The following is a 56121-nucleotide window of genomic DNA, read 5'->3' as shown; positions in this document are numbered from 1 at the left end:
GGACACCATCGTGTTCTGCGGCGTGCACTTCATGGCCGAGACCGCCAAGATCCTGAGCCCGGAGAAGACCGTGCTCATCCCCGACCAGCGCGCGGGCTGCTCGCTGGCCGACTCCATCACCGCCGACGAGCTGCGCGCCTGGAAGGCCGAGCACCCGGACGCGCTGGTGGTCTCCTACGTCAACACCACCGCCGCGGTGAAGGCGCTCACCGACATCTGCTGCACCTCGTCCAATGCCGTCGACGTGGTCGCCTCCATCGACCCGGACCGCGAGGTGCTGTTCCTGCCGGACCAGTTCCTGGGCGCGCACGTCAAGCGCGTCACCGGCCGCGAGAACATGCATATCTGGATGGGCGAATGCCATGTGCACGCGGGCATCAACGGCGACGAGCTCAACGAGCAGGCCCGCACCCACCCGGACGCCGAGCTGTTCGTGCACCCCGAATGCGGTTGCGCCACTTCGGCTCTCTACCTGGCGGGCGCGGGCGAGTTCCCGGCCGAGCGGGTGCACATCCTGTCCACCGGCGGCATGATCGACGCCGCGAAGGCCGCGAAGAGCAACCAGGTGCTGGTCGCCACCGAGGTCGGCATGCTGCACCAGCTGCGCAAGGCCGCCCCCGGCATCGACTTCCAGGCCGTGAACGATCGCGCCTCCTGCAAGTACATGAAGATGATCACCCCCGCCGCCCTGCTCCGCTGCCTGGTGGAGAACCGCGACGAGGTCCACGTCGATCCCGAAACCGCTGCCCTGGCCCGCAATTCGGTCCAGCGCATGATCGAGATCGGCAATCCGGGCGGCGGCGAATAGCCACGCCCACCCCGTCAGGGGAGGGATGAGCAATGGTGAACACATCGATTTCCATCACCTGGGAAGCCGAGGCGGACCTGGTGGTCGTCGGTGGCGGCGTCGCGGGACTGACCGCGGCGCGCACCGCCTCGCGGCAGGGCCTGCGGGTGCTGACGCTCAGCAAGGGCGGACCCACCGACACCTCGACGCAGTACGCGCAGGGCGGCATCGCCGTCGTTGCGCCGCACGGGGATTCGGTGGAATCCCATGTGCACGACACCGTGGTGGCCGGGGCCGGGCTGTGCGACGAGGACGCGGTGCGGTCCATCGTCGAGGGCGGTCAGCACGCGGTGGCGGCACTCACCGATCTCGGCGCGGTCTTCGACCTGGGCCGTGACGGCGAGGTGTCGCGGACCCGCGAGGGCGGGCACAGCACGCGCCGCATCATTCACGCGGGCGGCGACGCCACCGGCGCGGAGGTGCAGCGGGCGCTGAACGCGGCGGGAATGCCGGTGATCTTCGGCGCGGCGGTGCTGGACATCGTCACCGGACCCGAGGGTGTGCGTGGCGTTATCGTGGTGTCGGACAAGGGATTCGGCATCGTGCACGCGCCCGCCGTCCTGCTCGCCACCGGTGGCCTGGGGCAACTGTACGCATGCAGCACCAACCCCGCCGGAGCTACCACGGACGGTATCGCCCTGGCATTGCGCGCCGGGGCGCTGGTCTCCGACCTCGAATTCGTGCAGTTCCACCCGACGGTCTTGTTCACGCCGGGAGGACTGGGCCGTCGCCCGCTGATCAGCGAGGCCGTGCGCGGAGAGGGCGCGATACTCGTGGACACCAAAGGCAATTCGGTGACCGCGGGGGTGCACCCGCGCGGCGATCTGGCTCCGCGCGACGTTGTCTCACGTGCCATCGCGGCGCGCATGGCCGAGCTCGGCACCGACCACGTCTATCTCGATGGCCGCTCGATCGATGGCTTCCCCCAACGGTTTCCGACCATTACCGCGTCGTGCCTGGCGGCGGGCATCGATCCGACAATCGATGTGATCCCGGTCGCCCCCGCCGCCCACTTCCAGTGCGGCGGCATCCTCACCGACGCCCATGGTCGCACCGCGGTTCCCGGCCTGTACGCCGCCGGTGAGGTGGCGCGCACCGGATTGCACGGTGCCAACCGCCTGGCGTCGAACAGCCTCCTCGAGGGCCTGGTCGTCGGCGAGCGTGCGGGCGTGGCCGCCACCGAACGTCGGGGGATGTCCGCCCCGGTCACCGAGGTGGGCCCCCTCCGATTCCCTCGCGCCGACCGGAAACTCCTCCAGGAGTTGATGACCGAACGCGCCGGAGTGGTCCGCGACGGCGACGGCCTGCGCGAAGCGATCCTCCGCATGGTCGGCCTCATCGCCGACAACGCCGCGCCCGATATCACCGTCGAATGGGACCGGAGCCGCACCGTGGACAGCCCCGCTGCGGATTCGGCGGCGGTGATCATCCGCGAGCTGGAGGATTCGGCGCTCACTCTGACCGCGCGGGCGCTGCTGGTCGCGGCGGCGGCGCGGACCGAGAGCCGCGGCTGCCACACTCGCTCGGACTACACCGAGCCACGCGAGGAATTGCGGCGCAGTTCGGTGCTGCGGCTCGGCTCGGACGGGCGTCCGAAGCTGATCACCGACGACGCGGAGCCGGGTGCGGCCGGGCGCTGGGCTACCGCCCGGGGCCGTCTCGTGAACGGCGTGCCGCGATGAAAGACCTTGCCGTCCAGACGGACCCCGCCGCCCAGGACCTCGCGACCGTTGCGCGGAAGGTCACCTCCGCCCGGCACGGTAGATCGGGCGGTGGCGACTCGCGCCGGGGCGCAACACATGTCATCGAACAAGGAGTGCAGTAATGGTTCTCGACGCCGGACTGGATCGCGACGAGATTGTCGCGCTGATCCGCACCGCTCTCGACGAGGATCTGCGGTACGGGCCGGATATCACCACCGTGGCCACGGTGCCGGAGGATGCGGTAGCCAAGGCGGACATGGCTGCTCGGCAGCCGGGGACGGTGGCCGGGTTGGATGTCGGGTTGCTGGTGCTCGATGAAGTGATCGGGGCCGGGAACTACGAGGTCACCGGCCGCGTCGCGGACGGGACGCGGGTGCGGCCGGGCGATAAGGTGCTGAGCCTGGTCGCGCCGACGCGCGGGCTGCTCACCGCCGAGCGGACCATGCTGAATCTGGTGTGTCACCTGTCCGGGATCGCCACCGCCACTTCGCAATGGGCCGACGCGGTCGCCGGGACGAAGTGCCGGGTTCGCGACAGCCGCAAGACCCTGCCCGGGCTGCGCGCGCTGCAGAAGTACGCGGTCCGGGTCGGGGGCGGCGTGAATCACCGCATGGGTCTCGGCGATGCCGCGCTGATCAAGGACAACCATGTGGTGGCGGCTGGCTCGGTGGTTGCCGCGCTGCGTGCCGTGCGGGAGCTGGATCCCGACATCGAGTGCGAGGTCGAGGTGGACAGCCTCGAACAGCTCGACGCGGTGCTCGCCGAGGACGTGGAACTGGTGCTGCTGGACAACTTCCCGCTGTGGGCCACGCAGGCGGCCGTGCAGCGCCGCGATGCTCGCTCCCCGCGCACCAAACTCGAATCCTCGGGCGGACTTTCGCTGGATCAGGCGGCCGATTACGCGCGCACCGGCGTGGATTATCTGGCCGTCGGCGCGCTCACCCATTCGGTCCGGGTACTGGATCTCGGACTCGATATGTGACCTGCTCGATTCGTCCCCGGCGTGCCACTCGGCCGGGGACGAATGCGCTGTTCAGCGGCGATACACAGGCGGATCGACCAACCAGCCGATGCCACCGCATCCCGTGCACAGGATGACCGACCCGTTCGCGGAATACCCTGCGGCCCCGGAGCCTTCGCACCAGGCGCAGTAACGCCAACCCCGATTGGGGTGGACGGTGTCGAGCAGAATATTGAGGAACCCTTGAAGAGCCATGCAGAGTGAATCCCCTCGCTAGGCATTCAAACGTCCCAAGAATGCGCGCTGCGACGGGCCACTGTCCAGCAAAAGCCAGAGGGCTTTACATACCGAATTCGTGCGGGTCCAAGCGCAATACCTGACAAGCCTCGCGAATCACCGTGACCGCGTGGGCGTCGAGTTCGCCCTCGATTCGCCCGACGATCAAACCGATGCGCACCACCGCCCGCGCGTGCTCGGGCTGCTCGGTGGCCTTGGCGATCTGCGCCATCACATACGCGTGCCCGAAGGCCGGGTCCATGATGAGGCGGGCGCAGTTGTCCTCGAACAGGTTTCGCAGATCGTCGGCGGATTGACGGCCGAGCACCTCGTGCGCGCCGACCATTTGGGCGACCCGCATGCGTGCGGCCGGATCGATGCGGCCGTCGGTGGCCGAGAGCACCGCGCACATGCCGAGCGCGGCATCGCGGAAGGACTCGCCCCACAGGTCGTTTCGCGGTTCCGGTCTGGGCGGGCGGCCCGTCGAATCGGTGTGTGGGGAGGCGGGGGAGACCAGCCGATTCGAGAACGCCATGACAAACTCCGTAGAACTTCCGGACCCATGACTCCCCGTGTCCCAGCCCGGACTGTGCGAACCAACGCAATCGACAGTAACAGTCGGCCGCTCGGTAGGCTCGCAGAAAAATCCTGGCACTCAGCTGAGAAGCGGGTCGTGCGGTGTGGCGGTCACGCGGTGAGTTCGCGTTCCAGCGGGGTTCGGAAGCGGGGGATGGGGCGGATGTCGCCGTAGAAGGCGCGCAGGCGTTCGGCCTCGGCGGCGATGGCCTGCTCCGCGTCGGAACCCGCGTCTTCGAGCAGCCGCCAGACGATTTCGCCGTCCGAACGCTGCGCCCAGCCGCCGATGATGCGGCCGTCCCACCAGACGGTGGGGCCGACATTGCCGTTGCGGTCGAACAGGGCGGGCTGATGCGGGCCGAGGTACCAGTCGCGGGACTGCCAGCCCATCGGTGTGGGATCGAGAGCCGGGAGCAGCGCGGCCCAGGGTTCGGGTGGCGGTGTCGGATCCAGGTCGTCGGCGAGGACCAGGCCGGTCTCACCATCGAGGTCCACCTCGACGGTGTCCACGTGGGCCAGCGCCTTGCGCACCTCGCCGAGTGTCCAGCCGGTCCACCATTTGATATCGCTCACCGGTGCGGGACCGAAGGCGCGCAACCACTTCCGCACCAGTTCGGCCCGCGCTGTGTCGACGGGCATGGCCGCAATGCCGTCGGGCAGCCAGGATTCGATGGGTGCCCAGGTGTATTGGCTGCTGCCCCAGCTGCCATTGGGTCGCCCGCGCACGATGCGGCCCTCGCAGCCGAGGGTGACCAGCACCCAGGTGGTGATGTTCGTCGGCTTCGAATACGGCTTGCCCGGCGCGATGTCGACCTGGGTACGCAGGCGCGGCACGTCCTTGCTCAATTGCGCTCCCGTCGCGCTGCCCCGGGCCAGCAGTGCCGCGTGGGTCGCCGCCTCGACCTCGTTCCACCACTTGGTGATGTTCCCGTCGACGACCCCGGCCTGCTCGATATAGCGGGAATAGGTCCGGCGCTGCTTGTGCGCCAAGGCATCCGCGGTGGACGCCTGCAGGACCGGCACCAGGTCGACCGGCGCGACGAACATGGTGCGGCGCATGGCCAGCATGCGCAGCAGCGTCCGATCGTCGTAGAGCGCCTTCTCGATATGGCCGGGCTCGATCGCGATCCCGCGCGCGGCGACCGACAGGTACACCGTCGCCGGATCGGTGGCGTGCAGGACCACCAGGGAACGCGCGATCTCGTCGACCACATCGCTGCGGGTCGGCGTGGCCAGTCGATGCCGGGTTCCCAGCCGAGCCCGCCGCTCCGCGGCATCCATCGAACGCATGGTCGAATCCTAACGGCCCGCAACCCGATCCGGTTGCACCCCGTGCAAGTTTCGGCGTGGGTACCCGGGCCGGCCGCGCCGCCGTGCGACGATGCCGGGCGTGGGTCGATGGCCGGGGTTGCGGGTGATCGGCGCGGTGGCCGGAATGCTCGCCGCGACGATGGTTGCGGCCCCGGAGGTTTCGAGCACCCCGACCGACGGGGTGTCCATGCGGCCCGTGAGCCTGACCGTGGACGGGGAGACCGCCACCGGGCGCGTGTACGAACCCGACGGCGGGGCACGGGGATTGATCGTGGCTGTGCACGGCCACGACGGCAGTGCCAGCGATTTTCCCGAGTACATGGCCTCGTTGGTGCGGCAGACCGGCGCGGCGCTGGTCGCCATGGATCAGCGCTCCGACGACGGCGTGTGGCGCACCGGCGAATGGAACGTCTGGGCGGGATGGCGCGACACCGTGGCCGCCACCCAGTGGTATCGCGGTGAACACCCCGGCATCGGACCGACCGTGCTGTGGGGTTGGAGCCAGGGCGGCGTGACCAGCGGTCTGGCCGCCGCCTACGCCCCACCCGGCACCTACGACTACTGGGTCGACACCTTCGGCCATGCCGAGGACATCAGCGCCTGGCTGCTGTCCAATCTCCCCGGCAAATCCCTCCGGCCCGAAATCGAACGCGACGCGGGCGGGTGCAACCCGCTCACCTGCCCCCAGTCCTACATCGACCGTTCGCCCGCCTTCCAGGCCAGCCGCATCTCCGTGAAGCAGGCGATCCTGCTGCACGGCACCGCGGATGCGTTGGTGCCCTACGCGAGCTCGCTGGAAATGCGGGCCGCCCTCACCGCCACCGGCAAACCCACCTCCCTCTACACGGTCACCACCGGTCGAGACCTGGAGGGCCACATCGTCCCCGGCGAACACGGCATCAACCCGGTCTTCTTCGAATCCGGCTGCGCGGTCGAACGACTCCTGCTCGGCACCGAACCGCTCGGCGGCCACGACTACCTCATCGACATCGCCGCGGGCATCGACACCGCCCCACCCGCCCCGCCGAACGCCAAGTGCGCGGCCTGATTCGTCACCAGGGCACGGCTCCGGCGTCGTCGAAGAATTCGCCGGTCGGTCCGTCGTCGGGCAGGGTCGCGAGGCGAATCGCGATGGCCGCGCCCTGTTGCGGGGTGCGGACGCCCTGGAAGCCGTTGAGGTCGGTGGCGGTGTAACCGGGGCAGCCGCAGTTGATCAGGATGTTGGTGTCGCGCAGCTCTTTCGCGTACTGGATGGTGACAGCGTTGAGGAACGTCTTCGACGGCGAGTACGCGGCGGAGATCGGGCCCGTATCGAGGCCGGGGGCCGTTTGCAGGGACAGCGAGCCGACGCTGCTGGAGAGATTGACGATTCGCGGTGCGGCCGAGGCGCGCAGCATGGGCAGCATCGCGTTGGTGACGCGGATGACGCCGATCACGTTGGTTTCCACGGCGGCTCGCACGGTCGCGGGATCGACGGTGGTCGGGGTCTGCGGCGTGCCGCCGGTGATCGCGGCATTGTTGACCAGAACATCGAGCCCCCCGGCCTGCTCGGCAATCAATTCCGCTGCCGCGGAAACACTTTCGTCATCGGTCACATCGAGCGGCACCCCGAACGCGTCCACACCCGCCGCGCGCAACTTCTCCACCGCGGTGTCGCGGCGATCCCGATCCCGCGCGCCCACCCCGATTCGCCAGCCCAGCGCGCCCAACCCGGCGGCGATCTCGTATCCGATTCCCTTGTTCGCGCCGGTCACCAGCGCGATCGTCTGTTCACTCATATCGCCGATCCTGCTGCGGCCCCGGGTACGGCGTCCAAGACCGATCGGGTGGTCGGCCATACCGCACGGGTATTGGTCATGGTCACCGCCGGATACCATGACCCGGTGGAGACGCGAGAGATGCGATATTTCGTCGCCGTCGCCGAGGAACTGCACTTCGGCCGCGCGGCCCAGCGCCTCTCGATGGCCCAGCCACCGCTCTCGCGCGCGATTCAGCAGTTGGAACGGCGACTGGGAGTCGTTCTGCTGCACCGAGGTTCACGCGCGATCACCTTGACCGAGGCCGGTTCGGTATTGCTCCGCGAGGCCCGGGCCGCCCTCGAAGCGGTCGAAGCCGCCGAACGCCGCACCCGCCGGGCCGCCGCCGACCGGCCGGGCATAGTGCTGGCCACGAAGGCCGGGGCGTCCAGCGAACTACTGTCGAAGCTCCTGCACGCCTACGCCGCCGAACCGAACGCCGTGCCAGTAGAAGTGATCCTGTCCGGCCCCGGCGAACAGGAGCGCCTCCTACGCGACGGCCGCGCCGACGTAGCCCTCCTCCACCGCCCCTTCGACTCCACAACCGGTTTCGCCACCGAAGACCTCCACACCGAACCCCAGGTCCTGGTCCTCCCCGCGGGCCACCCCTTAGCCACCCGCCCCCACATCTCGATGGCCGAGGTCGAATCCCAGACGGACCTCCCCTTCCCCCGCTGGCCCCGCCGAGACGGCACCTACCCCGACGGCCCCGGCCCCCAAATCCGCGACCACACCCAACTAACCCAACTAATCGCCCTCGGCCGAACCTGCGCCATAATGCCCGACTCCGTCCGCCCCCACCTCCGCGAAAACCACGCCATAGTCCCGGTATCGGACGCCTCACCCGTCACCACAGTCATAGCCTGGCCACCCCACAACACCTCCCAACCCCTAGCCACCCTCGTCCACACCGCAACCCGCCTCTAACCCCCACCCCGCAGCCAAACCCCCACCCGCCGTTACCGCTCCAGCACTACCAACGCCCTTCGTGATCGTGCCATGGCCTCGGAAGCGGATGGAGCGACCCGGGGCTCGGCAGCAGCCGGGGCGCGGTCGGGGAGTGGCGGGCGCGTGCCGGGTCTGGAGGATGGGCCTATCCGTGCACTAATCGCTGTTGGAAGGCAGGTTTCTGTCAATTTGGTCGTCATTGGGCAGGTTTTGGCCCATGATCAACTTTGGGTGGGTGGTCAGGGCGGCGTCAGCGCTCGGATCGATTGGGGGGCTGCTATAGCGACGAGTGGTTGCGGGTTGCGTTCGCTACGAGGGCCGCTCCGAAGATTAGGAACAGGATTCGGATCGATAAACGGTGGTCGGGGGTCTCGGAGCGAGAGCATTGCCAGTGCGGTCAGGTATGGGACTGCTGTTGGTGCTTGACCTAGGCCGACACCGGCGCCGATCAGGCCCAGTAGTGCGGGGCGTCGGCGTGCTTCTATCGCCCAGGGTGGGATTGCGGCGGTCGCGCCGCTCGGTAGGCGAACTGCGCCCAGTAGCAGTAGGACGACTCCGGCGATGAGTTCTGCCCGGTAGCGGATGGTCGGGGTGATGTCGAAGTGCAGGAGATCTGTCAGGAAGCTCAGGCCCAGTACCGTGCAGATCCCGAAGGCTGTGGTGACGGCGAAGATTCCCGCGATGAAGCTCAAGGCACCCGGGACCGGGGAGCGGCGACCTAGTCGGCTGTCGACGATCACCGCCGCGGTGATGCCTATGTTCAGGACGTGCAGGGAATCCAGGAAGGCGAAGCCCGCGAGCGCCAGTAGCAAGATCAGCATGACTTGACCGACCATACAGTTCGCAAAGTGCGCGGTTGGCTCACGATCACTGTGCGGTGGGAGAACTACTGGGGTGCTTGGGGTCTGGTGGGGCGGAATCGCATGGGGGGTTCGGTGTATTCCTCGAGGGTGTGGGCTAGCCAGCCTAGGGTGCGGGCTAGGGCGAAGATGGCTTCGCCTGCGTCGGGGGGCATGTTGTAGGTGTGCATGAGGGCGGCTAGGGCTAGGTCGATGTTCGGGAGGGCCACTAGGGGAGTGGCTAGTTGGGATTTGAGGGTGTCGATCGCGTTCAGGGCGGGGGTGGCGGCTGGAATGGTGCGCAGGGTGGTGAGCAGGAGGTCGGCGCGGGGGTCGGTTTGTTGGTAGATCAGGTGACCGAAGCCGGGGAGGGGGCCGCCCAGGCGTAGGCGTTCGGAGACTGCTCCGAGCGGGTCGGTGATGGCGTCGGTGAGGAAGCGGTGGGCGAGAGTGCTTGCGCCGCCGTGGTATTGGCTGTCGAGGGCGCCGAGGGCGGCGGATACCGTGCCGTAGGGGTGGACTCGGGCGCTGGCGGCTACTCGGGCGGCGACGGTGGAGACGGCCAGGCCGTGGTCGGCCAGGAGGGTGAGGACGGTGTCGAGGAGGGGGATGTTCGGGGGGTGGTCGGTCAGTGCGGGCCACAGCCTTTCGGCGAGGGTGCCCGAGGTCGGTGGGGTGGGTGTGAGCGCGTCCAGTTCGACGGCCAGGAGGATTCCGGCCGTTCGCAGGACGCCTTCGGGGGACAGGTCGAAACGCAACCGGTCGGTTGCGCCCGCTACGGCTACCGCTACCCGCAGGCGGTCGGAGAGGCGGGCCTGGGCGGGTAGGGCGGCGACTGCCGCGCGGGTGGCCGCGAGAATCTCTGGGGGCGCGGTGAATTGGGTAGCAGGGGTCGAGAGTTCGCCTGTCCACAGGAGATTCGCGACGGACTCCACGCGGTGGGCCGCCACCAGGTCGGCGACATTGTGGCCGCGGTAGTAGAGCTCGTCTCGGTCGAGGAGCGAGATTTCGGTGGTGATGTCGTCGACCGTGCCGCGGGGGCCTGAGCCGGGGCGGCGGCCGCGGGCGAGGCGGGAGACCTCGTCCTCGCGGAAGCGGCTGCCGCGGCGGTCGGAGGTGGGGACCTTGGTCAGCAGACCCCGGCTGACGTAGGCGTAGACCGTGGCGGGCTTGATGTCGAGGCGGTCCGCGACCTCGGCGGTGGTGAGGTAACGTGCGTCACTTTCGTCGGCCATGAGCTGCGCCTTCGGGAGTCATGTTGACTGGATCAATATTGACTGTAGTTGATCGGCCTCGTCATTGTTCAGGGAGAGGAGGTCTGAACAATGACGATCAATACGACTCCCATCGACGAGCTCATCGAGGTACCCGCGGGACTGCGCGGCGTGATCGCGGCCGAGACCCGGCTCTCGGACGTGCGCGGGAGCGAGGGGTTCTATCACTACCGGCAGTACTCGGCGATCGAGCTGGCGCGCGGCTGCACCTTCGAGCAGGTGTGGTTCCTCATGCTCGAGGGACGGCTGCCCGAGGCGGCGGAACTCGACGAATTCACCAATACCGTTGCGAGACTGCGGAAATTGCCGGACGAACTGCTGCCGGTGCTGGCCGCCGCCACCGGCGCGGAGTTCCGTCCGATGATCGGACTGCGCACCGCCCTCTCGATGCTGGCGTCCGTCCTCGACCTGCCCCCGCTCTGGGATGCCGATCCGGCCACGTGTGGCCGTGACGCGCTACGTCTGTGCGCGATGACCCCGACCATCCTGGCCGCACTCCACCGGCTGCATCGGGGGCTGGAACCCATTGAGCCGCAACCGAATCTGTCCACCGCCGCCAACTGGATCTATCAGCTGACCGGCGAACTCCCGGACCAACGCGCCGTCCGCGCCATCGACCGCTACCTCGTGGCCACGATCGACCACGGATTCAACGCGTCCACCTTCACCGCCCGGGTGGTGGCATCCACCGGCGCGGATATCGCCTCGGCCCTGATCGCCGCCATCGGCGCGTTCACCGGCCCGCTGCACGGCGGTGCACCCGACCGCGCCTTGGAGAGCCTCGACGAAATCGGCACACCCGACCGCATCGACGACTGGGTGCGCGCCAAGATTCGAAACGGGGACCGCATCATGGGTTTCGGCCATGCGGTCTACCGCACCGACGATCCCCGTTCCCTGTTGCTCCGCGAGACCGCGCTGGAATTCGGCGGCGCGCGAGTCGATTTCGCCACCACCGTCGAACGGCGTGTGGTCGAGTTGCTCGCCGAACTCAAACCCGGCCGCAGCATCTACGCGAACGTGGAGTTCTACGCTGGCGTGGTCATGGAACTGTGCGGCATCCCCCGGCCCATGTTCACCCCGACCTTCGCGGTGAGCCGGGTGATCGGCTGGACGGCCAATATTCTCGAACAGGCCGACACCGGGAAGATCATCCGTCCAGCCGCGCGATACATCGGCCCGGCCGCACCACAGCCGGTACCTCCTGTCGTCAGTCGGCGCTGACGGCCTCGACGATATTGAGTCGGGAGGCGCGCACCGCGGGCGGGATCGAGCCGAGAAGGCTCAAAGCCAGTGCGGCGGCGGTGAATACGGCCAGCAGGGGGCCGGGCCGGAAGGTGACGTCGATACCGAGCATGTCGGTGGCCAGCAGGGAGTAGAAGAACTGGTCGGCCAGGCCGAACAGCACGCCCAACCCGGCTCCGATGACACCGATGGCAGCGGCTTCGGCCAGGACCATGCGCAGCGCGAATCGGCGACTGGAGCCGACCGCCCGCAGAATGCCCAGTTCGCGGCGGCGCTCCAGCAATGCCAGGGTCAGCGTATTCAGCAGAGCCATGGCCGCGATGAAGGCGACGATCACCAGCATGATCCGGGACAGGACGAGGCCCTCCTGCATGGCGCGGCTGATGCCGTCCAGCGCCGCGGCTCCGGAGTAGACGTGGATCTCCGGGGGCAGCGCGGCACGGAGCGCCGAAATCAGTTGATGGCGATCGACTCCGGGGGCGGCGTCGATCTGCAGGGTGGTGGAGCCGGGACGTTGGAACCAGTCGCGCATGAGGGTGAGGCTCATGGCGGCGGTCCCGGCCAGCGCGGAGAAGTAGGAGACCGTTTCCAGGACGCGGGTGCGCCGCTCGCCGCTGGGTGTCTGCATGGTGAGGTCGTCACCGGCCGAAACACCCAGGGTGCGAGCCAGATCCCGGGACAGCACCATGCCTTCGCCCGCCAGCAGCCGTCGCTGGGTGTCGGGGGCCAGGGAGTGGAACATGGAGTAGTTGCTGCCCGGATCCACCCCGTAGACAAGGGCTTTGGTGCCGGAGAGGGAAGCGAATGCCAGCTGCCCCTCGACCGTGCGGTCGATGCCGGGCACGGTGGCAACCCGTCGAACGACGTCGTCCGGCAGCAACGTGGTGGGTGTCATGTCCTCGGCACTGAGCGCCACCCAGGCGTCGTTGTCGCCCAGCGAGGCGAAAGTCTCTCGGGCCGAACGGGTTGCGTCCGCGTTCGCGCCGGTGATGGTGATGGTCATGCCGACGGCGATGGTGACGGTCATGAGCGTCGCCCACACGCGGCGCGGGGCGCGGTCGATATTCACCCCCGCCAGCACTCCGGCCGACCCCAGCCGCCGCGCGAAGGCCGCGGCCAGCCGGACGATCGGACCGGCGCAGGCGAAGGCCAGCAGGATCTCCGCACCGAGCGCGAAACCCAGTGCGGCGGCGGCGAACAGGCCCAGATGAGCGCGTTGCACGACAATCGCGGCGACGACCAACACCGCCCCGAGCGCGGCCGCCCCGACCCGCAACCGCGTCGACACCACGTCGGCCCGCGACGCGCCGACCGGGGCCAGCGCCTCCACCGGCGACACCCGATACACCTGCCGCGCCGCCACCGCCGACGCCGCCACATTGGTCACCGTGGCCGCCACGATCGCGACCGGAATCGCGTACCAGGGCAGGAGATATTGCAGCCGAGCATCCATCACCTGCGTGAACGCACCCGGCAGCAGACTGATCGCGTACCGGCCCACCAGCACACCCAGCCCGGACCCGAGCAGCCCGCCAACCACACCGAGCACCAACGCCTCCGCGAGCACATCCCGCACGATCGTCTGCCGCCGCGCCCCGATGGCCCGCAGCATGGAGATCACCGGCCGCCGCCCCGCCAACGCCATGCTCATGGTGTTGTAGATCAGAAAGGCCGACACCACGAAGGCCAGCCCCGCGCCCATGGACGCGATGAACCGCACCATGACAATCCCATTGCCGGTCTGCGCCGCCCGCGCACTCGGCGTGCCGACCACCGCCCGACCCGCCACCGCGGCCGCCACCGCCGAACGCAGTTGCGCCCGATCGGTATTCGGCTCGGCGACGATCATCACCGAATCCAGCTCCCCGACTCGATTGGTGATCCGCTGCGCCACCGGCAGCGGAGCCACCAGATAATGCCCGCCATTGAGCTGTGCCAGCTGCTTCCCACCCAATACCGCCGCGATGGTGACCCGCACGGGCCCCAACTGCACCTGCTGCCCCTTCGCGAATCCCGTTCCCGGCCCGGCCAATACGCCGTTGGACACCGTCAACAGGCTCGCCAGCTCATCGCCCCGCACGGCCCCCTTCAGATCGCTGTCCAGCGCGGAACTCGAGGAATCCACCCCCAACACCAGCAGCCGATCCGAATCCGGTCCGGCACTGGCACGCAACATGGGCACGGCCGCCGCCACCCCCGGCACGGCGGCCACATCCGCGCGCACCTGCTGGGGGAATCCGGCGTCGGTGACCCCCGAAATCTCCAGGGCCGCATTGCCCGCCAGCCCGCTGGTCAACTTCTCGATCGACCCGGTGAGCGAGCCCGAAATGCCGATCACGGCCACCAGGAACGCCGAACACACCGACAGCACCACGATCGACGCCACCGTTCGCCCCCAGTGCGTGGTGAACTCGCGAATCGTGAACAGTCGCAGCCGGTCCAGCAGCGCGATCATGGACTGACGGTAGGTTCCCGCACCCATGGTGTCCACCCCCTGACCCCTCCCGCCCCGGACATTACCCTCGAAGGGACACAGGCGTGCTGAGAAGAGGTGAAGCGCAATGAAGGTCGTGGTGGCCGGAGCGACGGGAGCGATCGGACGGCCGCTGGTCACCGCGCTGCGGGCGGCCGGACATCAGGTGTACGCCCTGACCAGGGGCGGACGCGGGGCGGAGATCGCGCGCTCGCTCGGGGCCACCCCGCTGATCGCCAATGTCATGGACCGCTCGGACCTGCTGCGCGCCACCGAGCGGTTGACCGCCGACGCGATCATCCACGAGCTCACCGCCTACCGCTATTCCCCGCCCACCCACTACCACGCCCCGGGCCTGCTGCGCACCAACGCCTTACGCGAGATCGGCAGCAAACACCTGGTCGAGCTGGCCGAAAGAACCGGTGCGCGCAGGTATCTCACGCAATCGCTGATCGTCGGCTACGGCCTGCGCGACCACGGCAGCACTCCGGTCACCGAGCAGGAGCCCTTCGGCCGCATCCCCGGCGACGTCAACGACGGCATCATCGGGGCACTGCACGAGGCCGAATCGAGCGCCTGGCGCGCACCCGGCATCGACGGAATCGCCCTGCGCTACGGCCTGTTCTACGGCCCGGGCGCATCCGACACCTTCGTGCGCGCCCTGAAGATGCACGTGTTCCCGCTGCCCAAGACCGTCACCGGCTACACCGGCTTCATCCACCTCACCGATGCCGCCGCCGCGACCGTCGCCGCCCTCGAACACGGCGTCCCCGGTCAGGCCTACAACATCGTCGACGACGAACCCATCACCTGGGGCACCATGTTCGACGCCATGGCCGAGACCGTCGGCGCGCGCCCGCCCCGCCGCATCCCGGCCCGGCTGCTGCGCCTGACCTCGCCGCTGGCCGCCGCCCAGATGCTGGACTTCTCGATTCGCGTCTCCAATGCCAAGGCCCGCGCCGAATTGGGCTGGAAGCCCACCTATCCGACCTACCGTGAGGGCCTGCCCACACTCGTGAACGCGACGAATTAGCCCGACGGCGGAACACCGGGCCGCCGAACTAGGTTGATCATCGCGAACGACCTGACAGGAAGGCAGTGATGACCACACCGGCGGATCCCACGTACACCTGGCTGGGCGAGGAGCTCGACCTCGACGCCTACCTGGCCCGGATCGGCTTCACCGGTGAGCGCACGCCCACCCTGGCCACCCTGCGCGAACTGGTGCGTGCCCACACCACCACGATTCCGTTCGAGAATCTCGAGATCATCCTCGGCCGCGGCATACCCCTCGAACTGGATGCGCTGCAGGACAAGCTGATCCGGCGACGCCGCGGCGGCTACTGCTACGAGAACGTGCTGCTGTTCGCCGCCGCGCTCGAGCGGCTCGGCTTCGAAATTACCGCCATGTCCGGGCGCGTCACCCGCGGCGCGACCAACCTGCGCCCGGCCACGCACGCGTTGCTGCGGGTCCAGACCGCCGACGACGACCGGATCTGGCTGTGCGACGTCGGTTTCGGCTGGGGACCCCTCGAACCGATCGAACTCGTCTCCGGCCGCGGCGAATTCAGCGCCGGCGCATGGCGTTTCCGGCTGGATTCCCAGCCCGATCCGGTCGGCGGCGAACTCTGGACGCTGTACCAGTTCGGTAGGGACGGGTTCGTGGACCGCCACACCTTCGTCACCACCCCGCAGTACCGCGTCGATTTCGCGGTCGGCAACCACTACGTGTCGACCTCGCCGCGTTCGCCGTTCACCACGCGCCCGTTCGTGCAGCGCTTCCACGCGGAGCTGCAGCACACCCTCGACGGCACCACCTGGACCACCAACTATCCGGACGGATCGGACGAAGTACGCGAATTGGAGGTTGCCGAGCTACCGAAGGTGCTCGCGGAGGTCTTCGATATCGAGCTCGACGCGGCCGACGCGGCGCAACTCACGCGCGCGCAGTGGCCCGCCGCGCCGAGAAGTAGCTGAGCGCGTGTCGGTGTGTGGGAGCAAACACGCACCAAACCGTTTGGTCTATGTCTCGTCATAGATGCACTCCGACCAGGGATTTCCGGTATGGAGTCACGTAAACGTCACTCCGCTGCGGCATAGATCTCACCGAGATCTCGCTCATATCTCACGCTGACGTCGGCGATCCGCGCGTCGCCCGCTACACTCGTGCGGGGAAACGCGCGGGCAACCGCACTGTCACAGTCGTCTCGGAGAACTTCGGAGTAGTGCCATCGAAACCGGCCAAGTGATCGCAGGGCACTACCGCCTGGTCGAACGGATTGGTAGCGGCGGCACGGGTGTCGTCTGGCGAGCCGTCGACCAACGGCTCGAACGGTCCGTCGCGGTCAAACAGATCCTCACCCAGCCGAGCCTCTCGGATGCGGACAAGGACATCGTTCGGCAGCGCGCGGCCCGCGAGGCCCGTAATGCCGCCCGATTCCAGCACCCCAACGCGATCGTCGTGTTCGACATCACCGAGCACGAGGGCGACCCGTGCCTGGTCATGGAATACCTGCCGTCGCAGAGCCTCGCGGTGGTGCTATCCGCGCAGGGCACGTTGCCGCTGCCGCAGGTCGCCCGCATCGGCGAACAGGTGGCAAGCGCGCTCATCGCCGCCCATCGCGCCGGAATCGTGCACCGCGATGTCAAGCCGGGCAACATCCTGCTCGGCGACAACGGGGCGGTGAAGATCACCGACTTCGGCATCGCCAAGTCCAAGGGCGATGTCACCCTCACGGCCACCGGACTGATCTCCGGCACCGCCGCCTACCTCGCCCCCGAGGTCGCGCGCGGCGCCGAGCCGACCCCGGCCGCCGATGTCTTCGCCTTGGGCGCCACGCTCTTCCACGCGTTGGAGGGCGAACCGCCCTACGGCACCAACCCGAACCCGCTGGCGCTGCTGTACGCCGCGGCCAATGGCCAGATCAGCGAGCCGCGCAATGCCGGACCGCTGTCGGATCTGCTGCTGTCGCTGCTCAGCTTCGAGCCGGAGGACCGGCCGAGCATGCTCGACGTGCGCGACATCATGGCCGAATTCGCCGAGGTCGGCCCGGACGCCGAGGCCACCCGGGTGCTGGCCGCGCGCCGCTCGGGTGTCGCTACCCCGCCCGCCGGCGCCGCCCCGCGCACCGCCGCGCCGCGCCAGACCCGGCAGATGGAACGGCGGCCCTCCGCCAATGCCGACATTCCGACCGGCGCCATGAGCCAGGCGCAGCTGCTGGAGACCCCGCCGCCGCGCCCGCCCATGAACTCCGGCCCGCCGACCCGCAATCACCCTGCGCCGGAACCGGATTACGACGACGGCGAGACCGGATCGCGCAAGAAACTGATCTGGATCGCGCTGGTCGCCGTGGTCGTGGTGGCCGGTGGCATCGCGTTCGGGTTGCTGAGCAATTCGAGCTCGGGCAGCAACTCGGGCGCGGGTGACGGCAGCACCACCAAGGCGTCGACCTCGGTGAGCGCCACCAAGGGCGCGCCGTCGGGCCTCGGCCAGACCAAGAGCGCCGCCCCGGTCAACTTCGACAGCGCGCTCGACGTGGTGCAGGCGTTCTGTGACAGCCTGCTGCCCAATGGCAACACCGCCAATGCCTGGAAGCGCCTGACCCCCGCCGCGCAGCAGGTCTACGGCAGTCAGCAGGCGTTCCAGAGCTATTGGACCCAGAACCCGGTGCAGAGCTACGCCGGTATCAGCGGGACCAATGGCGGCAGCGCCAATGCCGATGGCTCCATGGACATCTCGCTGGCCAGCCTCACCACCAAGACTGGGACCAAGGCGCTGAACCTGCGCGTGGTCGACGCCGGCGGTGGCAACCTCCAGATCGACAGCGACACCAAGTAGGACTCGAAAGGAAAAGCGCCGCACCGGAATTCCGGTGCGGCGCTTTTCGTATCAGCGGTCGGCGGTCTCGGCGGCCAGCGAGGCGAGCAGTTGCAGCGCGTCCTCGCTGGGCGAGCCGGGCTCCACGTGGTGAGCCACCAGTGCCTGATCGGGATCGTCTGGGAGCCGCAGGGTTTCGTAGCCGAGTTCGATGCGGCCCACGATGGGGTGCCGGTAGATGTGGCGGCCGTGGGTCTTGTCCTTGAGCTCGTGGCGTTCCCACAGGCGCGCGAATTCCGGGCTCTTGGCGTTCATTTCGTCGATCAGCGCGGTGATGCGCGGGTCGCCCGGATTGCGGGCGGCGTCCACGCGCAGGTAGGCCACGGTGTCGGCGGCCTTGTCGTCCCAGTCCTCGTAGAGGTCCTTCGCGCCCTCGTCGAGGAACACCAGGTGCAGGAAGTCGCGCTGCTCGGGCGCGAGCGCGCCGAAGTCGGTGATCAGGGCCGCCGCCAGGCGATTCCAGGCCAGCACGCTGACCCCGCGGCCCACGATGTAGGCGGGCACGTCGTGGGCGGCGTCGAGCAGGCGGCGCAGACCGGGCCGCACCTCCTGCGCGGCGGGTGGTTCCTCGCCCGACCACGGGCGGGCGAGCAGGTAAAGATGGTCGCGCTCAACCTGATTCAGTCGCAGCGCCCGCGCCACCGCGTCCAGGACGGACTCGGAGAACTGCAGGCTGCGTCCCTGCTCCAGGCGCACGTAGTGATCCACGCTGACCCCGGCCAGCAGCGCCAGCTCCTCGCGGCGCAGGCCGGGCACGCGGCGGCGGGCCCCGTGATCGATCAGGCCCACCTCCTCCGGGCTGAGCCGGGCGCGGCGGGAGCGCAGGAATTCACCGAGTTCGGCGCGGCGGTCCAAGGTCATGACACCAGTTAACCAAGACGCCCGCGAAATCCATCCTGGTCATCGCGTGCCCAGGCAGACGCCGCACTGTTTAGGCCGCCTGCGCGCGACGAAAGTAATGGTCAGCGCCGCAACGGACGGCGAAAGACCTACGAGGAGCACACACCATGACCTCCCTGCCCACCACCCAGCTCGGCACCACCGACATGACCATCAGCCGGATCGGATTCGGCGCGTGGGCGGTCGGCGGTTCGGGTTGGCGCTACACCTGGGGCACCCAGGACGACAACGACTCGATCGCCACCATCCGCCGCGCCATCGAGTCGGGCGTGAACTGGATCGACACCGCCGCCGTCTACGGGCTCGGCCACTCCGAGGAAGTGGTCGCCAAGGCCATCGCCGGACTGCCCGAAGCCGACCGGCCCTACGTCTTCACCAAGGTCGGCCTGGTCTGGGACGAGAACGACCGCGCCGCCGCGCCCAAGCGGATCATGGCCGCCGACAGCGTGCGCCGCGAACTCGAGGACTCACTGCGCCGGCTGAACGTCGAGCGCATCGACCTGTACCAGGTGCACTGGCCCGATACCGGTGCCTCGCTGGACTTCTCGGATCCCGACGGCGTCGACAACGCCAAGGTCACCCCGCTCGAGGAGTACTGGCAGACCATGGCCGACCTCGTGCAGGAGGGGAAGGTGCGCGCCATCGGCCTGTCCAATCACGATGTGCCGCAATTGGAGATCGCCGAATCCATCGCCCACGTGGACGCCATCCAGCCGCAGTTCTCGCTGATCAAGCGGCAGGCCGCGAACGAATTGGCCTGGGCGGCAGCCCATCACACCGGTGGCATCATCTACCAGCCGCAGCACTCGGGCCTGCTGACCGGCGCGTTCTCGGCCGAACGCGTCGCCAACCTGTCCGCCGACGACTGGCGCAAGAGCTTCCCGGAGTTCACCACCGAACTCGACCGCAACCTGGCCCTGGTGGAGGCGCTGCGCCCGATCGCCGCGGCGCACGACACCACCGTCGGCGCGGTCGCCATCGCCTGGACCCTGACCTGGCCCGGCGTCACCGGCGCGATCGTCGGGGCCCGCTCGCCCGAGCAGGTCGACGGCTGGATCGACGGCGCCGCACTGGAATTGACCCCCGCCGACCTGGACGCCATCGCCACCGCGCTGCGCACCACCGGCGCGGGCGAGGGCCCGATCGGGCGCTGAAGCCCGCCACGCTACGAACAACGAAGAACCACCGCTGATTTCGAGGAGACCCCAATGACCCTGCACGTGATCGCCGAACTCCGAGCCGCCGCCGGACACGAGGACCGGCTGCGCACCGGGCTGGAAGCCATGATCGAGCCGTCCCTCGCCGAGGCGGGCTGCATCTCCTACCAGCCCTTCACCAATCCGAACGATCCGGCGCACATGGTCGTGGTCGAGGAGTGGGTGGACGCCGACGCGCTGGAGAAGCACTTCGCCACCGAGCACTTCCAGCACGTCGCCGGAGTCATGGAAGGCATCCTGGCCGAGCCCATGATCATCAAGCGCCTCGTCGCCGAGTAGCCCGGCCGGGCCCAGTGATCCTCGCGCCCCCGCGGTTCGCCGCGGGGGCGCGATCGTGTGCGGAGCGCATGCCACAGCATCCGAGCACATGGCGCGGCTGCCGGGTCTCGATTCGGCCGCACGGATCTATGACGCCGCGCAAGGCCGCAGGGCGCAGCGCCGGTGTAGGACACAGTGCTGTTGGGCCCGAACCGAGGTAATGTCGGCCGCATGGTCAACCGGATTCGATCGACGGCGCTGCCGCTGGGCGCGCTCGTGGTCTCCGCGTGGGCCGTGTTGTATCTGGCCGCGGCCACCCCCGATTCCCTGTTCGTGCTGGGTGCGGTCGCGGTGGTCGCGGTGACCGCCGCCCTGCTGTCGGCGCGCGGGCCGCTGCTCGTGGCGGTCGCGCAGACCGGTCCGGCGGAATCGGCCGGACGGCGTCGTCGCGGCACCTTCCTGCGGCAGAGCAATCCCGACGCTCCCGGGCGTCCGCGCCCGCGCGCACCAGGAGTCCTCGCGGCCTGACCCGCGCCGCCCTCGACGGGCGGGCACGGTCGGGCTCTTCGCATTCCCAATTCTCTTCGCCCGCAGCCGATGCGCGGGCGTCTTCGCAGCGAGGTACTCGTGCTCGACTTCATCTATTACCCCGTGTCCGCCGTGCTGTGGCTGTGGCACACCGCCTTCGCGGCCATCCTCGGTTCGGGCAGCGGCCTGGCCTGGGTGCTGGCCATCGTCCTGCTGGTCATGACCCTGCGCGCCTTGCTGATTCGCCCGTTCCTCGCGCAGCTGAAGTTCTCCCGCGCCCTGGCCGAGATGCAGCCGAAGGTGCAGGAGATCAAACGCAAGCACGCCGGTGACCGGGAGCAGCAGGCCCTGGCGTTGCAGGAACTGCAGAAGGAATCCGGCGTCAATGTGCTGACGGGCTTTCTGCCCATGATCGGACAGGCCCTGGTGTTCATCGGCCTCTATCACGTGCTGCGCTCGTTCCAGCCCGGCCACACCGAGAACTACGTCTTCAATGCCGCTCAGGTGCAGTCGTTCCTGGACGCCAAGCTCTTCGGCGCACCCCTGAACGCCACCCTGACCGCGGCGGGTTCGTCGTTCACCGCCGTTGCCGCCGTGGCCATTCCGCTCATGCTCATCGCGGCCGTGGCCACGCACTTCACCGCCCGTGCCGCCGTCGCCCGCCAGACCCCGCCCGCCGACGCGGCCGGCGCATCCCAGGTTCGCCTCATGAACACGGTGTCGCAGTGGGTCTTTCCCGCCGGAGCCCTGCTCTTCGGCCCGGTGATGCCGATCGCGATCCTGCTGTACTTCGTCACCCAGAACGCCTGGACCTTCGCACAGCAGCATCTGGTGGCGACCCGCTACGGGCAGGGTGCGACGAAGGGAACCGACTGAAACATCTCCCGCCAGACGGTATCCCCGATGTGCGCGGCGGTGGCGGTACACAAGCGGTCCGCCACCGTCGCCGCATCGGTGAACCACAGCGCCGAGACCTGATCGCCGACCCCGAGCAACCGGGACGGGTCGCGCGGTGCGAAGAAGATGAACCAGGCCCAGCCCACCGGTGCGGTGAGCGGCGCGGTCACCGGCGAAATCCCGTCGCCCGCACCGATATCCCACAGGCGTGCCGCGTCATCGTTGCCGCCGGAGGCCAGTCGGTGTCCGGTGGTGTCGATGGCCAGGCCGCGCACCGCGCCGACATGGGCGCGCACCGCGCCGAGCGCGCGCGGATGGTCCAGGTCGGAGACCTGCCACGCGCGGACCATGCCGGAGTCATCGCCGGTGAACAGGCGCTCGCCGTCAGGCGTGAAGCGCAGGACACCGGCGTTCACGCCACCCACATCCACCACGTGATGGGCCAGATGGTCCAGATCGGCCAAGTCCCACAGGTGGATTCGCGCGGCGTCGTCGGTGGCGGCGACCACCGTGCCCGACGGCGCGATGGTCGCCGTCACCACCGTGCGATCGGTGTCCGGCGGCAGCGTGGCCACCGGACGAGGATCCGCGGGATTCGACACGTCCCAGAGCCGCAGTCGCCCCTGCGGGCCACCGGTGAGCAGCCGGTCCCCGCGCGGGGCGAAAACCACCACCGGACCGGAACTTTCGGCCAACGGCCCGGCGGCGGGCACCGGATGGCCCGGATCACGCAGATCCCACAGCCGCACGCCGTCCGCGCCCGCCACGGCCATCAGGTCGCCATCGGGGCGGACGGCGACCCGAATGCCGTCGGAATCCGGTGGCGCGGCGGGGAATTCGCCGATCGGCTGGGCCAGCTGCGGGTTGCGGACATCCCAGACCTGCACCCGGCCATCACGTAATCCGCCGACCAGCCGGGTGCCGTCGCGGGACAGCCCGGCGTCGGTGAGCGCGCCGTCGAAAATGATCGGCAGATACACCAGCGGCGTGCGCCAGGCCACCACGTGCCCGTCCGGGCCCGCCGTCAGCATGCGGGTGTCGGCGAGCATGGTGAGCGGCGCGATCGACTCCACGCTACTGTGGAACACCCACCCCGTCGGCGACACGCGATTCCGATCCCGGGTGTCCCAGATCCGCAGCGCCCCATCCGAACCCACCGAAACCAGCGCCTGATCATCATGGGTGAAGGCCAGCCCCACGATCGGGGCGCGCCGTGGCGTCTCGTGGCCGATCGCGCGCGGGGCCGACGGGTCCCGGATATCCCAGACCAGCAGATCGCCGTCGGAGGTCCCGGCCGCCAGCAGCCCGCCCGGCCCCGCCGCCAGCGCCTCGACCGCACCGGGCGGGGTGAGGTCCGCGCCCACCGCCGTCAGCCCGCCCGCCGCGTCGACCTCCCACAACCGCACCCGGCGGTCCGCACCGGCGCTGGCCACCACCGTCGGCGCGTCCGGGGGTGGCGGGGCAGCGCCGGGGACCGGATCCGTGGACAGCGCCAGCGCCGAGATCGCACCGGCATGCGCGGGGACGGCCGCCAGTCGCCGAATCGCACCCGGATCGGTGACATCCAACAGCGACAGCGTGCCCCCGGCATCGGCCGCCAGCAGCGTGTGATCGCCGGGTAGGTAGCGCACGGCGGTCGCCGCCGCGCCGAGATCGATGCTGCCCAGGGCGTGAGGTTCGTTGGGGTGCCGCACATCCCACAGCCGCACGGTGCCATCCCGGCTCGCTGCGGCCAACCGCGCGCCCGCGCTGTCGAAGGCGACCGCCTCGACGGGGCCGCGCGGTCCGGTCAACGGGCCGCCCACCGCGATCACCGCCCGCTCGTCGGAGACGTTCCACAGCCGCACGGTGCCGTCGCTCCCGCCGCTGGCCGCCAGGCCCCGGCCCGGGGCGGCGGTCAGCCCGTATACCGGTCCCGCATGCGCCTCGGGCGAGGCGGTGTTCAACGGAAGACTCTGCGCCGCCAGCAATCTGGCCCGCGCACCCGGATCGTCGCCGTTCATTCGATACCCCGCCAGCGCCAGCTGCACCGAGAGACCCGGATCGATCTGCTCCAGACGCTGGGATTCGGCGATCACCTGACCCAGCCACGCGCCCCGGCGCTCCTCGGCGACGGAGGTGCGGCCCACGTACACGGCCACGGCGAGCACGACCGCCAGCACGGTGAGCGCGGCGATCGCGACCTGGAACGCGCGCACCCGCCGCACCCGGCGGCGATGGCGAACGGTGGCCTCGGACAAGAACTCCCGGGCCAGCCGGTTGGGGGTGGCGGTGCGCCGCAGCCAGGCATTGGCGTCCTCGAGTCGGGTCCGGGAGTAGAGCAGCCGCGCGGGCCGATCCCGGCGCGCCCATTCGCGGGCGTCGGCCTCGATGCGCGGGCGGATGGCGGCGAATTCCCGTTCCTCGGAGATCCATTCGCTCATCCGCGGCCAGGCCGTCAGCAGCATGTCGTGCACCAGTTCGATGCGGTCCTTGTGGCGCACGACGAGCTGATTGCGCAGCAGCCAGCCGATGACGGCGCGCGTGATCTCGGGATCCTCGGCCTCCTCGATGAGGACCTCGGGCGAAAGGCGGTCGCGCTGAGTGGAAATCGGGCCGATGAAGGTCAAGGCCATGAGAACCTGGCGGACCGCGGCCTGCTCGCGCTCGTCGAGCCGGGCCCACAGCACCTCGCAGCCCTTCGCGAAAGCGATCTCGACACCGCCGGTTTCGCGGTAGGCGTCGAGGGTGAGGGTGCGGCCGTGGCGGTGTTTCCAGGTCTCGTACAGGACGTAGGAGAACATGGTGAGGCGCAGCGGGCTGTGCGGATCGAAGAGGGACAGATCCTTCAGCAGCACCTCGATCAGACTGTCCTCCACCTTCAACCCGGTGGCCGCGGCGGGGCGTGTGATCGCCTCGCGCAGTTCGGAATCCGACATGGGTTCGAGCAGCATGGTCGGATTCCGCAGCGCCGCGGCCGTCACCGGATGGTTGGCCAGCTCGGGCAGCAGCCCACTGTCGCAGGCCAGAACCACGGCGGTGCGCGGTGCGGCGTCCGCCCGCGAGACCGCGCCGAGCTGGGTCAGGAACCGGTCGGGGAACGTGGCCCGGTTCCGGGTGAACAACGTGCGGCCATTGTCGACCAACAGGATTCGTGGCCCGGGTCCGGCCTGGGCGAGCGCCGCCTCCACATCGTCGCCCGGGGCCACCACCACCGGTGTGCGCCCGCGCGGATCCGCCTGCACGCCCGCGGCCAACAGCGAGGATTTCCCGACCCCGCGCCCGCCGATCATGATCACCACCGCGGGCTCGGTATCGGCCTCGGCGGTCTCGATCAGATCCCAGAGTCGGCGCAGCGCCGCCGTGCGGCCGAAGAACAGGTCGGCGTCCTCGGGACGGTAGGGCAGCACGCCACGATACGGCGGGCGGTTGCTGTCGACGGTGTCCTTGGCGGTCTTCGCCGCCTGCCAATCCGCCTGCCAGTGGCGCAGATCCAGCAGTGTGGCGTCGACGTCCGGGTCGGGCGGGCGCTGGCGGGCCTCCCGGATCAGCACCTCCAGCACCGGCGCGACCGCCTCGAAACTGGCGGGGGTGCGATTGCCCAGCCGCCAATCGCTGATGCGCTGCGCGGTGATCGGCGTGCAGCCGGGCCGCAGGCGGGTATTCGCCGCGCGGATCACCTGTTTCACCGGTGGCGCGCCCGCCGCCGCGAACAGCGCGGTCAGGCGGGCGGCGAAGGCGGCGCGGCCGGTGCCGTCGGCCCCGCCGGAGTCGGTGGGGCCGGGCGGCTTCGGTCGATCCGGCCGCGGCGGCAGGTCATCCCGCTCCGCCAACCGCGCCTACCGACGGATTCCGGGGCCCGCGACCGGTCCGGCCGGGACGGGCCGGGGCGTCGGTCCGGCCGGTGTCTGCGGGGCGACCGTGGAATCGGCGAAAACCGTGGAACAGGACAACCGCATACCCTCCACCGATGTGTCGAGCGCGTGTAGTGAACGCTGAACCGAGTCGACCGTCTCCTGGGGCGGACTCGCTCCGTCGACGGCCTGGGCGAGCTGGGTCAAGCTGTCGTGCAGCGCGGCTCCGGCATTCGCGACGGCGGTGAAGGCCCGCCGGGGCAGCGGCGAGGTCATCGTACCCGCCGTGCTGTGCAGATCCGCGTTGATGAGCCCCGACAGGCGTGCCGCCTCCCGCACCCGTCGGCCGACCTCGGTCAGGTCACCGCGGTCGGAGGCGGGTCCGATGCCATTGAGTTGGGCGGAGAGCGCGGTGAAGGTGTCCTGCAGGCCGCCGATGGCGCGGCCGCCCGTGGTGCAGTCGGCGGTATCGGGATCGGCGGCCGGTTTCTCGGACTGCGAGTGGGAGCAACCGGCCAGGGCGGCGACGGTCATCGCGCAACCTACGATGACCGTCGCCACCTGCCGTCCCGTGCTACGCGACATGGGACAACCCCGTCAGCACGGCATCCTGCACGGCGGGCAGGAATCCCAGATTCGCGACGAGCGCCAGGCCGACGCCCAGCCGGATGGTGCGGTGCCGCTGCCACCAGCCCACCGGCCCGCGCCGCGGGTGGTGGCAGCGTTCACGGGTCTCGGCATCCGAGGCGCTCTCCTCGTAGTACCCGTAACCCACGGGGGCGGAACGGATATCGAGCAGACCACCGAGCGGATCGGACACGCCCGCACTACTGAACCGGGTCTCGATCATGGCGTACTCCTCACTGCGGGAGAAGGATTCAGGAGATGACCGAGGTCCACGGCTGCATCAGCGCGTCGTGCACCTCCTGGGTGTAGCGGCCGCGGCCGACCAGATCGCTCAGCACGGCCGCGGTGACGGCCTGGCTCACCACGGTCAGGGTGCCGATCGAGCCCAGCGACTGCAGCAGCCCGGCCAGCTCGCCGCCGGTGCTCGGACCGGCCGAGATGGCCTGTCCGGCAACCAGACCCGCGATCTGCACATTGCGGGAGCGGCCGAACTCCTTGGCCGTCTCGCTGGCGATCTGCAGCGGCTGCGGATCCTGCGACGGCTGGCCCAGGCCGGACAGCAGTCCGGCCAGACCGCCCGCGCCGCCCGCCGCGCCGGTGAGCGCGCTCATGCTGTCCTGCATGCGCTTTCCGGCCTCGGCGTTCATCTTCTCCCGCTCGTCGGCGGTCAACTGGGCGGCGCGTTCCACGATCCGCATGACCGCCGCCCACTGCGGGCCGTACAGGTACTCGAGGTGCAGGGCCGGGTCGAGGGTCGCGAACGGGATGGTGGGGTCGTTGTTTTCGATACTCATGGCGATCTCCTTCGGGTGATGGGATTCCATTGGGGGAGAAGAGCTATCGAGTTGTCAGACTCCGACCTCGACCAGGCGTCGGGAGTCGTTCTGGAGGCCGTCGGCCGCCTCGGTACCCACCAGCGGGATATCGAGGTGCGCGACCGGCGCGGCGGCGGGCTGATTCGCCGGGGCGAGCAGCTTCATCAGCCCGGCGATGACCTGATCCAGGCTCGCCGTATCGGTGATGCTGTCCAGGAACTGGGTTCCGGTCGCGGCGGCACCGCCACCGGTGGCGCCCGGATCCATCGCCGCGCGGATCGCGGAGATGATGTAGGACCGGAACGCCGGATCCAGCAGGAGCAGCAGCGGGATCAGGATGATCGCGGCGAGGGTCGCCAGCGCCAGCAGGGCCAGCAGCGGCAGGCCGAGGCCCAGCGCCGGAACACCCAGCGCGAGCGCCGGAATGCCCACGGCCGCGGCCACACCCAGCACCGGAATGGCGACGGCCGCCAGCAGTGCCAGCCCGGCACCGACGGCGACCGCCGCCGCGCCTCCGGCCGCGAGGGCGACCAGCGCCGCCAGCGCGACCGCGATGAACGCGCCGACCGGGATGCCCACCAGCAGCAGCGCGATGAGCGCCACCGTGGCCAGGCCGATCAGGGCCAACGGAACGCCGACCGCCAGCAACGGAACTCCGACGATCGCCGCCAGACCCGCGCCGATGGCGAGGAACGGGGCCGCGGCCAGCGCCGCCGCACCCAGCGCCGCCAGCGCCAGGATCGGAATGGCGGCCGCCACCAGCGCGGCCAGGGCCGCGGCCAGCGGAGCCAGGATCAGCGCCGCGGTAACCGCCAGAATCGCGATGGCCGAGAAGTCGAACGCCATGGTCGCCAGCCAGGCCAGCAGGACCACACCCTTCGCGGCCGCCCACAGGCCACCGAACAGCACCAGCGCGAACAGCGGCACCGCCAGCAGCCCGAAGGCGCTGATGCCCAGAGCCGTTGCGGCCACCACCAATCCGGCCACCAGGAACGGCGACCACAGCGCGGCCAGGGCCAGCGCGATGATCGGCGACAGCGCGGTGGACAGGATCGGGGCGAACGGGCCCACGATCAGGAACGGCAGCGAGAACACCACGGCCACAACCAGAGCCGCGATGCCGACCGGCAGCATGGCCACCGTCGCGGCCAATGCCACGGCGAGCGCCAGCACGATGCCCGCGACCGCCTCCGCGCCCAGAATGGCGAGCCCGGCGGTGATGACCGCGCCGATCGCCGCGAGCGCCGCCACCGTCGCCGCGATGGCCACCGGAATCGCCACGATGGCGAACGGCGGGAACAGCAGCGAGGCGTAGACGAACGTGCCGATGATCATGAAAGCGGCCAGGGCCAGCGGGATTCCGCTACCCACGGTCAGGATGCCGACCAGGCCCATGAGCAGACCCGTCACGATCACGGTGCCGCCGATACCGCCGAGCACGGTGAACAGCATCGCGGCCAGCAGGAACGGCAGGGCCAGCAGCGCCAGCGGCGGGTTGACGAGAATCAGCGCGCCCAGGGTCAGCGTCAGCATGCCGAAGCTGAGCACATTGATCGCCAGCCCGCCCACGGCGACGGCCGCCACGGCGGCCAGCATGAGCGCGATGGCACCCGCGAAGATCACCACGAACGGTGCCAGGGTGAACACGAAATCCAGTGCCGCCAAACCCATCACGGCCGCCGAGACGATGGCCGCGAAGGCGATCAGCGCGGGCAGCACGAACGGGATGGTGTACGGCATGAGCAGCATGAGCAGGCCGCCCGCGATCACCGTGCCCGACGCCCAGGTGACGGCCAGGCTCAGCAGCGCGGTGGTGCAGAAGGCCAGCAGCAGACCGCCGAGGCTGAGTCCGCCGAACAGCAGCAGCATGCCGAGCGCGGCCGGAATGCCGACCAGCACGGCCAGGAACACCGGGGCCAGCAGCGGACCCACGATGGGCAGCGCGAAAACAAGTGCGGCGGTGGCGATCAGCCCCGCGGGCACGGCCAGGGCCAGGGCGATGGCACCGGCGGCGGTCAGGATCAGACCGGCGGCCGCACCGGCGAACCAGAGCGCCACGATGGCGGCCAGATGCACCGCCGTCGCCGCCAGCGACAGGATCAGCAGGCCGATGACGGCGGCCGAGCCGACCACCGACAGCGCGGCCAGTCCGGCCACGAACAGCGCGCCGATGATGATGCCCGCGGCCAGACCCGCGGCCCCGAACAGGATCAGCGCGGCCACACCCAGAATCGCCAGGGCGGGCAACGTGATCAGTCCGAACGGGGTGAAGAACGACGCCACCACCAGCACCGCGAACAGCGCCGCGGCGGCCAGGAAGGCGATGCCGAGGGTGCCGAACACCACCGCGCCCAGCCCGATCGAGCCCAGCAGCAGCGTGCCGAAGGCGATGACCGAGAAGGCGATCGGTGCGATGAACAGACCCAGGAACGGAATGAAGATGGTCGCCAGCAGTCCGGCCGCGAGCGTCGCGACGAAAATGCCCGCCAGCGCGGTGCCGCCCAGCGCCAGGAACGCCGCCGCCACACCGATGCCGCCCACCACGATGGCGGCGAAGGCGACCATGCCGCCCACCAGGATCACCGGGGCCAGCACCTGGAAGGCGATGAACGCCACCGGAAGCGCGATCAACAGCACCGGAATCGCGATGATGGCCAGCACCGCGAGCACCGGCAACGCCAGCACCGCGAGCACGATGCCGCCGATCACCAGCGCACCGATCACGAAGGGCGCGGCCACGATAGCGGCCAGCACCACGACCGCGCCTATACCGATCGCGCCGATCGCGAGCGCACCGGCGAACAGCAGCGGCGCGATGGCGAACAGACCCACGATCGGCAGGGCCAGCAACGGCAGCGCGGCATCCCGACGCACACCGGTGCCCATGAGCATGGACCGCAATTCCTGCAACAGCGGCTGCGCCGCGGCGGCCGGATCGGCCATGAAGCCCAGCACCGGGCTCAGGAATCCGAGCAGGGGAGCCAGACCCGACAGCGCGGGCGCGGCGAAACCGAGCACCGACGCACCGAGGGCATCGAGTCCGGCGGCCGGATTCGCCACCAGATTCCGGACCGTCTCGGCGAGCTGCTGCAGCGGATCACCGGTGCCGACGGTCTGTCCCAGAATCGGATTCAGCAACTCCCGCAGGCCCTGCGCCGGATCGGTGCCGTCGACCGGGAAGCCGAACAGCGCGCGGCCCTTGTCGAGCAGCTCCGCGATCGGGTCGTCGGAGAGGTCGCGTCGCCGCGAGCCGACACCCTCGAGGGCCTGATTGACGAAGGCCAGCAGATCCTCGACCGGTCCGCGCAGCGGCCCGGAGGGGAAGGTCTGATCGGCCCACGAGCCGAGCTGCCCCAGATCGATGCGCGAACCCACCACCTGCGCGGCGACCTCGGCCAGCTGCGCGACCGGCGAGGACACCGGACCCAAGGCCGCCTGTGTGGGCGCACCGGCGGGGGTCATGGTGCCCGCGACGCCACCGGATGTCGCGGCGGCACCGGGGGTTTGCGCCGCACCCGGGGTGGGCGCGGGCGGAGTGAACAGGTCACGCAACCCACTGAGCCCCTGCTGGACGGGTGTTCCGGGTGTCGCGCCGCCCAGCGCGTTCACCGCCTGATCGATCAGACCCTGCGCGGCCGGACCCAGATTCTGGCCCACCGCACCGAGATCGGGCACGGGCACGCCGAAGCTCTGCGCGGTCTGGCCCAGATCCTGCGCGGCCGCACCGAGATTCGGTCCCGCGCCGTTGCTCAGATCCTGGGCCGCGGCCCCGAGACCGGGGACGGCATTGCCGAGGTTCTGCAACCCGCCGCTGACCTCCGGCGGCAGCGGCACGCCGAGCGGATTCACCGGCTGCTGCTGGGCGTCGCCGATCGCGGGCCGAGTGCCGAGGTTGATCGGCGGCACCGGCAGGGTCGGCCCCTGCTGGGCGTCGGCCTGGCTGGTGCCCACCATGACGGTGGCCAGCGAGGCGAAGGCGGCCGCGGCGTAGAGGCCGCGTCGGTTGCGCTTGCAATCCTTGGCTTGGCGGGCGGCGCGTTTGGTCGTCCGGGTTCGAGTCAGCGATGCGGACATGGGAAGAACCTTTCGATCGACGGGAGCCTGATCAGGCCGGGCCGGTTTCTCCGTAGGCGCAGTCCGCCTCGGAGACGCCGCCCTCGGCCCCGAGCGTGGTGCCGATGCGGGTGTGCAGGAGGCCGCCGATATCGCGGCATTGGATATAGGCGTGCAATCCCTCGCCCACTCCGGGCGGGCAGGACAGCGTGGAGCGATTCGGAACCGAGTTGTCGGTGCTGCACTCGGCGGGTGCCGGATCGGCGGCAGCCGTCTTCGTTCCCGGCATTCCGAGTACCGAGCCCAGGACGCTTGCGCCCAGGGCGGCAGTAACCGCGAGCTTGCCGATGCAATTCATGCGCTAAGCGTCCGGATTGGAGAAATGCCCGGTCAAGGTGACCCGGATTACAAATCGCGAGTTTTCCCAGCTCCAGTACCTGCTACACGTTGTCCGCTGCGGATATTTTTTCCGCCCCTTTTACTGCGGAAGCTCTTGACAATCGAGTGTCTAACCTATTTGGACAATTGGCCAGCAATATCATGGCTATTCATGAATCGCAGCAGCCGGAAAGTCGCGCGCGCGACCAGGCAACGCCGCATTGTCACGCCGATATCGGTCGGCGCGGTCATTGTCATCGCCGCCCTGATCGCCGTCGTCACCGCCAGCTATCTGCACAAGGACGACGACCGGCGCCAAGCCGCCGCGGCCGTCGCACCGCCCGCGATCTACACCGCGGACGGGCGTCTGCACTACGGCAGCGCCGACACCGTCGTCACGGTCATTACCGATTACCAATGCCCGATCTGCCGTCAGTTCGAGATCACCACCGGTCCCACGCTCGCCGATCTGGTGAAGGCGGGGACGGTATCGGCCGAATACGACACGGTCGCGGTCCTCGACGGCCTGTCGAAGGACAAGTACTCCTCCCGCGCGGCGAATGCGAGCACCTGTGTCGGCGTGGCCAACAAGGGCTATTGGCCGGACTTCAGCCAGCGGATGTTCGACAACCAGCCCGCCGAGAACGGTCCCGGGCTCACCGACGACAAGATGGTTCAGCTGGCCGCGGACGCCGGTGTCGGCGGCCCCGACGTCGCCGACTGCATTCACTCCGGCCGCTATGCCGGTTTCGTCGCCGCGCACAGCAGGCAGGCGATCACCGCCGGTCTGACCCATGTGCCGGTCGTGAAGGTCGGGGATACGACGCTGGAGAATCTCACCCCCGACGGCTTACGGGCGGCTATCGCGCGCGCGACCTCGGCCGGGAAGTAAAGCGCTGGCGGCGACCCGATAGGCTGGTACCTGGTCGCGAGCGGTTTCGACCGTGCCGCCGACCTTCGATTCAGCACAGACAAAGGACTGCACAGCGCTATGAACAGCCGCATCGAGCTCGCCCGCGTGGATTTGCGCGGACGTACTCCCACTGCTGCCGAACTGCGCGCGGCACTGCCGCGCGGGGGCGTCGACGTGGACTCGGTGCTGCATCATGTGCGGCCGGTCGTGGAGGCGATTCGCGATCGGGGCGTGGCGGCCGCGCAGGAATTCAGCCAGCGATTCGACGGCGTGACGCCCGCCTCGGTGCGGGTGCCCGCCGCGGAGCTGGACAAGGCGCTGGCCGAACTGGATCCGGCCGTGCGCACCGCCCTCGAGGTCGCCATCGAGCGCACCCGCAAGGTGCACAACGATCAGCGGCGCACCGACAAGACCACCCAGGTGGTGCCCGGCGGCACCGTGACCGAGCGGTGGATTCCGGTCGAGCGGGTCGGGCTCTACGTGCCCGGCGGCAATGCCGTCTACCCGTCCTCGGTCGTCATGAACGTGGTTCCGGCGCAGGCTGCGGGCGTGGACTCGCTGGTCGTCGCCTCCCCGCCGCAGGCGCAGTTCGGCGGCCTGCCGCACCCGACCATCCTGGCGGCCGCCAAGCTGCTGGGTGTCGACGAGGTATGGGCGGTCGGCGGTGCGCAGGCCGTGGCGCTGCTGTCCTACGGCGGCGTCGATACCGATGGCGCGCAGCTGGAACCGGTCGACATGATCACCGGGCCGGGCAACATCTACGTGACCGCCGCCAAGCGGCTGTGCCGCGGGCTGGTCGGCATCGACGCCGAGGCCGGGCCCACCGAGATCGCGATCCTGGCCGACGCCACCGCCGATCCGGTGCACGTGGCCGCCGACCTCATCTCGCAGGCCGAGCACGACGTGCTGGCCGCCAGCGTCCTGGTGACCGACAGCGTCGAACTGGCCGACGCCGTGGATCGGGCGCTGACCGCGCAGATGGCCGTGGTCAAGCACCACGATCGCGTCGCGGAAGCGTTGTCGGGCAAGCAGTCCGGCACCGTGCTGGTCGACGACATCGCGCAGGGTCTGCGCGTGGTGAACGCCTACGCGGCCGAGCACCTGGAGATCCAGACCGCCGACGCGCCGGGTGTCGCCGCCCAGGTGCGTTCGGCCGGAGCGGTTTTCGTCGGCGCGTGGTCGCCGGTCTCGCTGGGCGACTACTGCGCGGGCTCCAATCACGTGCTGCCCACCGCCGGATGTGCCCGGCACTCTTCGGGTTTGAGCGTGCAGACCTTCCTGCGCGGCATTCACGTCGTCGAGTACTCCGAGGCCGCGCTGAAGGATGTCTCCGGGCACGTTGTCGCCCTGGCCAATGCCGAGGACCTGCCCGCGCACGGTCAGGCCGTGCAGGCGCGATTCGGGGAGCTGGCGTGAGTGCTGTGACCGTTCCCGGATCGAATATCTCCCTCGACGATCTGCCGCTGCGGGAGAGCCTGCGCGGCAAGAGCCCTTATGGCGCACCGCAATTGACGGTGCCGGTGCAGCTCAATACCAACGAGAACCCGCACCCACCGAGCCAGGCGCTGGTCGACGATGTCGCCGAGTCCGTGCGCGCGGCGGCCGCCGATCTGCACCGCTATCCCGATCGCGACGCGGTCGGCCTGCGGTCGGATCTGGCCGCCTACCTGACCCGGCAGACCGGCGTCGCGGTGGACACCGCCAATGTGTGGGCGGCCAACGGCTCCAACGAGATTCTGCAGCAGCTGCTGCAGGCCTTCGGCGGACCCGGCCGCAGCGCACTGGGTTTCGTGCCCTCCTACTCGATGCACCCGATCATCTCCGAGGGCATCGACACCGAGTGGATCGAGGCCAAGCGCAATGGCGACTTCTCCCTCGACATCGACTACGCGGTCATGGCGGTGGGGGAGAAGAAGCCCGACGTGGTCTTCGTGACCAGCCCCAACAACCCGACCGGACACAGCATTCCGATAGCGGACCTGGAGCGCATCCTCGAGGCCGCGCCCGGCATCGTGGTGGTCGACGAGGCGTACGGCGAATTCTCCTCCGCCCCTTCGGCGATCGGCCTGATCGACAAGTACCCGAGCAAGCTGGTGGTCAGCCGCACCATGTCCAAGGCGTTCGCCTTCGCGGGCGGGCGGCTGGGCTACCTGGTGGCCGCGCCCGCGGTCATCGACGCCATGCTGCTGGTGCGTCTGCCGTACCACCTGTCGGTGGTCACCCAGGCCGCCGCCCGCGCCGCCCTGCGGCACGCGGACGAAACCCTGGGCAGCGTCCACGAATTGGCCGCCCAGCGCGACCGCGTCATGGCCGCGCTGACCGAACTCGGCTACGAGGTCATTCCCTCCGACGCCAACTTCGTGCTCTTCGGCCGCTTCGCCGACGCGCCGCGCGCCTGGCAGCACTACCTCGACGAGGGTGTGCTGATTCGCGATGTCGGCATCCCCGGCTATCTGCGCACCACCATTGGCCTGGCCGCCGAGAACGACGAATTCCTGCGCGTCAGCGCGAAACTGGCGTCCGAGGAGCTGATCGCCCGATGACCACCGACCGCCCCGCCGATCGCATCGCACGCGTCGAGCGCACCACCCGCGAGTCCAGCATCGTGGTGGAGCTCAACCTCGACGGCTCCGGCAAGACCGACATCTCCACCGGCGTCCCGTTCTACGACCACATGCTGACCGCCTTCGGCCAGCACGGCAGCTTCGACCTGACCGTGCAGGCCAAGGGCGACATCGAGATCGAGGCCCACCACACCGTCGAGGACACCGCCATCGTCATCGGCCAGGCGCTGGGCCAGGCGCTCGGCGACAAGAAGGGCATTCGCCGCTTCGGCGACTGCTTCATTCCGATGGACGAGACCCTCGCGCACGCCGTCGTCGACGTGTCCGGGCGGCCGTACTGCGTGCACACCGGGGAACCGGATCACATGCTGCACACCATCATTCCGAGCGTCGCGCCGACCGCGTCGTACTCGACGGTCATCAACCGGCACGTGTTCGAGTCGATCGCGCTCAACGCCCGCATCGCCCTGCACGTGCGCGTCCTCTACGGCCGCGACCAGCACCACATCACCGAGGCCGAATACAAGGCCGTCGCACGGGCTTTGCGCGCCGCCGTCGAATACGACCCGCGCGTCACCGGCGTGCCTTCCACGAAGGGTTCGCTGTGACCAAGAAGATCGCGCTGCTGGACTACGGTTCCGGCAACCTGCACTCCGCCAGCCGGGCACTGGCCCGCACCGGTGCCGAGGTGACCATTACCGCCGATCCCGAAATCGCTTTGAGCGCCGACGGTTTGGTGGTTCCCGGGGTCGGCGCGTACGCCGCGTGCATGGCCGGCCTGCGGGCGGTGCGCGGTGACCGCATCATCGGCAAGCGGCTCTCCGGCGGGCGTCCGATCCTGGGCATCTGCGTCGGCATGCAGATTCTCTTCGAGCGCGGCGTCGAATTCGGCGTCGAGACCGAGGGCTGCGCCGAGTGGCCCGGCACCGTCGAGCGTTTGGACGCGCCCGTGCTGCCGCACATGGGCTGGAACACGGTCAAGGCCCCGGAGGACAGCGTGCTGTTCGCGGGCATGGACGCCGACACCCGCTTCTACTTCGTGCACTCCTACGCCGCCCAGCACTGGGCGTGGGAACCCGACGGCGGCAGTCAGATCGCCCCGGCCAAGCTGACCTGGGCCGAGCACGGGGTGCCGTTCCTGGCCGCGGTCGAGAACGGTCCGCTCTCGGCCACCCAGTTCCACCCGGAGAAGTCCGGGGACGCCGGGGCGCAGCTGCTGCGCAACTGGGTCGACTCGATCTGACCGATCAGCGTGGTGAATCCGGCTGCTCGTCGGAGCCGACGCCGGGGCTCTCGACGGTATCGGAGTTGATGCGCCGGGGTCGGGCCACGCGCCGGATACCGGCGGCCGGGGCCTCGCCCCCGACTCGTCTCGCGCGCGCCGCGCCGAAATCGATGACACTGCCCCCGGGTTCGGGCGCGGCCTCGGGCCCGGATTGCGGCGTCGCGCCCGGATCGGCCGGCCACCAACCGGTTTCGCGCTGGAGTTCGGAGCGGGTGACGGGTCTGGTCGGCGCGGGATCGTAACGGGAACCGCCGTCGTGACGCCACGGCTGATCCGGTGGGCCGCCGACTTCCTCGGTCATGCGCCGCGGGCGACGCGGCATTCGGGTGAGATTCGTGCCGTCCCCCGCCGGGGCAGGCTTGTTGTCGGCGGCTCGCAAGCTTTCCAGCTTGCGGCGCAACCGTTCCACCGCGTCGAACCTGTCCCCACCGGGTCCCGGCAAGGATCCCGGTCCCGGTACTTCCCGCTCCGACATCGAACTAACTCGTCCCGCTTGTCAATCTCACGGCCTACTCTCCTTCAGCGTCGCCACCTCCGAGGATAGGCGACGCCACCGACCGCGCCGCCGCACGCTAGGGCGTGGCGGGAGCCGGCCGGGTGCCGACGGACCAGACCGGGGTGGACTCGACGCGGGAGAACCGCCAGCCGCCGGGCGTGCGGACGGCCTCGAAGCGGTAGATCTCGCCGAGGGTGAGTTGTGGACGCGACCCGAGGGTGGGGTCCTGGGCGGGGTCCCAGGCGAAGACGGCCAGCAGGTTCGCGCGCACCCGAGCGGTGTCGCCGTCGAGGGTGATGAGCACGCCGCTGATCACGTGTTGAATGTGCCGGTCGGGGGAGTGATTGCGGCGGGCCTGGGTCAGCAGGGCCGCGCGGCCGGTGGCCAGCCCGCCGGGGGTGCGGGCAATCGCGTCGGGTGTGTAGAGCTCGGCCAACTCCGCCCAATCGCCCTCGTCGAGCGCGCGGCCGAGGCGGCTGACCAACTCGGTGATCTCGAATTTGTCGGCCAGGTCCTGGAATTGGCGGGTGGTGGTGTCGATGGCGTTCACGGTGCGACTCTTTCACGAGATTCGTTGGCTGATCCAACGTTGGTGCAACCAATGTAATCGATTGTGGGTCTCCCCAACAAGTGTTGCTAGATTCCTCTCATGGATTCCGCGCCCGAAGGAGCCTCCGGCAGGCTGCGTGCCCTGCCCACCCGCCTGGTCGGCCAGGTGGCGATCATCGCCAACCGCTGCACCGAGAAGGCCTTGGAGCCCACCGGTTCCCGCCGCTACCACTACGCCCTGCTCGCCACCCTCGACGAGCAGGGCCCGCTCAGTCAGGCCGAGGCCGGACGCCGCACCGGCATCGACCGCAGCGACGTGGTCGCCGCGGTCAACGACCTCGCCGACCGCGGCTTCCTGCGGCGCACACCCGATCCGGCGGACCGCCGCCGCAACACCCTGACCCTCACCCCGGCGGGTCGAGCCCACCTGGCCGACCTAGACGAACGCCTCGAGGCCGCCCAGCGCGACCTACTGCCCGGCTTCACCTCCGCGGAGCGCGCGAACTTCGTGCTGACCCTCAACCGCATCCTCGAAAAGCATTCGCGCGCGGGCTGACCCGGGCCTCAACACCGGGTCGACCCGGGCTCCACCGTCGTGCCGATCACCCGGGGCGGTCGGCCCACGGTCTCGACTTTCGCTCCGTCCCAACGGTATTGGACGCAATAGAAGGTGCCGTCCGCGCAGGCGTCGCAGCTGCCGGGGATCTTGTATTTCAAACCGACGCTGTCGTCGGTCGTGTGCGCCGGGTCGGGGGAGATGAAGCTGTTCCAGGTGGGCTCGGCCGTCCCGACGTATCCGCCGCGATGGAACAGCAGCACCTGCATGGGCGAACTGGCCGTCGCGCCTTCGACACTGATCAACGCGGCCGACAAACCGGAGCAGATCCCGTTCACCGTCGGATTGGCCCCGACCGCGGGAAGCGCCCACTTCCACGGCTTGCCCGGCACCACCTCCACCGGTGCCAGGGTCGCCGCCGCGTTCCTGATCACCGCCGGATCCGGTTTGCAGGGCTGTTCGGTGGTCGCTCCGCCCGCGGGCACGGTGGTCGGGGCCATGGATAGCGTCGCGCTGGTCGTGGTCGAGGTCGTGACCGCCGTCGTTCTCGATGTCGTGGTCGCCTGCGTCCCGCTCGTCCCTCCGCCACAACCCGCGACCGCGAGCACAGCGAGCACCGAGATCGTGATTCTTGCGTTCCGGGACAAGAGGTCTCCTTTGGTCGCTGCGGGGACGGGCATCGGCCCGATTGCCGACTCAGGATGCGCTCTCGCGGCCGTTCCGGTGATCGATTCGCGCAGACGGCCGGGCCGGGCCGACGGCGGCTGGGCGATTGGTAACCACTAGGATGCTTGCGTGAGTCTTGTGCTGCTACCCGCCGTCGATGTCGCCAATGGTGAGGCCGTGCGCCTCGTTCAGGGGGAGGCGGGCAGCGAAACCAGCTACGGTTCGCCGCGCGAGGCCGCCCTGGCCTGGCAGCACGCGGGAGCCGAGTGGGTGCATCTGGTGGATCTGGACGCCGCGTTCGGCAAGGGCAGCAATCGCGAGCTGTTGGCCGAGGTGATCGGCGAGCTGGACGTGAAGGTCGAGCTGTCGGGCGGCATTCGGGACGACGAGTCGCTGAAGGCGGCGCTGGCCACCGGCTGCGCGCGGGTCAATCTCGGCACCGCGGCCATCGAGAATCCGGAATGGTGCGCCCGGGCCATCGGCGAGTACGGCGACAAGATCGCGGTCGGCATGGACGTCAAGCTCATCGACGGCGAGTGGCGGCTGCGCGGCCGCGGCTGGGTGACCGACGGCGGCGACCTGTGGGAGGTGCTCGAGCGCCTCGAACGCGATGGCTGCTCGCGCTACGTGGTCACCGATGTCTCCAAGGACGGCACCCTGACCGGGCCGAACCTGGAACTGCTGAGCCAGGTCGCCAATGCCTGCGAGGCCCCGGTCATCGCGTCGGGCGGCATCTCGCAGCTCGACGACCTGCGCGCCATCGCGACCCTGGTGGACGAGGGCGTCGAGGGCGCGATCATCGGCAAGGCGCTGTACGCGGGGCGGTTCACGCTGCCCGAAGCCCTGGCCGCGGTCCGCTAGCGCCGTGGCCGACCTCGCCGAGCTGCTCAGCATCGCCAGTGACGTGCTCGACTCCGCCGCACCGCGTTTCGTGGAGGGCATCGGAGCGCCGAGCGCGGTCGAGAAGGGGCGCAACGACTTCGCCACCGAACTCGACCTGGAATTGGAACGCACCATCGCGCAGCGCCTCGGCGAGCGCACCGGAATCCCGGTGCACGGCGAGGAATTCGGCGGCCCGCAGCTGACCTCCGGGACGGCGTGGGTGCTCGACCCGATCGACGGCACCTTCAACTATTCGGCGGGCAGCCCGATGTGCGGGATGCTGCTGGCGCTGGTGCGCGAGGGGGTGCCGGTCCTCGGCTTGACCTGGCTGCCGGTCCTGGGGCAGCGGTACGCGGCGGTCGAGGGCGGGCCGCTGCTGCTGAACGGAAAACCGTTGCCGCCCTTGGCTCCGGCCAAGCTCGCCACCGCCATGATCGGCTTCGGCAGCTTCAATATCGATGGGGCGGGCCGGATTCCGGGCATCTTCCGCTTCAACCTGCTGGGTGCGCTGTCGCGGCTGTCGGGCCGCCAGCGCATGTACGGGTCCACCGGCATCGACCTGGCCTACACCGCCTCGGGAATTCTGGGCGGTGCCGTGGTGTTCGGACATCACCCCTGGGACAACGCCGCGGGGGTGGCCCTGGTCCGGGCCGCGGGCGGCGTGGTCACCGACCTGCTGGGGCGCGACTGGACCATCGAGTCCGGTTCGGTGCTGGCCGCCGCGCCCGGCGTGCACGAGGAATTACTGGACCTGATCGCCGACACGGCCGATCGGGTCCGAGGAGAGGTGGAGCAATGAGCTTGGCAGTGCGTGTGATCCCCTGCCTGGATGTGGACGCGGGCCGCGTGGTCAAGGGCGTCAACTTCGAAAACCTCAGGGACGCGGGCGATCCCGTGGAACTCGCGGCCGCCTACGACGCCCAGGGCGCGGACGAACTGACCTTCCTCGACGTCACCGCCTCCACCGGCGACCGCGGCACCATGATCGACGTGGTGACCCGCACCGCCGAGCAGATCTTCATCCCGCTCACCGTCGGCGGCGGCGTGCGCACCGTCGAGGACGTGGACCGGCTGCTGCGCGCGGGCGCGGACAAGGTGTCGGTGAACACCGCCGCCATCGCCCGGCCCGAGGTGCTGCGCGAGATGTCGGAGCGCTTCGGCTCGCAGTGCATCGTGCTGTCGGTGGACGCGCGGACCGTGCCGGCAGGCCAGGACCCCACCCCGTCCGGGTGGGAGGTCACCACGCACGGCGGCAAGCGCGGAACCGGCATCGACGCCGTCGAATGGGCCGTGCGCGGGGCCGAATTGGGGGTGGGGGAGATCCTGCTCAACTCCATGGACGCCGACGGCACCAAGTCCGGATTCGATCTGCCCATGATCCGGGCCGTGCGCGCCGCGGTGTCGGTGCCGGTCATCGCCTCCGGCGGCGCGGGCAAGGTGGCGGACTTCGCGCCCGCCGTGCAGTCCGGTGCGGACGCGGTGCTGGCCGCCAGCGTCTTCCACTTCGGCGATCTGACCATCGGCCAGGTCAAGGACGCCATGCGCACGGAAGGAATCACCGTCCGATGAGCTCCCTCGATCCCGCCATCGCGGCGCGGCTCAAGCGCAACTCCGACGGGCTGTTCGCGGCCATCGCGCAGGAGAAGAGCACCGGCGATGTGCTCATGATGGCGTGGATGGACGACGAGGCCCTCGCCCGCACCCTCGAAACCCGCAAGGGCACCTACTATTCGCGGTCGCGCCAGCAGTACTGGGTCAAGGGCGAGACCTCCGGCCACACCCAGTACGTGCACGAGGTGCGCCTGGATTGCGACGGCGACACCGTGCTGCTGGTCGTCGATCAGGAGGGCGCGGCCTGCCACACCGGCACCCACACCTGCTTCGACACCGACGTGCTGCTGTCGCAGGGTGATTCGCTGCTCTAGCCCGGTTCAGCTTTCGATCTCGAGGTGCGAGTTCGGTCGCCCCGAGCGGCCGAGCCCGCGCGCCATGCCCTTGTCGAGCTGGGCGACCAGGGTCTCGCCCAATTCGAGCAACTCCTTGGTCTGTTGTGCGTCGAGGCCGTCGAAGACCAAGCCGCGCACGCATTCCAGATAGCCCGGCGTGGCCTCGGTGACCTTCTGGAATCCGGCGTCGGTCAGCACGGCCTGCGCCCCGCGGCGGCCGCTGATGGTGACGCGCTGGGCCCAGCCGAGCCGTTCGAGTTTGGATACCACGTGCGAGAGCCGCGATAGCGATGCGTTTGCCTTTTGCGCAAGCTCGCTCAGTTGCAACCGATGGCCCGGTTCTTCGGAGAGCAGAGTCATCACTAAGTATTCGAAATGGGTAATCCCGGACTCACGTTGCAGCTGAGTATCCAACGCGGCGGGCAATCTGGTGGTGAGCGCGACAAGGGTACGCCAAGCTCGCTGTTCCATGGGATTCAACCACTTGGTCACCGTGCGCGCCCTCTCGTAGCAGCCAAGTGACGCGGCGTGCCGACCGGCGGGAGGGCTTGCGGTACGGCATCGTACGAGTCACTCGCACGTCAAAGTTTGCCACGACTTCGCTCGTCAGTCACGGTGTTGCTGAATGACGTGACATCGATCACGCGTGTCGCGACACCGGATCAGTTCGCGCCGACTTCCGGAGGATTTGCCGGAGTTTCCGGTGACACGCGCGGCTTTTCCGGTGCGGTCCGCTGCTTCTCGGCACGATGACGGCGGAATCGCCTGCGCACCACCAGAAATGCCACGAGCAGGAACAGCACCGCGGCCACGATCGCGCCCGCCAGGGCCGCGCCGCGGAAGCCGGGGCCGTCGACATCGAGAATGCGCTGACCGGCGTGTGCGGCATTGGAATCGCCGAGCACGATGGTCAGCGTCATCAAATTCGGAATGGCGACAATGAGGGCGAGAACGGCCGCGGCACCGGCAATGAACCTACCGCCCCGTTTGCTCCAACTGAGCGCCGCCAACATCAGCAGAAACAATGGCACGGCCGTACACACCGCGCCCATGAGCAGGCCGTACCAGATTCCCTTGGCGAAACTCGAGCCGACCATTTCCGCGATGCGCTGCGCCCACCACCGCGGAATGAACGCCGCCAGGATTACGTACGCCAGCCACAACACCGCCGCGCCCACCACGAGCGCGATGATGCGATTGCGCCACGTGACGAAGGTCGAGCGGGTCCGCTCCGGCTGGTCCGTGCTGGGCGTAGTCATAGCCCCAGCGTATGTCCGATTTGCTGGCACGCGAAGCAACGACGCTCCGACCGAGCCGTGCGCCCAGCAAACAGGTCACCCGAGCTGGCCGTCAGCCGCGCTCGCGCAGGAACTTCAGCGCCTCATCGGCGTGGACATTCGCCCGAATCTCGCTCGCGATGACCTTGGCGATGGTGCGATCCGGGTCGATCACGAAGGTCGTCCGCTTGACGGGCATGACCGCACCCAGCAGCCCCCGCTTCACCCCGAACTCCGCGGCCACCTTGGCCCCGGCATCGGACAGCACCGGAAACCCCAGCCCCTGCTTCGCCGCGAACCCGGACTGCACGTCCACCGAATCCGCGCTGATCCCCACGGGTGTGGCCCCCGCGTTCTTGAATTCCGTTGCCAGATCCCGAAAATGGCACGCCTCGGCGGTGCACACCGGCGTATTCGCCGCGGGATAGAAGAACAACACCACCGGCCCGTCCGCGAGCAACGACTCGAGCGAACGCACGGTGCCTGACTGATCCGGAAGCTCGAAATTCGGCGCGAGCTGACCTGCCTTCATACCCCGCACCCTACCCCGAATCCATCGCCCACGAGCTATTTGCTTGGGGGTCCGGGGGTGAAACCCCCGGAGCCCCAACCACCCCCGACGTGGGGTGTCGGTCTACACGCCGATGAGGGCGGCGACCTCCGGGTTCTTGATCTCCATGACATCGAGGATGCCGTGCGCGCGCAGGAACGGCTTGAGTTCCCGGATGCGGTCGGTGTGCTCGGCGTACTCGTCCGGGAAGCTGCGCGGGTCCAGCGCTTCCAGGGCCTTCACATAGGTGACGAACGAGGCGATGGCGGAGTACTTCCCGCCGGTGTTCATATTCATCATCCGCGGCGGCTGGCCGGGATGGACACCCGGTGCGACCTGCGGTGCTGCGTGCCGTGGACCCTCCGGAGCTACCGGTTGCGAGGGGTACATCTGTGTTGAACTCCTCTCGAAAATGGGGATACCGCGTGCGACCTCTCCATCTTGCTGCCGGAGCAGAGACGACCTCCGGGAGCCGGCCCGAACGAGCCGGGTGCCTGGAGACCGCCGTGAGTGTAGTGATGACCGCTTCAGGTATTCGCCACAGGTGCCCGCTCGGCTGGGCCGGGGAGCGCGATTTATCAACCCGTCGGCGTGCCTGGAATGATGGGTGAATGCACGGCGCGCATGGTTCACCTCTGAACGCTGCTATCGATACCACCACCACCCGGGAGCAGTTCCGGGCGCTGGCGGCCGATCACCGGGTGGTCCCGGTGATCCGAAAGGTGTTGGCGGACTCCGAGACTCCGCTCTCGGCCTACCGCAAACTGGCCGCGGACCGCCCCGGTACCTTCCTGCTGGAATCGGCCGAGAACGGCCGCTCCTGGTCGCGATGGTCGTTCATCGGCGCGGGCAGCCCCAGCGCGCTGACCGTGCTCGACGGCGAGGCCGCCTGGATCGGCCAGACCCCGGCCGACGCGCCGGTGGGCGGCGATCCGCTCGCCGCGCTGCACGAGTCGCTCGAGGTCCTGCGCACCGAGCGACTGCCCGGTCTGCCGCCCTTGACCGGCGGCATGGTCGGCTATCTCGGCTACGACACCGTCCGCCGCCTCGAGCGCCTGCCCGTGCTGGCCACCGACGACCTCCAGGTCCCCGAGATGGTCCTCATGCTGGCCACCGACCTGGCCGCCTTCGACCACCACGAGGGCGCGATCACCCTCATCGCCAATGCCGTCAACTGGAACGGCACCGACGAGCGCGTGGACGAGGCCTACGACGACGCGGTCGCCCGCCTGGACCGCATGACCGAGGCGCTGGCCGCCCCGGCCGACTCCACGGTCTCGGTCTTCGACCGCCCCGAGCCCAACTTCCGCCGCCAGCGCACCTCCGACGAGTTCGGCGCGGGCGTGCGGCGGCTGGTCAAGGAGATCGAGGCGGGCGAGGCGTTCCAGGTGGTGCTCTCGCAGCGCTTCGAAATGGACTACCACGGCACCCCGATCGACCTGTACCGCATGCTGCGGGCCTCGAACCCGAGCCCGTACATGTACCTCATGCACATCCCGGACGGCGCGGGCGGCACCGCGTTCTCCATCGTCGGCTCCAGCCCCGAATCGCTGGTGACGGTGAAGGACGGCGTGGCCACCACCCACCCCATCGCGGGCACCCGCTGGCGCGGCGTCACCGAGGAGGACGACCTCCTGCTCGAAAAGGGTCTGCTGGCAGACGAAAAGGAGAACGCCGAGCACCTCATGCTCGTCGATCTGGGTCGCAACGATCTGGGCCGGGTGTGCGAGCCGGGCACGGTGAAGGTCACCGAGTACCGCCACGTCGAGCGCTACTCGCACGTCATGCACCTGGTCTCCACGGTCTCCGGCCGCCTCAAGCCCGGCAAGGTCGCCCTCGACGCCGTGCAGGCGTGTTTCCCGGCGGGCACCCTCTCGGGCGCGCCCAAGGTCCGCGCCATGGAGTTGATCGAGGAGCTCGAACCCACCCGCCGCGGTGTCTACGCGGGCGTGGTCGGCTACCTCGACTTCGCCGGTGACGCCGACACCGCCATCGCCATCCGCACCGCGCTGCTCAAGGACGGCACGGCCTACGTGCAGGCGGGCGCGGGCATCGTCGCCGACTCCGACCCGGACTACGAGGACGTCGAATCCCGCAACAAGGCCATGGCGGTGCTGAAGGCCATCGCCGCCGCGGAAACCGTGCGCGCCTACCGCCCGAGCGGCTCGGACCAATGAGCGGTTCCGACCCGGACGGCTCGGCAGGCACCGCAGGTTCGGAAGGTTCGGGGGCGCATTCCGGCTCGCGTCCGGCGGCGAACGGCAGCGCGAATTCCCCTGCGGCCGTGCCCGACTCGACGCAGGCCGACGCCGTGCAGGCGGCGAGCCCGCATGCGGGAGCGAAGGCCGACGCCCTTGCCGCGGGCTCGGATCACGCGACCCCGACGCGCGAAAATGCCACTGCCGCCGCCGATTCGAGCGCATCCGCCGCGGCGGATACCGACGCCGCGCGCATCGCCGAGCGGGCGAGGGCGGCCGATCTGGCCGAGGCCGAGGCCAATTCCGCTGCGGCGGCAGCCGAGGCCCGCACGGCGGGGGCTGCGAAGAAGCCGCGGCCGATCGTGGCGGTCGCGCTGCTCGCGGTGGCGGCGGCGCTGCTGTGGGTGTCCTCGCGGATGAACTGGGCCAGCATCGAGATCACCTCCGACTACGGCCTGCCCCGGCACAAGGATCTCAACGGCGGTGTCTGGTTCGGGGCGTTGACCCCGCTGGCCCTGGCGTTCCTGGCCACCATCGCGGCCGTGTTCGCCACCCACGGTTGGTGGCGGCGCGGTGTCGGCGTGGTGGTCGCGGTGCTGGCGGCGGTGTCCGCGGTGCCCGCGTATGCCCTGCTCGTGCACAAGGGCACGGGCGAGCGCGCGGCCCGGCTGGCCGAACTGCACGGCGGTGATCACGCCGGTCGGGTGACGACCTCCGGGCTGCCCGCGGTGGTGTGTCTGGCCGGTGCGGTGGCCGCGTTCGCGGCGGGTCTGCTGCTGGCCCGGCAGTCCTCGGCCGCCCCTCGCATGTCCGGAAAGTACGACAATCCGGCCAATCGGAAGCTGTCGGCGGCCGAGCAGGTTGCCGCGCATCACGCCCGTGTCCGCGATGCGGAATCCGCATCACAGCCCGCCACCGAGGGTCAGCTCTCGGGCCGCGTGCTCTGGGACGCGCTCGACGAAGGTGTCGATCCCACCGACGATGAAACCAATCACCCTGCCGCGCACGATGATCCAGACAACAGGGGACAGCGCGGCAACCATCACTGAGCAGGGTCGGGGATCGGCAGCGCAGCCGACTCCAGCCCCGCTGTCAAGCACGGGAACATAGCCATTTACTCTTTATCAGCAGCGGTGAGACAGCGCCTGGGGGGATTCTCAGGCAGCAAGTCCGTCTCCCCAGAAAGGATTCGAGCCAGATGACGGTACTCGACTCGATTCTCGACGGGGTCCGCGCGGATGTGGCCGCACGGGAAGCCCTCCTGGATTTCCAGGCCGTGAAGGCGGCCGCCGCGAAGGCCCAGTCCCCGCGTGACGCCAAGGCCGCCTTGCACGCGGAGGGAATCGGTGTGATCGCCGAGGTGAAGCGCGCCAGCCCCTCGAAGGGCGAGCTCGCGGACATCCCGAACCCCGCCGACCTGGCCCGCGCCTACGAGGACGGCGGCGCGCGCATCATCAGCGTGCTGACCGAACAGCGCCGCTTCCACGGTTCGCTCGCCGATCTGGACGCGGTCCGCGCCGCGGTGGACATCCCGGTGCTGCGCAAGGACTTCATTGTCGGCCCGTACCAGATTCACGAGGCCCGCGCCCACGGCGCGGACGTGATCCTGCTGATCGTGGCCGCCCTGGAACAGGATGTGCTGTCCTCGCTCATCGACCGCACCGAATCGCTCGGCATGACCGCGCTGGTCGAGGTGCACACCGAGGAGGAGGCCGACCGCGCCCTCGAGGCCGGGGCCAGTGTGATCGGCGTGAACGCCCGCAATCTCAAGACCCTCGAGGTGGATCGGGATGTGTTCGCGCGCATCGCCCCCGGCCTGCCCAGTGAGGTGATCCGGGTGGCCGAGTCCGGCATTCGCGGCACCGCGGACCTGCTGGCCTACGCCGGTGCGGGCGCGGACGCCGTGCTCGTCGGCGAGGGCCTGGTGACCAGCGGCGACCCGCGCGCCGCGGTGGCCGAACTGGTGACCGCCGGAACCCACCCTTCGTGCCCGAAGCCGGTTCGCCGGGGACGGTGAAAGAGCCGATGACACAGACCGAAAAGCTTTCTGGCAAGAACACTCTGGGCTTGCCGCAGATGAGCGACGGCGTCGCGCACAAGAGCCACGAACCCGATCTGGGCGGGCACTTCGGCGTGTACGGCGGCCGCCACGTGCCCGAGGCGTTGATGGCGGTGATCGAGGAGGTCACCGCCGAATACGACAAGTGCCGGGTGGATCCCAACTTCCTCGACGAGCTCGATCGCCTGCAGCGCGACTACACCGGGCGGCCCTCGCCGGTGTTCGAGTGCAAGAACCTGGCCCAGCACGCCGGTGGCGCGCGAATCTTCCTGAAGCGGGAAGACCTGAACCACACCGGTTCTCACAAAATCAACAATGTGCTCGGTCAGGTGCTGCTGGCCAAGCGCATGAACAAGACCCGGGTGATCGCCGAGACCGGCGCGGGCCAGCACGGCGTGGCCACCGCCACCGCGTGCGCGTTGCTGGGCATCGAATGCGTCATCTACATGGGCGCGGTCGACACCGTGCGCCAGCAGTTGAACGTGGCCCGCATGCGGCTGCTCGGGGCCGAAGTCATCAGTGTGACAACGGGTTCGCAGACGCTCAAGGACGCCATCAACGAGGCGCTGCGCGACTGGGTCACCAATGCCGAGGCCACCTACTACTGCTTCGGCACCGCGGCGGGCCCGCACCCGTTCCCGCTCATGGTGCGCGACTTCCAGCGCATCATCGGCCTGGAGGCGCGCCAGCAGATCCAGGCGCACACCGGCCATCTGCCCGACGCCGTAACCGCCTGTGTCGGTGGCGGTTCCAATGCCATCGGCATCTTCCACGCCTTCATCGACGATCCGGGCGTGCGCCTGATCGGCTACGAGGCCGCGGGCGACGGTGTCGAAACCGGCCGTCACGCCGCGACTTTCACCGGTGGCACGCCGGGCGCGTTCCAGGGCGCGTACTCGTACCTGCTGCAGGACGAGGACGGACAGACCCTCGATTCCCATTCCATCTCAGCGGGTTTGGACTATCCGGGCGTCGGTCCGGAGCACGCGTTCCTCAAGGACATCGGCCGGGCGGAGTACTACCCGATCACCGATACCGAGGCCATGGACGCGCTGCTGCTGCTCAGCCGCGCCGAGGGCATCATCCCGGCCATCGAGTCCGCGCACGCCGTGGCGGGCGCTATCAAGCTCGGGCGGGAGCTCGGCGAGGGCAAGATCATTCTGGTGAACCTGTCCGGCCGCGGTGACAAGGACATGGACACGGCCGCCCAGTGGTTCGGGCTGTTCGACAAGCCCGAGGGGGAAGCGAAGTGAACCAGCAGTCCCGACTCGCGAGCACCTTCGCGGCTTGCCGCGAGGAGAACCGCGCCGCCCTCATCGGCTACCTGCCCGCCGGCTACCCGGATGTGCAGGGCTCCATCGACGTGTGCCGCACCATGGTCGAATCCGGTTGCGACGTCATCGAAGTCGGCGTCGCCTACTCCGATCCGGTGATGGACGGCCCGACCATCCAGCGCGCCGCCGAGCAGGCCCTTGCGAACGGCGTCCGGGTGCGCGACGTGTTCAAGGTCGTGGAGGCCATCTCCCAGGCGGGCGGCAAGGCCGTCGTCATGACCTACTGGAATCCGGTGCTCAAGTACGGCGTGGACACCTTCTCCCGCGATCTCGCGGCGGCGGGCGGCCTCGGCCTGATCACCCCGAACCTGATTCCGGAGGAGGCCGACGACTGGTTCGTGGCGTCCTCCACCCACAACCTGGATCGCATCTTCCTGGTCGCCCCGTCCTCGACCGAGGAGCGACTGGTCAAAACCCTCGAAGCCAGCAAGGGTTTCGTGTACGCGGCCTCCACCATGGGCGTCACCGGCGCGCGCGACGCGGTCTCGTCCATGGCACCGGCCCTGTGCGCCCGCATTCGCGCCCACTCCGATATTCCGATCGGCGTCGGCCTGGGTGTGCGCAATGGCGAGCAGGCGGCCGAAATCGCTTCCTACGCCGACGGTGTCATTGTCGGCTCGGCCCTGGTGACCGCCGCGGCGCAGGGCCTGGACGCGGTCGCCAAACTGACCGAGGAATTGGCGCAGGGCGTGCGCTCGGCACCGGTTTCCTCGTAACACCGCGAGTTCCAGAAGGGCGCGTACCGAATTCGGTGCGCGCCCTTTCTCGTGAATTCCGCGTCTCGTGAATTCCGCGCCGGCCCCTTCGTATATCCCTTGCGTTACCGGGCTATCGACCGGTTACCGAACTACCGGCCGGTCGCGGCGCGTCGACCTCCGGCGGCGCGCCGTGGTCGGTTTCGGCTACGGTGGGGACTCGTGACCTTACGGACCCTTGCCGACAGTGCCGGCGCCGACGTGTTGGCCTACATCCCCAGCCCGCCGCGCGGCGTCTGGAACATCGGCCCGTTCCCGCTGCGGGCGTACGCGATCTGCATCATCCTCGGCATCGTCGCGGCCATCTGGCTGGGCGAGAAGCGCTGGGTCCAGCGCGGCGGGCAGTCGGGCATGGTGCTCGACGTGGCCATGTTCGCGGTGCCCTTCGGCCTGATCGGCGGGCGGCTCTACCACGTGGCCACCGACTGGCAGAAGTACTTCGGCGCTAACGGTCACCCCATGAACGCGCTCAAGATCTGGGAGGGCGGTCTCGGCATCTGGGGCGCGGTGCTGCTGGGCGGCATCGGCGCGTGGATCGGGTGCCGGGTGTACCGGATTCCCTTGCCCGCCTTCGGCGATGCCATCGCGCCGGGCATTCTGCTGGCCCAGGCCATCGGCCGCCTCGGCAACTACTTCAACCAGGAGCTCTACGGCCGCCAGACCACCATGCCGTGGGGTCTGGAGATCTTCGTCCGCTACGACCACAGCGGCGGCGTGGACATGATGAACGGCACCGCCGCGGGCGCGGCCGAGAAGATCGTTCAGCCGACGTTCCTGTACGAGCTGATCTGGAACCTGATCGGGGTGGCGATCCTGCTGTACGTGGATCGCAAGTACCGCATCGGCCACGGCCGCCTGTTCGCGCTGTACGTGGCCATCTACTGCTTCGGCCGGTTCTTCGTCGAGCTGCTGCGCGACGACGAGGCCACCCACATTCTCGGGCTGCGGGTGAACACCTTCACCTCGGCGATCGTGTTCGTCTGCGCCGTGGCCTATTTCCTGTTCGCGACCAAGGGGCGGGAGACGGCCGAGCAGTTGCGGCCGGGAATCGAGCGGCCGTGGCCGTGGCAGATCGGCGCGCTGCGGGCCTTCGGCGCGGCGGGCGCGGCGGCCGAAACCGCCACGGAAACGGACGATTCCGACAAATCAGAGGTATCCGAAGGGGATACCGGGTCCGAATCTCCTACGCCCGGCAACGAATCCGAGACGGAGCGCGATAACTCCTCCGAATCCGGCGGTTCCGAGCCGGAGGGCAAGGAGTCTGCTGACCAGGCGAAAACCGTCGAGTCCGGCAAGAATGGCTCCTGACCTTTTGGGCCGTTCCACGGGGGGACGGTCCGCGATTCAGGAGGACGCGAGTGACCGACCCATTCAACAAGCAGCCCGGTCAGGACGGACCGCAGTACGGCGCGCCCGGCACCGGGCCGCAGTACGGCCAGCCCTACGGTGAGCCGCAGCCCTACGGTCAGCAGCCGTACCCCGGGCAGGGACCCCAGGGCTTCGGTCAGCCGGCGCAGCCCTACGGCCAGCAGCCCGCGCCCTTCGGCGCACCCGGGCCCGCGGGTCCCTACGGCGGCGATCCGGAAGCGCCGTACGGCCGCGACCCGTTCGGAGTTCCGTTGTCGGACAAGAGCAAGCTGACCGCGGGCCTGCTGCAGCTGCTCATCGGCGGCTTCGGCATCGGCCGCTTCTACCTGGGCTACACCACCATCGGCGTGCTGCAGCTGGTCACCTGCGGCGGCTGCGGCATCTGGGCCCTGATCGACGGCATCCTCATCCTCACCGGCAAGGTCCCGGACCCGCAGGGGCGTCCGCTGCGCGATTAAGAGCGACACTTCGGCAACGTGCGGCCGTCACTCGATCGAGTGACGGCCGCACGCGCATATCATCGGGCCGGATCCGCTACAAGGTTTTCGCGCAAGATGATGGTTGCCGTGCCACCCGGTCGGTTCGCGGCGTACCCTTTGTCGGTTGTTTGTCGCGTGGTCACCCACGCCCGAGGAGAGGTCCCTTCGTGCGCCGTAAGCTCGCCGCCGTCATGCTCGCCGTAGTCGCCGCCGCGGGGCTCGTCGCGTGCAGCTCCAGCAAGAACGACGCCAATGTCCTGAAGGTCGGCACCGAGGGCAACTACTCCCCGTTCACCTACCAGGACAACGGTGGCACCCTCACCGGCTACGACATCGACGTGATCAAGGCCGTCGGCGACAAGATCGGCAAGAAGATCGAGTTCACCACCGCCCCCTGGGACTCGCTGTTCGCCGCGCTGGAGTCCAAGCGCGTGGACCTCATCGCCAACCAGGTCACCGTCAAACCCGAACGCGAGCAGAAGTATTCGCTCTCCCAGCCCTACACCGTCTCCGAGGGCGTCATCGTCACCAAGACCGGCAATGACGGCATCCACACCCTCGCCGACCTGAACGGCAAGACCTGCGCCCAGTCCGAGACCAGCAACTGGGCCGACGTCGCCAAGCAGGCGGGCTGCAAGGTCGAGGCCATTCCGGGCTTCGTCGAGGCCACTCAGCTGCTCAAGACCGGCCGCGCCGACGCCACCGTCAACGACACCCTCGCGGTGAACGCCTACACCAAGGCGCAGGGCACCGGCACCATCCAGATCGTCGGCAAGACCGGTGAGACCTCCAAGCAGGCCTTCGCCGCCCGCAAGGACGAGCAGGCGCTGACCGATCAGATCAACAAGGCCCTCGACGAGCTGCGCGCCGACGGCACCCTCGCCAAGATCTCGGACAAGTACTTCGGCACCGACGTCAGCAAGTAAGCCGCACAGGGCCATTCGACATGGACGACGCCACCTGGGCGCTGGTCAGACACAACCTGTGGCCGATGCTGCAGGCCACGGTCGACAAGACGCTGCCGCTGACGGCCATCAGCTTCGTGATCGGGCTGGCCATCGCCCTGTTCGTGGCGTTGGCCCGCATGTCGAGCGTGTGGCCGCTGTCGGCGGCCGCGCGCTTCTACATCTCGATCATTCGCGGGACGCCGCTGCTGGTGCAGCTGTTCATCATCTTCTTCGGCCTGCCCGCCTTCGATATCGTGCTGAAGCCGTTTCCGGCCGCGATCATCGCCTTCAGCCTCAATGTGGGTGGGTACGCGGCCGAAATCATTCGCGCCGCGATCCTTTCGGTCGCGCACGGGCAGTGGGAGGCGTCCTACTCGGTCGGCATGAGCTACGCGCAGGCGCTGCGGCTGGTGGTGCTGCCGCAGGCCGCGCGCATCGCGGTGCCGCCGCTGTCGAACACCTTGATCTCCTTGGTGAAGGACACCTCGCTGGCGTCCACCATCCTGGTCACCGAGTTGCTGCGTACCGCGCAGATGGCCGCCGCGCCGACCTTCGACTTCTTCGCGCTGTATGGGGTTGCCGCAATTTACTACTGGGTAATATGTCTGGTCCTCGGATTCGGTCAAACCCGCTTGGAGACCCGGCTGGCCAGGCACGTCGCCCGTTGACCTGCTGTTAACTGAACGGCTGCTTACGAGAACCGTATATGTGTGTGCCGGGGTCGGCATGAGGGTTGTCACAGGTCTAGGGTTTAGGGCGTGATGCGACGAACGAAGATTGTGTGCACCCTCGGGCCAGCAGTGTCATCCGAGGACCGGATTCGTGAGCTCGTCGAAAGTGGCATGGACGTTGCGCGCCTGAACTTCAGCCACGGCGAGCACTCAGATCATGCCGAGAACTACAAGAAGGTGCGTGCGGCCAGCGATACCGCCGGTCGCGCTGTCGGCATCCTCGCCGACCTGCAGGGACCGAAGATCCGGCTGGGCCGGTTCGAGGGCGATGGCAAGACCGTGTGGAACACGGGCGAGGAAGTCCGAATCACCGTCGACGACATCATCGGCACTCATGACCGGGTTTCCACTACCTACAAACACCTCGCCAAGGACGCCAAGCCCGGCGACCGGCTGCTCGTGGACGACGGCAAGGTCGGGCTGACCGTGCTGCGCGTCGAGGACAACGACGTGGTCTGCACCGTCACCGAGGGCGGCCCCGTCTCCAACAACAAGGGCGTCTCGCTGCCCGGCATGGACGTGTCCGTGCCCGCGCTGTCCGAAAAGGACATCGACGACCTGGAATTCGCCCTGAAGCTGGGCGTGGACTTCATCGCGCTGTCCTTCGTGCGCTCGCCCTCCGATGTGGAGCTGGTGCACGACATCATGGATCGCGTGGGCCGCCGGGTGCCGGTCATCGGCAAGCTCGAAAAGCCCGAAGCCATCGACAATTTGGAGGCCATCGTGCTGGCCTTCGACGCCATCATGGTCGCCCGCGGCGACCTCGGCGTGGAGCTGCCGCTCGAGCAGGTGCCGCTGGTGCAGAAGCGCGCGGTGCAGATGGCGCGCGAGAACGCCAAGCCGGTCATCGTGGCCACCCAGATGCTGGAGTCCATGATCACCAACTCGCGCCCGACCCGCGCCGAGGCCTCCGACGTGGCCAACGCGGTGCTCGACGGTGCGGACGCGGTCATGCTCTCCGGCGAGACCTCGGTCGGCGACTACCCGATCGAGGCCGTGCGCACCATGGCCCGCATCGTGCACGCCGTGGAATCGGAGTCCTCGACCCGGGTTCCGCCGCTGACCCACGTGCCGCGGACCAAGCGCGGTGTCATCTCCTACGCCGCCCGCGACATCGGTGAGCGCCTGAATGCCAAAGCGCTGGTTGCCTTCACGCAGTCCGGTGACACGGTGCGCCGCCTGGCTCGCCTGCACACCCCGCTGCCGCTGCTGGCCTTCACGCCGCAGCCCGCGATTCGTAGTCAGCTGGCCTTGACGTGGGGCGTGGAAACGTTCATCGTTCCTCCCGTGGGCACGACCGACGAGATGATCCACCAGGTGGACAACGCGTTGCTCTCGATCGGCCGGTACAAGAAGGGTGACCTGGTGGTCATCGTGGCCGGTTCGCCGCCGGGTACTGTCGGGTCCACCAACCTGATCCACGTGCATCGCATCGGCGAGGAGGACCACTAGTTTGAGTGCGTCGCTGGACGAGACGTCTTCGGACGTCGTCGCGGACCCGGAGGGGCCCGGTCTGACCGAAGATCTGCGCGAGCTACTACGCCTGCTCGATCTCGAGGAGAACGGCCCCGACATCTTCCTCGGACATCATCCCGAGAAGGTGTGGAGCCGCACGTTCGGCGGCCAGCTGGTCGCGCAGGCGATCATCGCCGCGGGCCGCACGGTGGGCCCGGAGCGTCCGATCCACGCGATCAACGCGCACTTCGTGCGCGGCGGAGATCCCAAGGCGCCGATCGAATATCACGTCGATCGGCACCGGGACGGGCGCTCCATCGCCAACCGCACGGTGACGGCGTATCAGGACGGGCAGGAGCTGTTCGTCATGCTCGCCGCGTTCCAGGACTGGGGTAAGGGGCTCGAGCACGGCGCGCCCCTGCCCGATGTCCCCGGCCCGGAAGGCCTTCCGCGCGTGGAAGAGTCGTTCGTGGGCATGGAGGACAAGCTCCAGATGTTCATCAACGCACCGCATCCCATCGAGATGCGCTACACCAACGACCCGGCCTGGATTCTCAAGGGCAAGGGCGAGAGCCTCGACTACAACCGGGTGTGGATGCGCACCGACGGCGCGCTGCCCGACGATCCGCTGATTCACGTTGCGGCGCTGGCGTATTCGTCCGACACGACGGTGCTGGACTCGATCGTCACCACGCACGGGCTGTCGTGGGGCTGGGACCGCATCATCGCGGCCACGGTCAACCACTCGATCTGGTTCCACCGGCCGTTCCGCTTCGACGACTGGGCGCTGTACGCGACCGAGTCCCCGGTGGCGGCGGGCTCGCGCGGCCTGGCCCGCGGGCACTTCTACGCCCGCACCGGCGAGCTGCTCGCGACCACCGTGCAGGAAGGCGTGATTCGCCACTTCCCGGCGCGCCGCTGAGACAACGCACTGTCGGGCCGTACCCCTTCGATCGGGTACGGCCCGTTTTGCGTCGTATCTAGATGAGCTCCCGGTTCTCTTCGAGTTCGAAGTTCTCCCGCTGGAGCGCGTGCACGATGTAGGGGACCGGCTCGTCGGCGGACAGTTCCAGCACCAAGCGCTGCTCGAGCTTGGCGATGCCCGCCTTGGTTAGTTGACGGGCCTCGCCCACCAGGCTGAGCGCGATCTCATACGTGCGGCGGTCATCGGGTTCGACGGTGGGATGGTCGAGCCGCCATTGAGTTTCGAGCACCGTGTGCTCGGGTTCGTCGCACTCCACCGGGAGGGTGAAGCGCCACGCGAAGATATCTCGATCGGCGACGTATTCATCGACCACCCGGCACACCGTCTCGGTGACGCGGTGCAGGGTCTGAGGTGTCACGTAAACATGGAGCGAAACATCCGAAATTCGCTTCGGCATGTCCTTGGTCCTGTTCTTGTGTCGAACCACCGGCAGTGGCGTTCGGCGGAACTGATAGGTGTTCCGCGCGAGAGTGTAATCCCTTACCGGACCAACC

56 protein-coding genes (1 of these 56 running past the window's edge) are annotated in these 56121 nt (G+C 69.0%); 35 read left to right on the top strand and 21 right to left on the bottom strand.

All coding sequences use genetic code 11. The features are described 5' to 3' along the window. From nadA to nadC, 3 genes are all read left to right on the top strand, one after another. Positions 1 to 808: the 3' portion of a quinolinate synthase NadA gene (gene nadA, locus VMT65_RS37840; RefSeq protein WP_326313560.1), read on the top strand. It extends 233 nt beyond the left edge of the window; 808 of the gene's 1041 nt are visible here — the last part of the coding sequence; the start codon falls outside the window, past its left edge; it ends in the stop codon at positions 806 to 808. Positions 809 to 840: 32 nt separating this feature from the next. Beyond that, positions 841 to 2529, top strand: a complete 1689-nt coding sequence (locus VMT65_RS37835; RefSeq protein ID WP_326313559.1) for an L-aspartate oxidase — start codon at positions 841 to 843, stop codon at positions 2527 to 2529. A 142-nt stretch (positions 2530 to 2671) separates the two neighbouring features. Further along, positions 2672 to 3532, top strand: a complete 861-nt coding sequence (gene nadC, locus VMT65_RS37830) for a carboxylating nicotinate-nucleotide diphosphorylase (protein ID WP_326313558.1) — start codon at positions 2672 to 2674, stop codon at positions 3530 to 3532. Between the two features lie 319 nt (positions 3533 to 3851). Here the strand turns inward: nadC and VMT65_RS37825 are convergent, their stop codons facing one another. Next, the gene (locus VMT65_RS37825; RefSeq protein ID WP_326313557.1) at positions 3852 to 4322 is read right to left on the bottom strand and encodes a tellurite resistance TerB family protein; all 471 of its coding nucleotides are present in this window, start codon (positions 4320 to 4322) and stop codon (positions 3852 to 3854) included. Positions 4323 to 4474: 152 nt separating this feature from the next. After that, positions 4475 to 5653 carry a winged helix DNA-binding domain-containing protein gene (locus tag VMT65_RS37820; RefSeq protein ID WP_326313556.1) on the bottom strand — a complete coding sequence of 393 codons (1179 nt, stop codon included), beginning with the start codon at positions 5651 to 5653 and terminating at the stop codon, positions 4475 to 4477. Positions 5654 to 5744: 91 nt separating this feature from the next. On the opposite strand from VMT65_RS37820, the gene VMT65_RS37815 reads away from it, so the two are divergent. Then, on the top strand, positions 5745 to 6722 hold the full coding sequence (locus tag VMT65_RS37815; RefSeq protein ID WP_442790392.1) for an alpha/beta hydrolase family protein: 978 nt from the start codon (positions 5745 to 5747) through the stop codon (positions 6720 to 6722). A 4-nt stretch (positions 6723 to 6726) separates the two neighbouring features. Here the strand turns inward: VMT65_RS37815 and VMT65_RS37810 are convergent, their stop codons facing one another. Beyond that, positions 6727 to 7452 (bottom strand): SDR family NAD(P)-dependent oxidoreductase, encoded by a 726-nt coding sequence (locus VMT65_RS37810; RefSeq protein WP_326313554.1) that lies wholly within the window; start codon positions 7450 to 7452, stop codon positions 6727 to 6729. Positions 7453 to 7557: 105 nt separating this feature from the next. Between VMT65_RS37810 and VMT65_RS37805 the strand changes: the two genes are divergently transcribed. Continuing rightward, complete coding sequence (locus VMT65_RS37805; RefSeq protein WP_326313553.1) at positions 7558 to 8397, top strand: LysR family transcriptional regulator; 840 nt, start codon at positions 7558 to 7560, stop codon at positions 8395 to 8397. Positions 8398 to 8657: 260 nt separating this feature from the next. On the opposite strand, the gene VMT65_RS37800 is transcribed toward VMT65_RS37805, so the two are convergent. After that, positions 8658 to 9239 (bottom strand): GAP family protein, encoded by a 582-nt coding sequence (locus VMT65_RS37800; RefSeq protein WP_326313552.1) that lies wholly within the window; start codon positions 9237 to 9239, stop codon positions 8658 to 8660. Between the two features lie 65 nt (positions 9240 to 9304). Further along, entirely contained in the window at positions 9305 to 10492 is a 1188-nt protein-coding gene (locus tag VMT65_RS37795) for a citrate synthase (RefSeq protein WP_326313551.1), read from the bottom strand. A 90-nt stretch (positions 10493 to 10582) separates the two neighbouring features. On the opposite strand from VMT65_RS37795, the gene VMT65_RS37790 reads away from it, so the two are divergent. Continuing rightward, positions 10583 to 11755 carry a citrate synthase/methylcitrate synthase gene (locus VMT65_RS37790; RefSeq protein WP_326313550.1) on the top strand — a complete coding sequence of 391 codons (1173 nt, stop codon included), beginning with the start codon at positions 10583 to 10585 and terminating at the stop codon, positions 11753 to 11755. Here VMT65_RS37790 and VMT65_RS37785 read toward each other — a convergent pair. Next, positions 11742 to 14258 carry an ABC transporter permease gene (locus VMT65_RS37785; RefSeq protein ID WP_326313549.1) on the bottom strand — a complete coding sequence of 839 codons (2517 nt, stop codon included), beginning with the start codon at positions 14256 to 14258 and terminating at the stop codon, positions 11742 to 11744. The genes VMT65_RS37790 and VMT65_RS37785 overlap by 14 nt on opposite strands. Positions 14259 to 14337: 79 nt before the next feature. Here VMT65_RS37785 and VMT65_RS37780 point away from each other — a divergent pair, with 79 nt between their 5' ends. The 3 genes from VMT65_RS37780 to VMT65_RS37770 all read left to right on the top strand — a co-directional run bounded on the left by VMT65_RS37780 (position 14338) and on the right by VMT65_RS37770 (position 18087). Further along, positions 14338 to 15282: an NAD-dependent epimerase/dehydratase family protein gene (locus VMT65_RS37780; protein ID WP_326313548.1), complete on the top strand. Its 945-nt coding sequence runs from the start codon at positions 14338 to 14340 to the stop codon at positions 15280 to 15282. A 68-nt stretch (positions 15283 to 15350) separates the two neighbouring features. Further along, a complete protein-coding gene (locus VMT65_RS37775; protein WP_326313547.1) occupies positions 15351 to 16226 on the top strand; it encodes an arylamine N-acetyltransferase family protein in 876 nt (291 codons plus the stop codon). 268 nt (positions 16227 to 16494) lie between these two features. Further along, positions 16495 to 18087, top strand: a complete 1593-nt coding sequence (locus tag VMT65_RS37770) for a serine/threonine-protein kinase (protein WP_326313546.1) — start codon at positions 16495 to 16497, stop codon at positions 18085 to 18087. A 51-nt stretch (positions 18088 to 18138) separates the two neighbouring features. Here VMT65_RS37770 and VMT65_RS37765 read toward each other — a convergent pair whose 3' ends face one another. Continuing rightward, positions 18139 to 18987 (bottom strand): helix-turn-helix transcriptional regulator, encoded by an 849-nt coding sequence (locus tag VMT65_RS37765; protein WP_326313545.1) that lies wholly within the window; start codon positions 18985 to 18987, stop codon positions 18139 to 18141. Between the two features lie 146 nt (positions 18988 to 19133). Between VMT65_RS37765 and VMT65_RS37760 the strand changes: the two genes are divergently transcribed. The 4 genes from VMT65_RS37760 to yidC all read left to right on the top strand — a co-directional run bounded on the left by VMT65_RS37760 (position 19134) and on the right by yidC (position 21905). Continuing rightward, positions 19134 to 20180: an aldo/keto reductase gene (locus tag VMT65_RS37760; RefSeq protein ID WP_326313544.1), complete on the top strand. Its 1047-nt coding sequence runs from the start codon at positions 19134 to 19136 to the stop codon at positions 20178 to 20180. 54 nt (positions 20181 to 20234) lie between these two features. Then, positions 20235 to 20522 carry a putative quinol monooxygenase gene (locus VMT65_RS37755; protein ID WP_326313543.1) on the top strand — a complete coding sequence of 96 codons (288 nt, stop codon included), beginning with the start codon at positions 20235 to 20237 and terminating at the stop codon, positions 20520 to 20522. A 210-nt stretch (positions 20523 to 20732) separates the two neighbouring features. Next, on the top strand, positions 20733 to 21029 hold the full coding sequence (locus VMT65_RS37750) for a DUF6412 domain-containing protein (RefSeq protein ID WP_326313542.1): 297 nt from the start codon (positions 20733 to 20735) through the stop codon (positions 21027 to 21029). Between the two features lie 99 nt (positions 21030 to 21128). Then, entirely contained in the window at positions 21129 to 21905 is a 777-nt protein-coding gene (gene yidC, locus VMT65_RS37745; protein WP_326313541.1) for a membrane protein insertase YidC, read from the top strand. On the opposite strand, the gene VMT65_RS37740 is transcribed toward yidC, so the two are convergent. The 6 genes from VMT65_RS37740 to VMT65_RS37715 are packed head-to-tail and all read right to left on the bottom strand — an operon-like array spanning position 21872 to position 31612. Further along, a complete protein-coding gene (locus VMT65_RS37740; RefSeq protein ID WP_326313540.1) occupies positions 21872 to 25738 on the bottom strand; it encodes an nSTAND1 domain-containing NTPase in 3867 nt (1288 codons plus the stop codon). The genes yidC and VMT65_RS37740 overlap by 34 nt on opposite strands. 6 nt (positions 25739 to 25744) lie before the next feature. After that, positions 25745 to 26344 carry a hypothetical protein gene (locus VMT65_RS37735; protein ID WP_326313539.1) on the bottom strand — a complete coding sequence of 200 codons (600 nt, stop codon included), beginning with the start codon at positions 26342 to 26344 and terminating at the stop codon, positions 25745 to 25747. Beyond that, a complete protein-coding gene (locus VMT65_RS37730) occupies positions 26334 to 26609 on the bottom strand; it encodes a hypothetical protein (RefSeq protein WP_326313538.1) in 276 nt (91 codons plus the stop codon). Before VMT65_RS37730 ends, VMT65_RS37735 begins: the two co-directional genes overlap by 11 nt. A 28-nt stretch (positions 26610 to 26637) precedes the next feature. Next, positions 26638 to 27180, bottom strand: a complete 543-nt coding sequence (locus VMT65_RS37725) for a hypothetical protein (RefSeq protein ID WP_326313537.1) — start codon at positions 27178 to 27180, stop codon at positions 26638 to 26640. Between the two features lie 54 nt (positions 27181 to 27234). After that, positions 27235 to 31275, bottom strand: a complete 4041-nt coding sequence (locus VMT65_RS37720; RefSeq protein ID WP_326313536.1) for a hypothetical protein — start codon at positions 31273 to 31275, stop codon at positions 27235 to 27237. A gap of 31 nt (positions 31276 to 31306) precedes the next feature. Continuing rightward, positions 31307 to 31612, bottom strand: a complete 306-nt coding sequence (locus VMT65_RS37715; RefSeq protein WP_326313535.1) for a hypothetical protein — start codon at positions 31610 to 31612, stop codon at positions 31307 to 31309. Positions 31613 to 31804: 192 nt separating this feature from the next. Between VMT65_RS37715 and VMT65_RS37710 the strand changes: the two genes are divergently transcribed. The 5 genes from VMT65_RS37710 (at position 31805) to hisH (ending at position 36352) form a co-directional block, all read left to right on the top strand. Then, on the top strand, positions 31805 to 32524 hold the full coding sequence (locus VMT65_RS37710; RefSeq protein ID WP_326313534.1) for a DsbA family protein: 720 nt from the start codon (positions 31805 to 31807) through the stop codon (positions 32522 to 32524). Between the two features lie 99 nt (positions 32525 to 32623). Next, positions 32624 to 33961 (top strand): histidinol dehydrogenase, encoded by a 1338-nt coding sequence (gene hisD / locus VMT65_RS37705; protein ID WP_326313533.1) that lies wholly within the window; start codon positions 32624 to 32626, stop codon positions 33959 to 33961. Then, positions 33958 to 35088 (top strand): histidinol-phosphate transaminase, encoded by a 1131-nt coding sequence (locus VMT65_RS37700; RefSeq protein WP_326313532.1) that lies wholly within the window; start codon positions 33958 to 33960, stop codon positions 35086 to 35088. Before hisD ends, VMT65_RS37700 begins: the two co-directional genes overlap by 4 nt. Then, positions 35085 to 35717 carry an imidazoleglycerol-phosphate dehydratase HisB gene (gene hisB / locus VMT65_RS37695; protein WP_157392819.1) on the top strand — a complete coding sequence of 211 codons (633 nt, stop codon included), beginning with the start codon at positions 35085 to 35087 and terminating at the stop codon, positions 35715 to 35717. The genes VMT65_RS37700 and hisB overlap by 4 nt, the downstream gene beginning before the upstream one ends. Further along, positions 35714 to 36352 carry an imidazole glycerol phosphate synthase subunit HisH gene (hisH, locus tag VMT65_RS37690; RefSeq protein ID WP_326313531.1) on the top strand — a complete coding sequence of 213 codons (639 nt, stop codon included), beginning with the start codon at positions 35714 to 35716 and terminating at the stop codon, positions 36350 to 36352. Before hisB ends, hisH begins: the two co-directional genes overlap by 4 nt. Positions 36353 to 36356: 4 nt before the next feature. On the opposite strand, the gene VMT65_RS37685 is transcribed toward hisH, so the two are convergent. Together VMT65_RS37685 and VMT65_RS37680 are read right to left on the bottom strand one after the other, a co-directional pair. Next, entirely contained in the window at positions 36357 to 36803 is a 447-nt protein-coding gene (locus VMT65_RS37685; RefSeq protein WP_326313530.1) for a hypothetical protein, read from the bottom strand. Positions 36804 to 36966: 163 nt separating this feature from the next. Next, positions 36967 to 37440 (bottom strand): nuclear transport factor 2 family protein, encoded by a 474-nt coding sequence (locus tag VMT65_RS37680; RefSeq protein ID WP_326313529.1) that lies wholly within the window; start codon positions 37438 to 37440, stop codon positions 36967 to 36969. Between the two features lie 99 nt (positions 37441 to 37539). Between VMT65_RS37680 and VMT65_RS37675 the strand changes: the two genes are divergently transcribed. After that, positions 37540 to 37995, top strand: coding sequence for a MarR family winged helix-turn-helix transcriptional regulator (locus VMT65_RS37675; RefSeq protein WP_326313528.1), 456 nt, complete (start codon positions 37540 to 37542; stop codon positions 37993 to 37995). Positions 37996 to 38003: 8 nt separating this feature from the next. On the opposite strand, the gene VMT65_RS37670 is transcribed toward VMT65_RS37675, so the two are convergent. Then, entirely contained in the window at positions 38004 to 38495 is a 492-nt protein-coding gene (locus VMT65_RS37670; RefSeq protein ID WP_326313527.1) for an LppP/LprE family lipoprotein, read from the bottom strand. Here VMT65_RS37670 and VMT65_RS37665 point away from each other — a divergent pair. The 5 genes from VMT65_RS37665 to hisI are packed head-to-tail and all read left to right on the top strand — an operon-like array spanning position 38494 to position 41468. Beyond that, positions 38494 to 38781 carry a hypothetical protein gene (locus VMT65_RS37665; RefSeq protein WP_326313526.1) on the top strand — a complete coding sequence of 96 codons (288 nt, stop codon included), beginning with the start codon at positions 38494 to 38496 and terminating at the stop codon, positions 38779 to 38781. The two genes, VMT65_RS37670 and VMT65_RS37665, sit on opposite strands and share 2 nt — an antisense overlap. Positions 38782 to 38790: 9 nt before the next feature. Next, the gene (gene priA / locus VMT65_RS37660) at positions 38791 to 39522 is read left to right on the top strand and encodes a bifunctional 1-(5-phosphoribosyl)-5-((5-phosphoribosylamino)methylideneamino)imidazole-4-carboxamide isomerase/phosphoribosylanthranilate isomerase PriA (RefSeq protein ID WP_326313525.1); all 732 of its coding nucleotides are present in this window, start codon (positions 38791 to 38793) and stop codon (positions 39520 to 39522) included. 4 nt (positions 39523 to 39526) lie between these two features. After that, positions 39527 to 40342: an inositol monophosphatase family protein gene (locus VMT65_RS37655; RefSeq protein WP_326313524.1), complete on the top strand. Its 816-nt coding sequence runs from the start codon at positions 39527 to 39529 to the stop codon at positions 40340 to 40342. Then, on the top strand, positions 40339 to 41112 hold the full coding sequence (gene hisF / locus VMT65_RS37650; protein WP_326313523.1) for an imidazole glycerol phosphate synthase subunit HisF: 774 nt from the start codon (positions 40339 to 40341) through the stop codon (positions 41110 to 41112). Before VMT65_RS37655 ends, hisF begins: the two co-directional genes overlap by 4 nt. Then, the gene (gene hisI, locus VMT65_RS37645; protein ID WP_326313522.1) at positions 41109 to 41468 is read left to right on the top strand and encodes a phosphoribosyl-AMP cyclohydrolase; all 360 of its coding nucleotides are present in this window, start codon (positions 41109 to 41111) and stop codon (positions 41466 to 41468) included. Before hisF ends, hisI begins: the two co-directional genes overlap by 4 nt. A 6-nt stretch (positions 41469 to 41474) precedes the next feature. On the opposite strand, the gene VMT65_RS37640 is transcribed toward hisI, so the two are convergent. The 4 genes from VMT65_RS37640 to VMT65_RS37625 form a co-directional block, all read right to left on the bottom strand. Beyond that, positions 41475 to 41960, bottom strand: coding sequence for a MarR family winged helix-turn-helix transcriptional regulator (locus VMT65_RS37640; protein WP_326313573.1), 486 nt, complete (start codon positions 41958 to 41960; stop codon positions 41475 to 41477). Between the two features lie 191 nt (positions 41961 to 42151). Beyond that, positions 42152 to 42748, bottom strand: a complete 597-nt coding sequence (locus VMT65_RS37635; RefSeq protein WP_326313521.1) for a permease — start codon at positions 42746 to 42748, stop codon at positions 42152 to 42154. 91 nt (positions 42749 to 42839) lie between these two features. After that, complete coding sequence (locus VMT65_RS37630) at positions 42840 to 43298, bottom strand: peroxiredoxin (protein ID WP_326313520.1); 459 nt, start codon at positions 43296 to 43298, stop codon at positions 42840 to 42842. A 102-nt stretch (positions 43299 to 43400) separates the two neighbouring features. After that, positions 43401 to 43607 (bottom strand): hypothetical protein, encoded by a 207-nt coding sequence (locus VMT65_RS37625; protein ID WP_228102730.1) that lies wholly within the window; start codon positions 43605 to 43607, stop codon positions 43401 to 43403. A 320-nt stretch (positions 43608 to 43927) separates the two neighbouring features. On the opposite strand from VMT65_RS37625, the gene VMT65_RS37620 reads away from it, so the two are divergent. The 11 genes from VMT65_RS37620 (at position 43928) to VMT65_RS37570 (ending at position 55564) form a co-directional block, all read left to right on the top strand. Next, on the top strand, positions 43928 to 45493 hold the full coding sequence (locus tag VMT65_RS37620) for an anthranilate synthase component I (protein ID WP_326313519.1): 1566 nt from the start codon (positions 43928 to 43930) through the stop codon (positions 45491 to 45493). A 107-nt stretch (positions 45494 to 45600) separates the two neighbouring features. Then, positions 45601 to 46563 carry a TIGR02234 family membrane protein gene (locus VMT65_RS37615; RefSeq protein ID WP_326313518.1) on the top strand — a complete coding sequence of 321 codons (963 nt, stop codon included), beginning with the start codon at positions 45601 to 45603 and terminating at the stop codon, positions 46561 to 46563. A 149-nt stretch (positions 46564 to 46712) separates the two neighbouring features. After that, entirely contained in the window at positions 46713 to 47531 is an 819-nt protein-coding gene (gene trpC / locus VMT65_RS37610) for an indole-3-glycerol phosphate synthase TrpC (protein ID WP_326313517.1), read from the top strand. Positions 47532 to 47590: 59 nt separating this feature from the next. Beyond that, complete coding sequence (gene trpB, locus VMT65_RS37605; protein WP_326313572.1) at positions 47591 to 48826, top strand: tryptophan synthase subunit beta; 1236 nt, start codon at positions 47591 to 47593, stop codon at positions 48824 to 48826. After that, positions 48823 to 49623 carry a tryptophan synthase subunit alpha gene (gene trpA, locus VMT65_RS37600; RefSeq protein WP_326313516.1) on the top strand — a complete coding sequence of 267 codons (801 nt, stop codon included), beginning with the start codon at positions 48823 to 48825 and terminating at the stop codon, positions 49621 to 49623. Before trpB ends, trpA begins: the two co-directional genes overlap by 4 nt. A gap of 201 nt (positions 49624 to 49824) precedes the next feature. Then, positions 49825 to 50970 carry a prolipoprotein diacylglyceryl transferase gene (gene lgt / locus VMT65_RS37595; RefSeq protein ID WP_326313515.1) on the top strand — a complete coding sequence of 382 codons (1146 nt, stop codon included), beginning with the start codon at positions 49825 to 49827 and terminating at the stop codon, positions 50968 to 50970. A 50-nt stretch (positions 50971 to 51020) separates the two neighbouring features. Beyond that, positions 51021 to 51488 carry a TM2 domain-containing protein gene (locus tag VMT65_RS37590; RefSeq protein ID WP_326313514.1) on the top strand — a complete coding sequence of 156 codons (468 nt, stop codon included), beginning with the start codon at positions 51021 to 51023 and terminating at the stop codon, positions 51486 to 51488. Between the two features lie 188 nt (positions 51489 to 51676). Next, the gene (locus VMT65_RS37585; RefSeq protein WP_326313513.1) at positions 51677 to 52435 is read left to right on the top strand and encodes a transporter substrate-binding domain-containing protein; all 759 of its coding nucleotides are present in this window, start codon (positions 51677 to 51679) and stop codon (positions 52433 to 52435) included. Positions 52436 to 52455: 20 nt separating this feature from the next. Beyond that, on the top strand, positions 52456 to 53124 hold the full coding sequence (locus VMT65_RS37580) for an amino acid ABC transporter permease (protein ID WP_326313512.1): 669 nt from the start codon (positions 52456 to 52458) through the stop codon (positions 53122 to 53124). A gap of 90 nt (positions 53125 to 53214) precedes the next feature. Beyond that, positions 53215 to 54639, top strand: a complete 1425-nt coding sequence (gene pyk / locus VMT65_RS37575) for a pyruvate kinase (RefSeq protein ID WP_326313511.1) — start codon at positions 53215 to 53217, stop codon at positions 54637 to 54639. Positions 54640 to 54700: 61 nt separating this feature from the next. Further along, positions 54701 to 55564 carry an acyl-CoA thioesterase gene (locus tag VMT65_RS37570; protein WP_326313571.1) on the top strand — a complete coding sequence of 288 codons (864 nt, stop codon included), beginning with the start codon at positions 54701 to 54703 and terminating at the stop codon, positions 55562 to 55564. Positions 55565 to 55622: 58 nt separating this feature from the next. On the opposite strand, the gene VMT65_RS37565 is transcribed toward VMT65_RS37570, so the two are convergent. Then, on the bottom strand, positions 55623 to 55985 hold the full coding sequence (locus VMT65_RS37565; RefSeq protein WP_326313510.1) for a hypothetical protein: 363 nt from the start codon (positions 55983 to 55985) through the stop codon (positions 55623 to 55625). Positions 55986 to 56121 lie beyond the last annotated feature (136 nt).

The sequence above is a fragment of the Nocardia sp. CDC153 genome (assembly GCF_035818515.1).
Taxonomy (GTDB): Bacteria; Actinomycetota; Actinomycetes; order Mycobacteriales; family Mycobacteriaceae; genus Nocardia.
This window is presented reverse-complemented; position numbering and strand designations above follow the sequence as displayed.

Coding starts and splice junctions, on each gene's coding strand:
- VMT65_RS37835 (WP_326313559.1), top strand. CDS start 841: ATGGTGAACACATCGATTTCCATCACCTGGGAAGCCGAGGCGGACCTG.
- nadC (WP_326313558.1), top strand. CDS start 2,672: ATGGTTCTCGACGCCGGACTGGATCGCGACGAGATTGTCGCGCTGATC.
- VMT65_RS37825 (WP_326313557.1), bottom strand. CDS start 4,322: ATGGCGTTCTCGAATCGGCTGGTCTCCCCCGCCTCCCCACACACCGAT.
- VMT65_RS37820 (WP_326313556.1), bottom strand. CDS start 5,653: ATGCGTTCGATGGATGCCGCGGAGCGGCGGGCTCGGCTGGGAACCCGG.
- VMT65_RS37815 (WP_442790392.1), top strand. CDS start 5,745: ATGCCGGGCGTGGGTCGATGGCCGGGGTTGCGGGTGATCGGCGCGGTG.
- VMT65_RS37810 (WP_326313554.1), bottom strand. CDS start 7,452: ATGAGTGAACAGACGATCGCGCTGGTGACCGGCGCGAACAAGGGAATC.
- VMT65_RS37800 (WP_326313552.1), bottom strand. CDS start 9,239: ATGCTGATCTTGCTACTGGCGCTCGCGGGCTTCGCCTTCCTGGATTCC.
- VMT65_RS37795 (WP_326313551.1), bottom strand. CDS start 10,492: ATGGCCGACGAAAGTGACGCACGTTACCTCACCACCGCCGAGGTCGCG.
- VMT65_RS37790 (WP_326313550.1), top strand. CDS start 10,583: ATGACGATCAATACGACTCCCATCGACGAGCTCATCGAGGTACCCGCG.
- VMT65_RS37785 (WP_326313549.1), bottom strand. CDS start 14,258: ATGGGTGCGGGAACCTACCGTCAGTCCATGATCGCGCTGCTGGACCGG.
- VMT65_RS37780 (WP_326313548.1), top strand. CDS start 14,338: ATGAAGGTCGTGGTGGCCGGAGCGACGGGAGCGATCGGACGGCCGCTG.
- VMT65_RS37775 (WP_326313547.1), top strand. CDS start 15,351: ATGACCACACCGGCGGATCCCACGTACACCTGGCTGGGCGAGGAGCTC.
- VMT65_RS37765 (WP_326313545.1), bottom strand. CDS start 18,987: ATGACCTTGGACCGCCGCGCCGAACTCGGTGAATTCCTGCGCTCCCGC.
- VMT65_RS37760 (WP_326313544.1), top strand. CDS start 19,134: ATGACCTCCCTGCCCACCACCCAGCTCGGCACCACCGACATGACCATC.
- VMT65_RS37755 (WP_326313543.1), top strand. CDS start 20,235: ATGACCCTGCACGTGATCGCCGAACTCCGAGCCGCCGCCGGACACGAG.
- VMT65_RS37750 (WP_326313542.1), top strand. CDS start 20,733: ATGGTCAACCGGATTCGATCGACGGCGCTGCCGCTGGGCGCGCTCGTG.
- VMT65_RS37735 (WP_326313539.1), bottom strand. CDS start 26,344: ATGTCGCGTAGCACGGGACGGCAGGTGGCGACGGTCATCGTAGGTTGC.
- VMT65_RS37730 (WP_326313538.1), bottom strand. CDS start 26,609: ATGATCGAGACCCGGTTCAGTAGTGCGGGCGTGTCCGATCCGCTCGGT.
- VMT65_RS37725 (WP_326313537.1), bottom strand. CDS start 27,180: ATGAGTATCGAAAACAACGACCCCACCATCCCGTTCGCGACCCTCGAC.
- VMT65_RS37720 (WP_326313536.1), bottom strand. CDS start 31,275: ATGTCCGCATCGCTGACTCGAACCCGGACGACCAAACGCGCCGCCCGC.
- VMT65_RS37715 (WP_326313535.1), bottom strand. CDS start 31,612: ATGAATTGCATCGGCAAGCTCGCGGTTACTGCCGCCCTGGGCGCAAGC.
- VMT65_RS37710 (WP_326313534.1), top strand. CDS start 31,805: ATGAATCGCAGCAGCCGGAAAGTCGCGCGCGCGACCAGGCAACGCCGC.
- hisD (WP_326313533.1), top strand. CDS start 32,624: ATGAACAGCCGCATCGAGCTCGCCCGCGTGGATTTGCGCGGACGTACT.
- hisB (WP_157392819.1), top strand. CDS start 35,085: ATGACCACCGACCGCCCCGCCGATCGCATCGCACGCGTCGAGCGCACC.
- VMT65_RS37675 (WP_326313528.1), top strand. CDS start 37,540: ATGGATTCCGCGCCCGAAGGAGCCTCCGGCAGGCTGCGTGCCCTGCCC.
- VMT65_RS37665 (WP_326313526.1), top strand. CDS start 38,494: ATGGATAGCGTCGCGCTGGTCGTGGTCGAGGTCGTGACCGCCGTCGTT.
- VMT65_RS37670 (WP_326313527.1), bottom strand. CDS start 38,495: ATGGCCCCGACCACCGTGCCCGCGGGCGGAGCGACCACCGAACAGCCC.
- hisF (WP_326313523.1), top strand. CDS start 40,339: ATGAGCTTGGCAGTGCGTGTGATCCCCTGCCTGGATGTGGACGCGGGC.
- hisI (WP_326313522.1), top strand. CDS start 41,109: ATGAGCTCCCTCGATCCCGCCATCGCGGCGCGGCTCAAGCGCAACTCC.
- VMT65_RS37640 (WP_326313573.1), bottom strand. CDS start 41,960: ATGGAACAGCGAGCTTGGCGTACCCTTGTCGCGCTCACCACCAGATTG.
- VMT65_RS37635 (WP_326313521.1), bottom strand. CDS start 42,748: ATGACTACGCCCAGCACGGACCAGCCGGAGCGGACCCGCTCGACCTTC.
- VMT65_RS37630 (WP_326313520.1), bottom strand. CDS start 43,298: ATGAAGGCAGGTCAGCTCGCGCCGAATTTCGAGCTTCCGGATCAGTCA.
- VMT65_RS37625 (WP_228102730.1), bottom strand. CDS start 43,607: ATGAACACCGGCGGGAAGTACTCCGCCATCGCCTCGTTCGTCACCTAT.
- VMT65_RS37620 (WP_326313519.1), top strand. CDS start 43,928: ATGCACGGCGCGCATGGTTCACCTCTGAACGCTGCTATCGATACCACC.
- trpC (WP_326313517.1), top strand. CDS start 46,713: ATGACGGTACTCGACTCGATTCTCGACGGGGTCCGCGCGGATGTGGCC.
- trpB (WP_326313572.1), top strand. CDS start 47,591: ATGAGCGACGGCGTCGCGCACAAGAGCCACGAACCCGATCTGGGCGGG.
- VMT65_RS37580 (WP_326313512.1), top strand. CDS start 52,456: ATGGACGACGCCACCTGGGCGCTGGTCAGACACAACCTGTGGCCGATG.